Source organism: Rhodoplanes azumiensis (genome assembly GCF_042682915.1).
GTDB classification, from domain to species: Bacteria; Pseudomonadota; Alphaproteobacteria; order Rhizobiales; family Xanthobacteraceae; genus Rhodoplanes; species Rhodoplanes azumiensis.
Map to the genome: position 1 here is coordinate 113481 of NZ_JBHUIW010000004.1, position 56576 is coordinate 170056.

General features: G+C 69.8%; 52 protein-coding genes (2 of these 52 cut by a window edge). 28 read left to right on the top strand and 24 right to left on the bottom strand.

Annotated elements, in window-relative coordinates; translation table 11 throughout:
- Together rfbD and rfbB are read right to left on the bottom strand one after the other, a co-directional pair.
- Window positions 1–207, bottom strand: partial view of a dTDP-4-dehydrorhamnose reductase gene (gene rfbD, locus ACFSOX_RS05670; protein ID WP_378476819.1) — the beginning only. 681 nt of this gene lie to the left of the window's left edge; 207 of the gene's 888 nt are visible here — the first part of the coding sequence; the start codon lies at window positions 205–207; the stop codon falls past the left edge of the window.
- 12 nt (window positions 208–219) lie between these two features.
- The gene (gene rfbB / locus ACFSOX_RS05675) at window positions 220–1290 is read right to left on the bottom strand and encodes a dTDP-glucose 4,6-dehydratase (RefSeq protein ID WP_378476820.1); all 1071 of its coding nucleotides are present in this window, start codon (window positions 1288–1290) and stop codon (window positions 220–222) included.
- Between the two features lie 304 nt (window positions 1291–1594).
- On the opposite strand from rfbB, the gene ACFSOX_RS05680 reads away from it, so the two are divergent.
- The 9 genes from ACFSOX_RS05680 to ACFSOX_RS05720 all read left to right on the top strand — a co-directional run bounded on the left by ACFSOX_RS05680 (window position 1595) and on the right by ACFSOX_RS05720 (window position 11462).
- The gene (locus tag ACFSOX_RS05680; RefSeq protein ID WP_378476821.1) at window positions 1595–2563 is read left to right on the top strand and encodes a LysR family transcriptional regulator; all 969 of its coding nucleotides are present in this window, start codon (window positions 1595–1597) and stop codon (window positions 2561–2563) included.
- A 259-nt stretch (window positions 2564–2822) separates the two neighbouring features.
- Window positions 2823–3992, top strand: a complete 1170-nt coding sequence (locus tag ACFSOX_RS05685; protein ID WP_378476822.1) for an acyl-CoA dehydrogenase family protein — start codon at window positions 2823–2825, stop codon at window positions 3990–3992.
- A gap of 7 nt (window positions 3993–3999) precedes the next feature.
- Window positions 4000–5385, top strand: coding sequence for an amidase (locus ACFSOX_RS05690; RefSeq protein ID WP_378476823.1), 1386 nt, complete (start codon window positions 4000–4002; stop codon window positions 5383–5385).
- Window positions 5382–6572 carry a CaiB/BaiF CoA transferase family protein gene (locus ACFSOX_RS05695; RefSeq protein ID WP_378476824.1) on the top strand — a complete coding sequence of 397 codons (1191 nt, stop codon included), beginning with the start codon at window positions 5382–5384 and terminating at the stop codon, window positions 6570–6572. Before ACFSOX_RS05690 ends, ACFSOX_RS05695 begins: the two co-directional genes overlap by 4 nt.
- Before the next feature lie 128 nt (window positions 6573–6700).
- On the top strand, window positions 6701–7702 hold the full coding sequence (locus ACFSOX_RS05700) for an ABC transporter substrate-binding protein (protein WP_378476825.1): 1002 nt from the start codon (window positions 6701–6703) through the stop codon (window positions 7700–7702).
- Window positions 7703–7766: 64 nt separating this feature from the next.
- A complete protein-coding gene (locus tag ACFSOX_RS05705) occupies window positions 7767–8732 on the top strand; it encodes an ABC transporter permease (protein ID WP_378476826.1) in 966 nt (321 codons plus the stop codon).
- Window positions 8733–8765: 33 nt separating this feature from the next.
- Window positions 8766–9524 (top strand): ABC transporter ATP-binding protein, encoded by a 759-nt coding sequence (locus ACFSOX_RS05710; RefSeq protein ID WP_378476827.1) that lies wholly within the window; start codon window positions 8766–8768, stop codon window positions 9522–9524.
- A 263-nt stretch (window positions 9525–9787) separates the two neighbouring features.
- Window positions 9788–10693: a polysaccharide deacetylase family protein gene (locus ACFSOX_RS05715; RefSeq protein WP_378476828.1), complete on the top strand. Its 906-nt coding sequence runs from the start codon at window positions 9788–9790 to the stop codon at window positions 10691–10693.
- Between the two features lies 1 nt (window position 10694).
- Window positions 10695–11462 carry a short-chain dehydrogenase/reductase gene (locus ACFSOX_RS05720; protein WP_378476829.1) on the top strand — a complete coding sequence of 256 codons (768 nt, stop codon included), beginning with the start codon at window positions 10695–10697 and terminating at the stop codon, window positions 11460–11462.
- A 3-nt stretch (window positions 11463–11465) separates the two neighbouring features.
- On the opposite strand, the gene feoB is transcribed toward ACFSOX_RS05720, so the two are convergent.
- The 3 genes from feoB to ACFSOX_RS05735 form a co-directional block, all read right to left on the bottom strand.
- Entirely contained in the window at window positions 11466–13349 is a 1884-nt protein-coding gene (feoB, locus tag ACFSOX_RS05725) for a ferrous iron transporter B (RefSeq protein ID WP_378476830.1), read from the bottom strand.
- Between the two features lie 13 nt (window positions 13350–13362).
- On the bottom strand, window positions 13363–13677 hold the full coding sequence (locus tag ACFSOX_RS05730; protein WP_378476960.1) for a FeoA family protein: 315 nt from the start codon (window positions 13675–13677) through the stop codon (window positions 13363–13365).
- Between the two features lie 254 nt (window positions 13678–13931).
- Complete coding sequence (locus ACFSOX_RS05735; protein WP_378476831.1) at window positions 13932–15656, bottom strand: cation:proton antiporter; 1725 nt, start codon at window positions 15654–15656, stop codon at window positions 13932–13934.
- Window positions 15657–16150: 494 nt separating this feature from the next.
- Here ACFSOX_RS05735 and ACFSOX_RS05740 point away from each other — a divergent pair, with 494 nt between their 5' ends.
- The 5 genes from ACFSOX_RS05740 to ACFSOX_RS05760 all read left to right on the top strand — a co-directional run bounded on the left by ACFSOX_RS05740 (window position 16151) and on the right by ACFSOX_RS05760 (window position 21287).
- Window positions 16151–17551 (top strand): CmpA/NrtA family ABC transporter substrate-binding protein, encoded by a 1401-nt coding sequence (locus tag ACFSOX_RS05740; protein WP_378476832.1) that lies wholly within the window; start codon window positions 16151–16153, stop codon window positions 17549–17551.
- A gap of 216 nt (window positions 17552–17767) precedes the next feature.
- Window positions 17768–18607 carry a nitrate ABC transporter permease gene (gene ntrB / locus ACFSOX_RS05745; RefSeq protein WP_378476833.1) on the top strand — a complete coding sequence of 280 codons (840 nt, stop codon included), beginning with the start codon at window positions 17768–17770 and terminating at the stop codon, window positions 18605–18607.
- Window positions 18608–18749: 142 nt separating this feature from the next.
- Complete coding sequence (locus ACFSOX_RS05750) at window positions 18750–19691, top strand: ABC transporter ATP-binding protein (protein WP_378476834.1); 942 nt, start codon at window positions 18750–18752, stop codon at window positions 19689–19691.
- A 157-nt stretch (window positions 19692–19848) separates the two neighbouring features.
- Complete coding sequence (gene cynS / locus ACFSOX_RS05755; protein WP_378476835.1) at window positions 19849–20337, top strand: cyanase; 489 nt, start codon at window positions 19849–19851, stop codon at window positions 20335–20337.
- Between the two features lie 269 nt (window positions 20338–20606).
- Entirely contained in the window at window positions 20607–21287 is a 681-nt protein-coding gene (locus tag ACFSOX_RS05760; protein WP_378476836.1) for a hypothetical protein, read from the top strand.
- Window positions 21288–21321: 34 nt separating this feature from the next.
- Here the strand turns inward: ACFSOX_RS05760 and ACFSOX_RS05765 are convergent, their stop codons facing one another.
- From ACFSOX_RS05765 to ACFSOX_RS05775, 3 genes are all read right to left on the bottom strand, one after another.
- A complete protein-coding gene (locus ACFSOX_RS05765) occupies window positions 21322–22470 on the bottom strand; it encodes an extensin-like domain-containing protein (protein WP_378476837.1) in 1149 nt (382 codons plus the stop codon).
- Window positions 22471–22644: 174 nt separating this feature from the next.
- On the bottom strand, window positions 22645–23433 hold the full coding sequence (locus ACFSOX_RS05770) for an ABC transporter permease (protein WP_378476838.1): 789 nt from the start codon (window positions 23431–23433) through the stop codon (window positions 22645–22647).
- A gap of 169 nt (window positions 23434–23602) precedes the next feature.
- Window positions 23603–24436 carry an ABC transporter ATP-binding protein gene (locus tag ACFSOX_RS05775; RefSeq protein WP_378476839.1) on the bottom strand — a complete coding sequence of 278 codons (834 nt, stop codon included), beginning with the start codon at window positions 24434–24436 and terminating at the stop codon, window positions 23603–23605.
- 238 nt (window positions 24437–24674) lie between these two features.
- Between ACFSOX_RS05775 and ACFSOX_RS05780 the strand changes: the two genes are divergently transcribed.
- From ACFSOX_RS05780 to ACFSOX_RS05805, 6 genes are all read left to right on the top strand, one after another.
- Complete coding sequence (locus ACFSOX_RS05780; protein WP_378476840.1) at window positions 24675–25640, top strand: MBL fold metallo-hydrolase; 966 nt, start codon at window positions 24675–24677, stop codon at window positions 25638–25640.
- 65 nt (window positions 25641–25705) lie between these two features.
- Window positions 25706–26326, top strand: coding sequence for a sigma-70 family RNA polymerase sigma factor (locus tag ACFSOX_RS05785; protein ID WP_378476841.1), 621 nt, complete (start codon window positions 25706–25708; stop codon window positions 26324–26326).
- 182 nt (window positions 26327–26508) lie between these two features.
- Complete coding sequence (locus ACFSOX_RS05790) at window positions 26509–27576, top strand: C4-dicarboxylate TRAP transporter substrate-binding protein (protein ID WP_378476842.1); 1068 nt, start codon at window positions 26509–26511, stop codon at window positions 27574–27576.
- Between the two features lie 251 nt (window positions 27577–27827).
- Window positions 27828–28340, top strand: coding sequence for a TRAP transporter small permease subunit (locus ACFSOX_RS05795; RefSeq protein WP_378476843.1), 513 nt, complete (start codon window positions 27828–27830; stop codon window positions 28338–28340).
- A gap of 31 nt (window positions 28341–28371) precedes the next feature.
- On the top strand, window positions 28372–29757 hold the full coding sequence (locus ACFSOX_RS05800) for a TRAP transporter large permease (RefSeq protein WP_378476844.1): 1386 nt from the start codon (window positions 28372–28374) through the stop codon (window positions 29755–29757).
- Window positions 29758–30051: 294 nt separating this feature from the next.
- Complete coding sequence (locus ACFSOX_RS05805; RefSeq protein ID WP_378476845.1) at window positions 30052–31461, top strand: UbiD family decarboxylase; 1410 nt, start codon at window positions 30052–30054, stop codon at window positions 31459–31461.
- 239 nt (window positions 31462–31700) lie between these two features.
- Here the strand turns inward: ACFSOX_RS05805 and ACFSOX_RS05810 are convergent, their stop codons facing one another.
- Window positions 31701–32000, bottom strand: coding sequence for a hypothetical protein (locus ACFSOX_RS05810; RefSeq protein ID WP_378476846.1), 300 nt, complete (start codon window positions 31998–32000; stop codon window positions 31701–31703).
- 395 nt (window positions 32001–32395) lie between these two features.
- Here ACFSOX_RS05810 and recQ point away from each other — a divergent pair, with 395 nt between their 5' ends.
- Window positions 32396–34255: a DNA helicase RecQ gene (gene recQ, locus ACFSOX_RS05815; protein ID WP_378476847.1), complete on the top strand. Its 1860-nt coding sequence runs from the start codon at window positions 32396–32398 to the stop codon at window positions 34253–34255.
- Window positions 34256–34299: 44 nt separating this feature from the next.
- On the opposite strand, the gene fabI is transcribed toward recQ, so the two are convergent.
- The 5 genes from fabI to ACFSOX_RS05840 form a co-directional block, all read right to left on the bottom strand.
- Window positions 34300–35127, bottom strand: a complete 828-nt coding sequence (gene fabI, locus ACFSOX_RS05820) for an enoyl-ACP reductase FabI (protein ID WP_378476848.1) — start codon at window positions 35125–35127, stop codon at window positions 34300–34302.
- 402 nt (window positions 35128–35529) lie between these two features.
- A complete protein-coding gene (locus ACFSOX_RS05825; RefSeq protein ID WP_378476849.1) occupies window positions 35530–36468 on the bottom strand; it encodes a beta-keto acid cleavage family enzyme in 939 nt (312 codons plus the stop codon).
- An 85-nt stretch (window positions 36469–36553) separates the two neighbouring features.
- Window positions 36554–38128 (bottom strand): sodium:solute symporter family protein, encoded by a 1575-nt coding sequence (locus ACFSOX_RS05830; protein ID WP_378476850.1) that lies wholly within the window; start codon window positions 38126–38128, stop codon window positions 36554–36556.
- Between the two features lie 9 nt (window positions 38129–38137).
- Window positions 38138–38272 carry a hypothetical protein gene (locus ACFSOX_RS05835; protein WP_378476851.1) on the bottom strand — a complete coding sequence of 45 codons (135 nt, stop codon included), beginning with the start codon at window positions 38270–38272 and terminating at the stop codon, window positions 38138–38140.
- Between the two features lie 78 nt (window positions 38273–38350).
- Window positions 38351–39133: a 3-hydroxybutyrate dehydrogenase gene (locus ACFSOX_RS05840; RefSeq protein ID WP_378476852.1), complete on the bottom strand. Its 783-nt coding sequence runs from the start codon at window positions 39131–39133 to the stop codon at window positions 38351–38353.
- Between the two features lie 342 nt (window positions 39134–39475).
- On the opposite strand from ACFSOX_RS05840, the gene ACFSOX_RS05845 reads away from it, so the two are divergent.
- Window positions 39476–40210: a GntR family transcriptional regulator gene (locus tag ACFSOX_RS05845; protein WP_378476853.1), complete on the top strand. Its 735-nt coding sequence runs from the start codon at window positions 39476–39478 to the stop codon at window positions 40208–40210.
- A gap of 144 nt (window positions 40211–40354) precedes the next feature.
- A complete protein-coding gene (locus tag ACFSOX_RS05850) occupies window positions 40355–40582 on the top strand; it encodes an FmdB family zinc ribbon protein (protein WP_378476854.1) in 228 nt (75 codons plus the stop codon).
- 47 nt (window positions 40583–40629) lie between these two features.
- Here ACFSOX_RS05850 and ACFSOX_RS05855 read toward each other — a convergent pair whose 3' ends face one another.
- The 3 genes from ACFSOX_RS05855 to ACFSOX_RS05865 all read right to left on the bottom strand — a co-directional run bounded on the left by ACFSOX_RS05855 (window position 40630) and on the right by ACFSOX_RS05865 (window position 43547).
- Complete coding sequence (locus ACFSOX_RS05855) at window positions 40630–41379, bottom strand: SDR family NAD(P)-dependent oxidoreductase (RefSeq protein ID WP_378476855.1); 750 nt, start codon at window positions 41377–41379, stop codon at window positions 40630–40632.
- 106 nt (window positions 41380–41485) lie between these two features.
- Window positions 41486–43081: a class I adenylate-forming enzyme family protein gene (locus ACFSOX_RS05860; RefSeq protein ID WP_378476856.1), complete on the bottom strand. Its 1596-nt coding sequence runs from the start codon at window positions 43079–43081 to the stop codon at window positions 41486–41488.
- 7 nt (window positions 43082–43088) lie between these two features.
- On the bottom strand, window positions 43089–43547 hold the full coding sequence (locus tag ACFSOX_RS05865; RefSeq protein WP_378476857.1) for a MaoC family dehydratase: 459 nt from the start codon (window positions 43545–43547) through the stop codon (window positions 43089–43091).
- Window positions 43548–43711: 164 nt separating this feature from the next.
- Between ACFSOX_RS05865 and ACFSOX_RS05870 the strand changes: the two genes are divergently transcribed.
- The 3 genes from ACFSOX_RS05870 (at window position 43712) to ACFSOX_RS05880 (ending at window position 46736) form a co-directional block, all read left to right on the top strand.
- The gene (locus ACFSOX_RS05870) at window positions 43712–44719 is read left to right on the top strand and encodes an NAD(P)H-quinone oxidoreductase (protein ID WP_378476858.1); all 1008 of its coding nucleotides are present in this window, start codon (window positions 43712–43714) and stop codon (window positions 44717–44719) included.
- A gap of 59 nt (window positions 44720–44778) precedes the next feature.
- Entirely contained in the window at window positions 44779–45588 is an 810-nt protein-coding gene (locus tag ACFSOX_RS05875; protein WP_378476859.1) for a DNA-binding transcriptional regulator, read from the top strand.
- Between the two features lie 209 nt (window positions 45589–45797).
- Window positions 45798–46736 (top strand): DUF6282 family protein, encoded by a 939-nt coding sequence (locus ACFSOX_RS05880; RefSeq protein ID WP_378476860.1) that lies wholly within the window; start codon window positions 45798–45800, stop codon window positions 46734–46736.
- A 46-nt stretch (window positions 46737–46782) separates the two neighbouring features.
- On the opposite strand, the gene ACFSOX_RS05885 is transcribed toward ACFSOX_RS05880, so the two are convergent.
- The 3 genes from ACFSOX_RS05885 to ACFSOX_RS05895 are packed head-to-tail and all read right to left on the bottom strand — an operon-like array spanning window position 46783 to window position 51087.
- On the bottom strand, window positions 46783–47127 hold the full coding sequence (locus ACFSOX_RS05885) for a hypothetical protein (protein ID WP_378476861.1): 345 nt from the start codon (window positions 47125–47127) through the stop codon (window positions 46783–46785).
- Between the two features lie 48 nt (window positions 47128–47175).
- Window positions 47176–49740 (bottom strand): arylsulfatase, encoded by a 2565-nt coding sequence (locus tag ACFSOX_RS05890; RefSeq protein WP_378476862.1) that lies wholly within the window; start codon window positions 49738–49740, stop codon window positions 47176–47178.
- 30 nt (window positions 49741–49770) lie between these two features.
- The gene (locus ACFSOX_RS05895) at window positions 49771–51087 is read right to left on the bottom strand and encodes an anaerobic sulfatase maturase (protein ID WP_378476863.1); all 1317 of its coding nucleotides are present in this window, start codon (window positions 51085–51087) and stop codon (window positions 49771–49773) included.
- Between the two features lie 284 nt (window positions 51088–51371).
- Here ACFSOX_RS05895 and ACFSOX_RS05900 point away from each other — a divergent pair, with 284 nt between their 5' ends.
- A complete protein-coding gene (locus ACFSOX_RS05900) occupies window positions 51372–52325 on the top strand; it encodes an AraC family transcriptional regulator (RefSeq protein WP_378476864.1) in 954 nt (317 codons plus the stop codon).
- A gap of 201 nt (window positions 52326–52526) precedes the next feature.
- Window positions 52527–53588 carry a SphA family protein gene (locus ACFSOX_RS05905; RefSeq protein WP_378476961.1) on the top strand — a complete coding sequence of 354 codons (1062 nt, stop codon included), beginning with the start codon at window positions 52527–52529 and terminating at the stop codon, window positions 53586–53588.
- A gap of 631 nt (window positions 53589–54219) precedes the next feature.
- On the opposite strand, the gene ACFSOX_RS05910 is transcribed toward ACFSOX_RS05905, so the two are convergent.
- From ACFSOX_RS05910 to ACFSOX_RS05925, 4 genes are all read right to left on the bottom strand, one after another.
- Complete coding sequence (locus tag ACFSOX_RS05910) at window positions 54220–54585, bottom strand: hypothetical protein (protein WP_378476865.1); 366 nt, start codon at window positions 54583–54585, stop codon at window positions 54220–54222.
- 10 nt (window positions 54586–54595) lie between these two features.
- Complete coding sequence (eno, locus tag ACFSOX_RS05915; RefSeq protein ID WP_378476866.1) at window positions 54596–55876, bottom strand: phosphopyruvate hydratase; 1281 nt, start codon at window positions 55874–55876, stop codon at window positions 54596–54598.
- 239 nt (window positions 55877–56115) lie between these two features.
- Window positions 56116–56499 (bottom strand): fluoride efflux transporter CrcB, encoded by a 384-nt coding sequence (gene crcB / locus ACFSOX_RS05920; protein WP_378476867.1) that lies wholly within the window; start codon window positions 56497–56499, stop codon window positions 56116–56118.
- 29 nt (window positions 56500–56528) lie between these two features.
- Window positions 56529–56576, bottom strand: partial view of a DUF190 domain-containing protein gene (locus tag ACFSOX_RS05925; protein ID WP_378476868.1) — the 3' end only. It continues 312 nt past the right edge of the window; 48 of the gene's 360 nt are visible here — the last part of the coding sequence; the start codon falls outside the window, past its right edge; it ends in the stop codon at window positions 56529–56531.

The window sequence follows — 56576 nt, forward strand, 5'->3', positions numbered from 1 at the left end:
CTCGCTCTCGGCCTTGTCGACGGCCGTGTAGGCGGCGGCGTTGACGATCACGTCGACATCCTGCGCGGCGACATATGCCGCGATCGTCTCCGGCTGCGCGAGATCGAGGTCGCGGCGCGTCGGCGCGGCGATGCTCAGATCCGGACCGGCGTGGAGCATGATCTCGCGGCCGAGCTGGCCGGTGCCGCCGAGGAGCAGGAGTCTCATGACGCGACCATGTCAGCGCATCGCGGCGAGGCCGCGCCGCGCCGCCGCGTCCTCGATCGTCAACAGCGGCTCCCACCAGGCACGGTTGTCGAGATACCACTGCACGGTGCGGCGCAGTCCCGTCTCGAACGACTCCTTCGGCCGCCAGCCGAGCTCGCGTTCGAGCTTGGAGAAATCGATGGCGTAGCGGAAGTCGTGGCCCGGCCGGTCGCGCACGAAGGTGATCAGATCGCGATGCGGCCCCTTCGCACGCGGCGCGAGATCATCGAGCACGGCGCAGAGTGTCGTCACCACGTCGATGTTGCGCCGCTCCGCGTCGCCGCCGACATTGTAGGTCTCGCCGACCCGCCCCTGCGCCAGGATCAGGGCCAGCGCGCGCGCATGATCCTCGACGAACAGCCAGTCGCGGACGTTCTCGCCCTCGCCGTAGACCGGCATCGGCTCGGAGGCGAGCCCCTTGATCAGGTTGAGCGGGATCAGCTTCTCGGGGAACTGGCGCGGCCCGTAGTTGTTCGAGCAGTTGCTGATCAGGACGGGCAGCCCGTAGGTGTGCCCCCAGGCGCTGACCAGATGGTCTGACGCCGCCTTGGAGGCCGAGTAGGGCGAGCGCGGATCGTAGGGCGTCGTCTCGGTGAACGTCCCGGTCTCGCCCAGCGCCCCGAACACCTCGTCGGTCGAGACGTGATGAAACCGGAACGCCTTGGCCCGCTCGGGCGAGAGCCCGCGCCAGTGCCCGAGCGCCGCCTGAAGCAGCGTCGCGGTGCCGACCACGTTGGTGGTGACGAAGTCCATCGGGCCGTCGATCGAGCGGTCGACATGGCTCTCGGCGGCGAGATGCATCACGGCGTCGGGGTCGAAGTCGGAAAACAGCGCCGCCATGCGCGGGGCGTCGCAGACGTCGGCGCGCACGAAGCGATAACCCGGACGGTCGTCGAGCCCGGCGAGTGACGCGAGATTTCCCGCATAAGTGAGCTTGTCGACCACCAGCACGTGCGCGCCGAGATCCTCGACCAGGTGGTGAACCACGGCCGAGCCGATGAAGCCCGCCCCGCCCGTGACCAGGATCCGCCGCCCCGTCAGCATCGTCCCCTCGCTCGCGCCCTGCGCCCGCGCCGCCGCGCACGTTTCTCTGCGCCTCTGGCGCCGGTCGCCGGCACCTTGTAGGCGGCCGGCACGCCGCACTCAAGCGGTCCGGCGGCGGTCCCCGCTGCCGCTCGTCGCCGCGAAGGCGGGGATCCCGGAGCGGCGGGTCGTGGCGCCCCGGGTCTCGGGCTTCGCGCGGGTGCGAGCGGAGTTCGGGTCGACTTCAGTGGAAACCGCTCTAGGATGTCGGGTCCGCGCCGGTCCGGCCGGCCGCGCGAAGCCCGGAAGCCGTCCCTCGACACCCATGCGCGCCCTGCTCTCGCACGACCTCCAGACGCTCCGCATCTTCCTCACGGCCTGCGAGCTGCGCAGCATGAGCAAGGCGTCGGAGCGCCTCAACATCGCGCTCTCGGCGGCGAGCCGCCGCGTCAGCCTGCTGGAGCACGAGGTCGGCACCCAGCTCATCCTGCGCCGCCCGCACGGCATCGAGCCGACGGCGGCCGGCATCACCATGATGAACTACGCCCGCGACGTGCTCCGTCTCGGCGAGAAGCTGCAGGTGAACCTCGAGGAGCACCGGCTGGGCGTGCGCGGCTATGTGCGGATGTGCGCGTCGAGCTCGGTGCTGGTGCATCGCCTCGCCCACGACCTGTCGCGCTTCGTCACGGCCAATCCGGAGATCAAGCTCGATCTCGAGGAGCGGCCGAGCGAGTCGACCATCGACGCGGTGCTGCACAAGCAGTGCGATCTCGGCGTCATCGTGAAGAGCAGCGACGTCGACGGCCTCGCCGTGATCCCCTACGAGGGCGACCAGCTCGCCGTGGCGCTGCGCGGCGACCACCCGCTCGCCGACCGCAAGGCGCTCGCCTTCGCCGACATCCTCGACGAGGATCTGGTCGGGCTGGAGAGCGGCACCGCCGTGCACCGCCTGCTCTCGTTCCGGGCTCGCGAGCTCGGGCGGGTGATGAAAACACGCGTCCAGGTGCGCAGCTTCGAGGTCATGTGCCTGATGATCTCCGAGGGACTCGGCGTCGGCGTGCTGCCCGAGAAGGCCGTCCAACCGCTCGCCGCGGCCATGGGGCTGCGCCTCGTCCGCCTCGCCGAGCCGTGGGCGGCGCGCGAATACGCGATCTGCGTGCTGGCCGGCGAGGAGCCGGCGCCGCCCGCGCGGCGCCTGATCGATTTCCTGACCGACCGCCCGAGCGCACCGCCGAAGCGGACCCGGTTTTCGCCGCGCGGCACCGGGCGGAAGGGGCGCACGGCGGGGCGGTGAGTTGTCGGTGGCCGCGAGGCGCCTCTGGCTCACCCCGTCACCCTGAGGCGCTCGGCCCGTCAGGGGCGAGCCTCGAAGGGCGACGGCCGAGGTGCCGGGGCCGCATCCTTCGAGGCTCGAGCTTCGCCCGAGCGCCTCAGGATGACGGGGACAGCCCCCGCGCCGCCCCCGGTTTCCAATTCCGCGAAACCAGCCTCGGCCGATTTCTGATTCCAACTCGGGCCGCGCTGCCGATACCGTTTCGAGGCGAGGACGATCGATGCCGCTGACCCTGCCGTCGACCACCGATCACGAGGACATCCGCGAGGCCGTGCGCGCGCTTTGCGCCGACTTCCCGGCCGAGTACTGGCGCACGCTCGACGAGACCGCCGCCTATCCGGAAGCCTTCGTCGATGCCCTCACAAAAGCCGGCTGGCTGGCCGCGCTGATCCCCCAAGACTACGGCGGCTCCGGGCTCGGCGTCACCGAGGCGTCGATCATCCTGGAGGAGATCAACCGGGCCGGCGGCAACTCGGGCGCCTGCCACGGCCAGATGTACAACATGTCGACGCTCTTGCGCGCCGGCTCCCCCGAGCAGAAGCAGCGGATCCTGCCGCGCATCGCCACCGGCGAGATCCGCATGCAGTCGATGGCCGTTACCGAGCCGACCACCGGCTCCGACACGACCAAGCTCAAGACCACGGCCGTGAAGCAGGGCGACCGGTACGTCGTCAACGGCCAGAAGGTGTGGACGTCGCGGCTGCAGCACTCGGATCTGATGATCCTGCTCGCCCGCACCACGCCGCTCGACCAGGTGAAGAAGAAGTCGCACGGCCTCTCGGTGTTCCTGGTCGACGTCGCCGAAGCGATGAAGGCCGGCATGACGGTGCGGCCGATCCGCAACATGGTCAATCACGAGACCAACGAGGTGTTCTTCGACGCGCTCGAGATCCCGGCCGAGAACCTGATCGGCCAGGAGGGCGAGGGCTTCCGATACATCCTCGAAGGCCTCAACGCCGAGCGCACCCTGATCGCGGCGGAATGCATCGGCGACGGTCATTGGTTCGTCGACAAGGCGGTCGCCTACGGGCGCGACCGCGTCGTGTTCGGCCGGCCGATCGGCCAAAATCAGGGCATCCAGTTTCCGATCGCCCAGGCGCACATCCACGTCGAAGCGGCGAGCCTGATGCGATTCAAGGCGGCGGCCCTGCACGACGCGGGACAGCCCTGCGGCGCCGAGGCCAACATGGCGAAGCTGTTGGCCGCCAACGCCTCGTGGGAGGCGGCCAACGCCTGCCTGCAGACGCATGGCGGCTTCGGCTTCGCGGCCGAGTACGACGTCGAGCGAAAGTTCCGCGAGACCCGGCTCTATCAGGTGGCGCCGATCTCCTCGAACCTGATCCTCGCCTATGTGGGAGAGCACGTGCTCGGCCTCCCGCGATCCTATTGAGGTGACGATGGGGACGACCCGGAGGTTCGCCGACTGGGAGTCCCGCGACGAGGCGCAGCGCCGCGCCGCTCTCTCGCGCGCCCGAGACGCGGTGGCGACGCGCGGCCGCACGCTGCGGGCCGTCGTCGATCTGATGCCGGCGGAGGACGAAGCGCCGGCGAGCGGGGTGCTCGCCGGGCTGACCTACGCCGCCAAGGACATGATCACGACCGGCGTCCACGCGCCGAGCTGGGGCCGCGCGGCGCCCTGCATCGACGCCGGCGCGCGCGCGAGCGTGCTGCGCCGACTCGACATGGCTGGCGCAACGCTGATCGCCACGGCCGAGATGACCGAGCTCGCCTACGAGCCCTCGGGTCACAACGCGTCCAGGGGCCGCGCGCTCAACCCCTGGAGCTTCGATCATGTCGTCGGCGGCTCGTCGAGCGGATCGGCCGCGCTGGTCGCGGCCGGTTGCTGCGACGTCGCGCTCGGCTCCGACACGGGCGGCTCGGTGCGCATTCCGGCCGCCTGCTGCGGCGTCACGGCGCTCAAGCCGACATTTGGGGCTCTGCCGCTCGACGGGGTGATGCCGCTCGCAGCAAGCCTCGACACGGTCGGGATCTTCGCCCGGAGTGCCGCGACGCTGGCGCATGCGTGGCCCGTGCTGTCGGCCACGCCGCACCACGACGCGGCACTGCCGCGCCGCGCCGTCCTGCTGATCGACACGCTCGCCGACTGCGAGCCGGCCGTCGTGCGGGCCTGCGAGGATGCGGCCGCCGTGCTCGCCGGCCTCGGCGTCGTGATCACGACTGCGGCCGGCTTCCCCGAGGAGGCGGACCGGCAGGCGCTGGTGATCATGCAGGCCGAGGCCGCGCGGACCCATGCCGCGCTGATCGAGGATCCCGGCACCGAGCCGGTGCTGAGAAAGCGCCTCGCCAAGGGTCTCGCCATCGACGACGCTGCGCTGGCCGCCGCGCGGGCGACGCGCGGGCCGCTCGCCGCGGCGTTCCTGCGCGACACGTTGGGCGACGCCGACGTCGCGTTGCTGCCCGTGATGCCGATCGCGACACCGCGCGTCGCCACAGTGACGCCCGGGGATCCGGCCTTCGATCCGAAGCGGCTCTATGCGCTCAGCCGCTTCACCCGCTTCGTCAACGTGCTGGGCCTGCCGGCGCTGGCGCTGCCAGCGGGCTTCGACGACGCCGGCCTGCCGATCGGCCTCCAGATCGTCGGTCGCGCCGGCGCCGAAGCCCGGCTCATCGCGCTCGGTCGGGCCTTCCAGACGCGCACCGCCTGGCACGGCCGCGTGCCGCGCGCGATCGCCGACCAGATCACGATCGACGAGATCACGACGGATGCGATCGCCACGGGCGCGCTGACCACGGGCGCGATCGCCGGAGGATTTGCCGCATGACCAAGTCTCCCTCGTCGGCGCTCGCCGGCTTGCGCATCCTCGATCTCACCCGCGTGCGGGCCGGCCCGACCTGCTGCCGCGTGTTCGCCGATTTCGGCGCCGACGTGATCAAGATCGAGGCGCCGGCCGGCGTCGATCCGAACGAGGGCACCAACGGCGCCCGCAGCGGCGCCGACATGCAGAACCTCCACCGCAACAAGCGCAGCGTCACGCTGAACCTGAAGACGGCGAAGGGTCTCGCGCTGTTCAAGCGCATGGTCGAGACCGCCGACGTGGTGGTCGAGAACTACCGGCCCGACGTCAAGATCCGGCTCGGCATCGCCTACGAGGATCTGAAAGCCGTCAACCCGCGCATCATCCTCGCCTCGATATCGGGCTTCGGCCAGGACGGACCCTATCGGCATCGCCCGGGTTTCGATCAGATCGCGCAAGGCATGGGCGGGCTGATGGGGGTGACGGGCCTGCCCGGCCAGGGGCCCGTGCGGGCCGGGATCGCGGTCGCGGATTCCTCCGCCGGCCTCTACGCGGCGATCGGGATTCTGGTGGCGCTCGCCGAGCGCGCGCGCTCCGGCGAGGGCCAGTGGGTCTGCTGCTCGCTGCTGCAGGCGCAGATCGCCATGATGGACTTCCAGGCGGCCAAGTATCTGGTCGAGGGAACGGTGCCGAAGCAGGCCGGCAACGACCACCCCTACACGACCCCGATGGGCGTGATGAGGACGGCGGACGGCTGGATCAACATCGGTGTCGGCGGCCAGGGCCAGTGGCGCGCTTTTTGCGACGCGATCGGCGAGCCGGCGCTCGCGACCCACCCGGACTACGACTGCCAGGAGAGCCGCCTGCGCAACCGTGATGCGTTGAAGGAGCGGCTCGCCGCGGTGTTCGCTCGCAAGACGTCGCACGACTGGCTGACCCTGCTCGAGGAGGCGAACGTGCCGGCCGGCCCGATCTACGCCATGGACGAGGTGTTCGCCGATCCGCAGGTGCAGCATCTCGGCATCGCCGTGCCGGTGGAGGATCCCGAGCGCGGCACGCTGCGCCTGGTCGGCCAGCCGGTCGCGCTGTCGCGCACCCCGGCGGCGCTCACGACGCTGCTGCCGGCGGCCGGCGCCCACAACGACCAGATCCTGTCCGAGCTCGGGCTCGGCCCGGACGAGATCGAGACGCTCCGCAAGGAACGGGTGATCTGATGAGGATCGCAGAGCCGTCGTTCCACGGCGGCGCGCCAGCGCCTCGGAATGACAGGAAGCGAAGACCGTATCGTGTGAGTCCGACCAGACGCAGCATGCCCACCCCCGTCCCGTGAAGGAGGATGCCGATGCGCCGTAGAGACCTCGCCCTGTTCGTCGTCGCCGCGCTGACGATCGTTTCGCCGCTCGGGCTCGTCGCGCCGGCCGCCGCCGCCGGACCCGAGCCGAAGCCGCTCCCGACACCGGTCGAGCTGACCGTCGGCTATCAGAAGGTCGGTCATCTCGCGCCGATGCTGATGATCGCCGACAGGCTCAAGCCGCTCGGGGTCGATCTGAAGCTCGTCGAGTTCGCCCGCTACGCCGACGCCCGCACGGCCCTGCTCGCCGGCTCGCTCGACGTCGCTTCGGTCGGTCCCGCCGATCTCGCCATCTCGCTCGCGCAAGGCTCGACCGACGTGGTCGGCATCATGGGGGTCGGCTCCTCGCCCAAATACGTGATCGGTCGCACCGGCGTGAAGCTCGACTCCTTCGAGGATCTGAAGGGCAAGAAGATCGCCATCGCGCCGGGATCGGCCGTTTGGTTCCAGTTCGCCGCGACGCTGGTCGAGAAGGGCGTGCCCTACAACAGCTTCCAGGCCGTCAACATCCAGGGTGGCGGCGCCAACTTCAACCAGGCGCTCAAGAAGGGCGAGGTCGACGGGATCGTCACCTGGGAGCCGTTCGAGTCGATCCCGGTGATGGAGGGCTACGGCTTCTTCGCCAAGAACCTCGAATACTCCTCGTCCAAGGCGGTCGGCGCCGAGCTCGGCATGATCATGGCGTCGAAGACGGCGGCGACCAAGAAGCGCGACGCCATGGAACGCTTCGTCTGGGCCTATCTGGACGCCCAGGATCAGCTCAAGAAAGACCCGGCGAAGTTCGCCGAGGCCTACGCCAAGCTCTCCGGCATGCAGCCCGACATCGCCGCCAAGGCCGCGCAGATCATCACGCTCGGCGAGGTCGTGTCGCCGGATCAGATCAAGCGCCAGGCCAAGGCCTTCGCGGATCTCGGCGTGATCCAGAAGGACGTCTCGGGCCAGATCGACGGCGCCTGGGACGGCAGCTTCGTCACCAAGGCGCTCGGCAAGTGATCCGGCCGCCCGTGATCCGTTTGCCCAGCCCCGCGGCTTGACGACGAGACGAGGACGCGCGCTGATGTCGGTCATCATGGAGCCGGCCACGACCCCCGACGCGCGCTCTCCCGCTGCGCCCACTGGCGACGCGCCGAGCGGTGCCCTCGGCACCGCCGGACGCCCCCCGAGCGACGCCGCGAGCGGCCTCGCTTCGGGACGGCCGCGCGGCGCGTCGCTGCGCGGACCCTCGCGCCTCGCCGGGCGCGTGCTGCTCGCCGTCGCGCTGCCCGTGCTCGTCGTCGCCGCCTGGCAGCTCGCCGGCACCGGCGGCTCGCTGTTCGGCGGCGTGCTGCCGACGCCGGACCGCGTGTGGGCGGCCTGGTACACCTGGGCGTTCGGCGCCCAGGGGCTCGGCCTCAATCCCTATTCGGGCACGTGGCTCGACAATCTCCTCTACTCGGCCGAGCGGGTGGCGAAGGGCTTCGGCTGCGCCATCCTGATCGGCGTGCCGGCCGGCATCGCGATCGGCTGGAACCGCATCGCCGCCGGCGCGCTCGATCCGACCATCCAGATCCTCCGCCCCATCCCGATCACGGCCTGGCTGCCGTTCTCGATCGCCGTGTTCGGCATCGGCCCGGGCGGCGCCATCTTCCTGATCGCGCTCGGCGCCTTCTATCCGATCGTGGTCAACACCAGTCAGGGCGCCCGCGACGTCGAGCGCATGCTGATCCGCGCGGCGCTGATGATGGGAGCCGGGCCGTTCACGATCCTGCGCCGCGTCGTGCTGCCGGCCGCGCTGCCCTCGATCTTCACCGGACTGCGCATCGGGCTCGGCATCGGCTGGACCGCCGTGATCGTCGCCGAGATGGTGGCGGTGAAGTCCGGCCTCGGCTACGTGCTGTGGGACGCCTATTACGTCGGCCGCATGGACGTCGTCATCGCCGACATGATCACGATCGGATTGCTCGGTTTTCTCAGCGACAGGCTCGTCCTGCTCGCCGAGCGCTGGGCGCTGACCTGGCGGCGCCTGCAGTCGCACCATTCCTGAGCCCGAACACCGGCACCGCCGAGCGAGATCCCCATGGGCACCGTGCAGTTCCAGAACGTCAGCAAGACCTTTCCGGGCGTGCGCACCGTGCGGGCGCTCGACGACGTGAGTCTCGACATCGGCGAGGGCGACTTCGTCGCGCTCCTCGGGCCGTCCGGCTGCGGCAAGTCGACCCTCTTGAACCTGCTCGCCGGCTTCGACCGGCTCTCCGCCGGCGCGCTGCTGTTCGACGGCCGCCCGGTCACCAAGCCCGGGCCGGACCGCGGCGTCGTCTTCCAGGAGGCGGCGCTGTTCCCGTGGCTCGACGTGTGGAACAACGTGATCTTCGGGCCGAAGGTGCAGGGCGTGCCGAAGTCCGTCTACGAGCCGCGCGCCCGCGAGCTTCTCCACCTCGTCGGGCTCGACGCCTTCGCCGAGGCGCTGCCCGTGCAGCTCTCCGGCGGCATGCGCCAGCGCGTCGGCATCGCCCGCACCCTGGTGATGAACCCGCGCGCGCTGCTGATGGACGAGCCGTTCGGCGCCCTCGACGCGCAGACGCGCCTGTCGATGCAGCAGCTCCTGCTCGACGTGTGGGAGACGCTCGGCACCACGGTGCTGTTCGTCACTCACGACATCGACGAGGCGATCTTCCTGTCCGACCGCGTCTGCGTGATGTCGGCGCGACCCGGCCGTATCGTGCGCACGATCGAAGTCGACCTGCCGCGCCCGCGCTCGATCGCCAGCCTGACCAGCCCCGCCTTCGTCGCCTACAAAGCGGACATTCTGAAAGAGATGAACGTGGTGCACCATTGAGGGAGGCTGGAGCTTACGAGCGGGTTCGGAGTTCGCGGCCTACCCCCCTCCCCACCCCTCCCCCACAAGGGGGGAGGGAGCAGGCTGCGGCTCGCGGCATAGTGCACTCACAGTCCGCATGAGACGTCTGCTTCATAGTGTCGCCAAACCGAGAGGCACCTCGGCTCCTGCATTCCCTCCCCCCTTGTGGGGGAGGGACAGGGAGGGGGGTGAGCCCCAAACTCCGTCCCCGTGATCGCCCGCGACCAAACAACGAAAGCCCCATGTCCAACCCCCGCATTCCCTACCGGCTCTCCTCGGCGCGGCCGCCGCTGCCGCCGCTCGACGGCAAGCGCATCCTGGTCCACCTCGTTGTCAACGTGGAGAACTGGCAGTTCGACCAGCCGATGCCGCGCACCATCGTCACGCCGCCGCACGGCCGCGAGACGGTGCCGGACGTGCCGAACTTCTCCTGGGCCGACTACGGCATGCGGGCCGGGCTGCCGCGCATCCTGAAAGCGTTCGCCGAGCGCGGCCTGCCGGCTTCGACCAGCATCAATGCCGGCGTGATCGACGCCTACCGGCCCGCCGCCGAAGCGATGCGCGACGCCGGCTGGGAGTTCATCGGCCACGGCATGCACCAGAAGGCCACCAATCATGTCGAGGGCGGCGAGGCGGCGCTGGTGCGGGCGAGCCTCGACATGCTGGCCGCCTTCACGGGCATGCGGTCGCGCGGCTGGCTGTCGCCGGGCCTGCGCGAGACCGTCGACACGCCCGACATCCTGAAGGGCGCCGGTCTCGACTATGTCTGCGACTGGGTGGTGGACGACCGCCCGTCCTGGATGACCACCACGGCCGGGCCGCTGATCGCGCTCCCCTACAATCTCGAGATCAACGACTCGATCGTCTACGCGATCGAGCGCCACGCCACCGGCGAGATGGCGGCACGGCTCGCGCACACGCTGAGGCGCTTCGAGACGGAGTGCCGCGAGAACGCCATCGTGCTCGCTCTCGGGCTGCATCCGCACCTGATCGCGGTGCCGCACCGCATCCACGAGCTCGACCGCATGCTCGATCTGCTCATGGCCTCGCCCGAGGTCGGCTTCTTCACCGGCAGCCGGCTGGCCGACTGGTTCGCCTCCGCCGTGCCGGCCGAGGCCGAGCCGGCGGGCGAGACGTCCGGGGCGTGACATGGACCTCGCAGTCGCCGGCAAGTCGGTCCTGATCACCGGCGCATCGCGCGGCATCGGCCGCGCCGTCGCCGAAAGTTTTTTGCGCGAGGGTGCGCGTGTCGTGATCACGGGCCGGGGTGCCGCCCAGCTCGACGCCACGGCCGGAGAGCTGGCCGTGCTCGGTGACGTGGACATCTTCGCGGGCGATCTCGCCCAGGCGAGCGAGCGCGAGAGACTGTTCGAGGCGCATCCAAACATCGACGTGCTGGTCAACAATGCCGGCGCGATCCCGGGCGGAGACCTCTTCGGTCTCGCCCTGCAGCAGTGGATCGACTCGTGGCAACTGAAAGTGTTCGGCTACGTCCACCTGATGCAGCTTCATCTCGAGGCCATGAAGGCGCGGCGCGACGGCGTCATCGTCAACATCGTCGGCATGGCCGGCCGGGCGCCGCGCTTCGAGTATGTGTGCGGCTCGGCCGGCAACGCCGCGCTGATCGCGCTGACCCGCGCGGTCGGGGCGAAGAGCGTCGACTGGAACGTCCGGGTGGTCGGCATCAATCCGTCGCCGACCCGCACGGGTCGCATCGAGACGATCGCTCGAAAGAAGGCCGAGGACCGCTTCGGCGATCCAGAGCGCTGGGGCGAGGCGCTCGGGCCGCTGCCGTTCGGGCGACTCGCCGAGCCCGCGGAGATCGGCGATCTCGCCGTGATGCTCGCCTCGCCGCGCGCCGCCTATCTCAGCGGCACGGTGGTCGACGTCGACGGCGGCCAGATGTTTCGCGGCTAGCGTTCACCCCGCGCCGAGCACCCTGGCGACGTTGTAGGTGACGAAGGCGGCCGCGTAGGCGAGCGCGATCATGTAGCCGAACGACACCGCCATCCAACGCCAGCCGCCGGTCTCGCGGCGGATCACGGCGAGCGTCGAGGCGCATTGCGGGGCGAAGATGTACCAGGCGAGCAGCGCCAGCGCGGTGGCGAGGCTCCAGCTCTGGGCGAGCGTCGCGCCGATCTTGTCGGCCGCCTCGGCGCCGCCCTCGATGGCGTAGACGGTGCCGAGCGCCGCCACCGCGACCTCGCGGGCCGCCATGCCGGGCACCAGCGCGACGTTGATGTGCCAGTCGAAGCCGATCGGCGCCGTGATCGGCTCCAGCGCCCGGCCGATCCAGGCGGCGAGGCTGTACTCGATCGCCGGCTCGGTCGCGCCCTCGGGCGGGCGCGGGAACGAGGCGAGGAACCAGATCAGCACCATCATCGAGAAGATCGTGGTGCCGGCCCGCTTCAGGAACATCATCGCCTTGGTGTAGAGGCCGATCAGGATGCTCTTCGGCCGCGGCAACTTGTAATCCGGCAGCTCGAGCATGAACGGCTCGGTCGGGTGGTCGCGCCAGAACAGCCGCTTGGCGACGAACGACACCAGGAGCGCGCTGGCGATGCCGACCGCGTAGAGGCCGAACATCACGAGCCCCTGCAGCGAGAAGGCACCGAGCACCTCCTCGTCCGGGATGAAGGCCGAGATGATCAGCACGTAGACCGGGATGCGGGCCGAGCAGGTCATCAGCGGCGCCACCAGGATGGTGGTCAGCCGGTCGCGCCGGTTGTCGATGACGCGGGTCGCCATGATGCCCGGGATGGCGCAGGCGAAGCTCGACAGGAGCGGGATGAAGGCGCGGCCGTGCAGTCCGGCGCCGCCCATCACCCGATCCATCAGAAAGGCGGCGCGCGCCAGATAGCCCAGATCCTCGAGCACCAGGATGAAGAAGAAGAGAATCACGATCTGCGGCAGGAAGACGAGCACGCTGCCGACGCCGGCGATGACACCGTCTTGGACGAAGCTCTGCAGCAGGCCTTCCGGCACATGGGCCTGGACGAGCGCGCCGAGCGCCCCGAAGCCGGCCTTGATCCCGTCCATGGCCGGGGTCGCCCAGGTGAACACGGCCTGGAACATCACGAACAGCACGGCGAGCAGGATGACGATGCCGAACACCGGATGCAGCAGCACCGAGTCGAGCCGGCCGGTCAGGCTGTCGGGTCGGCCCGGCAGCGTCACGGCGGCGGCGAGGATGCGGTCGGCCTCGCGCTGGGTGGCGCGCAGCTCGGCGGTCGTCGGCGGCGCCCAGGCCTTCTCGGCCGGAACGGCCGGTCGGTCGGCGATCAGCTCGTCCATGCGGGCGACGAGATCCGCGACACCGCCACGGCGCACCGCCGTCGAGGTGACGACCGGAATGCCGAGCTCGGCCGAGAGCCGGTCCAGATCGAATTCGAAGCCGCGCTTCTTCGCGATGTCGATCATGTTGAGGGCGAGCATCATGGGCCGCCCGACCCGCTTGAGCTCCAGCACCAGGCGCAGCGCAATGCGCAGATTGGTGGCGTCGGCGACGCACAGGAGCATGTCGGGGACGGTCTCGCCGGCGAGCTGGCCGAGCACCGCGTCGCGGGTCACCTTCTCGTCCGGGCTCCGCGCCCGCAACGAATACGTGCCGGGAAGATCGAGGAGGTGGACGCTGCGGCCCGACGGCGTCTGGAACTGGCCGGACTTCCGCTCGACCGTGACGCCGGGATAGTTCGCCACCTTCTGGCGACTGCCCGTCAGGGCGTTGAACAGGGCGGTCTTGCCGCAGTTCGGATTGCCGACCAGGGCCAGATGCCAAGGCCCGGCCGGTTCGGCGGCGCTCATGACGGAATTCCGGTCAGCTCACCAGGATCGCCATCGCCTCGCGACGGCGCAACGCGATGGTCGCCTCGTTGACCCGCACGGCGATCGGATCACGGCCGAACATGCCCTCGTGCAGGATCTCCACCCGGGCGCCTTCGACGAAGCCGAGCTCGAGCAGGCGGCGCTCCAGCTCGCCGGCCGGCAGGCCGACCGCGTGGCCGTTCACCGCGATGGCGTCGATGCGGCCGCAGAAACCGCGCCGCGCGGTGCCGAGCGGAAGCGACGAGACCGAGGCCTGGAGATCGGCGGCCTTGAGGTCGGCGGCCTTGAGGTCGGCAACGGCATGCAGGTTTGAAAACACATCAGCCATGAGACGGCCTTCGATCCTGAAACAACGCAATTGAGAACGACTATCATGTTTGTCCGGGACCGGGCCTTCGGAGTCAAGAAAATTGGCTCGACAGGTCAGCAGCTTAGAACGTTTGCAAACTGGTGCCGGCCGGCCTCGACGGAAGACTTACGTGTTTTTCCGGAAAAAACGGACGCGACGGCCCGCTCGGTTCGGGTGAGCCTGGTTCCCCGGACCGAAGCCGCATCGCCCGGTCACGCGGCCGCCGCTCCGGGGCGACCGCCGGCCCGCAGCCGGTTCACCGTGTCCTGGGCGTCCTCGGCCGAGACCCCGAGGCGCTGGAGCGCGAAGTCCGACATGCCGAAGGCGATCTCCCGCTCGCCCATCACGGCGAGGCCGACACCGGCGTCGGCGAGGTAGAGGGCCTCGGCCTCCGAGTGGGTGCGAACCACGGTCTCGATCGTCGGGTTGAGGGCGCGGGCGAGCGCGATCACCCGGCGGGCGTGGAAGGCGTCGGGCAGCGCCACCACGATCAGTCGGGCGAGCTCCGGGAAGGTCGCGCCGAGCACCTCGGGGCGGCTGGCGTCGCCGTAGACCACCGGGGTGCCGCCGTCGCGCAGCGTCTCGGCGAGCCGGCGGTCGGCCTCGATCACCACATAGTCGAGCTTGTGCCGGCGCAGTGCGGCCGCGACGGTCGCGCCGACCCGGCCGTGCCCGACCAGGATGGCGTGGTCGACCAGCACGCCCGGCCGCGCCATGAAGGAGCGCGCCTGCCGCTCACGCCAGCGCACCATCGCGGGCCGCTCGCCGAGCCCCTCGGCGACCCGCAAGGCGAACGGGAACATCAGCGGATTGAGCATGATGGCGATCAGCGCTGCGGCCAGCACGAGGTCGCGGCCGGTGCTCGGCAGCAGCCCCTGCCGGACCGCCAGGTCGGTGAGGATGAACGAGAACTCGCCGATCTGGGCGAAGGTCGCGCCGACCATGCCGGCGGTCTGCGGGCTCGCCCGCAAGGCGAGCAGGATCAGCATGGTGACGAGCCCGGTGCCGACCCCGATGGTGACCACCAGGGTGGCGATCTCGAGAGGCATGCGCAGCAGCGTCGTCGGGTCGAACAGCATGCCGGCGGAGACGAAGAACAAAACGGCAAAGACGTGCTGCATCGGCAGCGCCTCGGCGGCGGCGTGGTGGTTGAGGTCGCTCTCGCCGAGCACGACGCCGGCGAAGAAGGCGGCGAGCGCGATCGAGATGCCGAACAGGAGCGACGAGCTCCAGGCGATGCCGAGGGCGACCACGGCGACCGCGAGGGTGAACAATTCGCGCGAGCCCTGGCGGGCGACGTAGCCGAGCAGCGCGGGAATCGCCTTGCGGCCGACCACCAGGATGATGGCGACGAAGCCGGCGAGCTGCAGGACGGCGCGGCCGAGCTCGACCGCGACCTCGCCGGGCGAGCTCGCCCCGGCGCCGAGCGTCGGGATCAGCACCAGCGCCAGGATCACCACCATGTCCTGGACGACCAGCCAGCCGAGGGCCATCCGGCCGGCCGGCGCGGTGAGCTGGCCGCGCTGGTCGAGCGCCCGGGTCGCGACCGCCGTCGAGGCGATGGCGAGCGACAGGCCCACGACGACGGCGGCGACCGGATCGAGCCCGATCACCAGCCTCGCCACGGTCCAGCCGATCGTCGTCGAGACGGCGATCTGGACGAGGGCGCCCGGCACGGCGCTGGTGCGGACCGCCACGAGATCGCGGAACGAGAAGTGCAGGCCGACGCCGAACAGCAGCAGCGCGACGCCGATCTCGGCGAGCTCGTTGGCGATCGCCTGGTCGGCCGTGAAACCCGGCGTGAACGGCCCGACGACGATTCCGGCGAGCAGGTAACCGAGCATCGGCGGCAGCCGCACGGCGCGCGCCAGAAGGCCGCCGACGAAGGCGATCGTCAGGCTGATCACGATGGTCGGCAGCAATCCTGCGCTGTGCACGTCGTCTCCGCTCGCGCGTCGTGACATCGGGGGTGGGCGATCCGGGGCCGCCCGGCGCCGTGGCGCGAGGCGGTCGCCCGATCAGGCACGCAGCTTAAGCCTGATTCCCTCTGCGGAGGTCTCGCGGCAGCGCATTTTTTCGCCCGGCCCGGGAGGCCGTGGCGGAGCACGCCTGCAGGTTTGTGCGAAGCGAACAAACCACGGATTCGACTGATGGAACTCTGTTCGCGCTTCGTTGCGGCACCGCCTCGGGTGTCGGGGCGCGCCGCAGGCGAGACGCGCAGGCCGGCGCGGGGCGGGTGCCTTAGGCAACCCGACGCTGCATCGCAGCGCTGCCGCACGGTACGGCAAGGCGCCCGGATTCTGGGCATTGCATACAGCACGTGCATACAATCGCTGCGGCCCATGCGCGGAATCGGAAGGACGCACCCTGGCACATGCTTTGCAGCACAAGTGCCGACCGCCGGCCCCGGCGGGCGAGACGGAGTGCCCTCATGTCCATCTTCGACGATCCCTTCCGGAGCGACCGCCGGCTGACCTCGGGCTGCGTCTGCGGCCGCCATGCGAGCCAGATGGAGCACGATCACGCCGCACAGGTCGACGCGCAGCAGCGCCAGCCGCTGGCCGCCGCTCCGACGAGCGAGGACGAGCGCTACAAGGGCGTCGTCGCCTCCGCCGTGATGCGCGCGATGTTCCCGCAGGACGCCGCGCGAAGAGCCTTCCTGAAGTCGGTCGGCGCCTCGACGGCGCTCGCCGCGCTGTCGCAGTTCTTCCCGCTCGGCCCGGCGACCGAGGTGTTCGCGCAAGGCGCCGGCGCGATCGAGAAGAAGTCGATCAAGGTCGGCTTCATCCCGATCACCTGCGCGACCCCGATCATCATGGCGCACCCGATGGGCTTCTACGCCAAGCACGGACTCGACGTGGAAGTCGTGAAGACCGCCGGCTGGGCCGTGATCCGCGACAAGACGCTCAACAAGGAATACGACGCCGCCCACATGCTCTCGCCGATGCCGCTCGCCATCACGATCGGGGCCGGTGCGGCCCCGATCCCCTACACGGCGCCGGCGATCGAGAACATCAACGGCCAAGCCATCACGCTGGCGATGAAGCACAAGGACAAGCGCGATCCGAAGTCGTGGAAGGGCTTCAAGTTCGCGGTGCCGTTCGACTACTCGATGCACAATTACCTGCTGCGCTACTATCTGGCGGAGCACGGGCTCGACCCCGACACCGACGTGCAGATCCGCGCCGTGCCGCCGCCCGAGATGGTGGCGAACCTGCGTGCCGACAACATCGACGGTTTTCTCGCGCCGGATCCGGTCAATCAGCGCGCCGTCTACGACGGCGTCGGCTTCATCCACACGCTCTCCAAGGAGCTGTGGGACGGTCATCCGTGCTGCGTGTTCGCCGCCTCGAAGGAGTTCGTGACGAGCGCGCCCAACACCTACGCGGCGCTCCTCAAGGCGATCATCGACGCCACCGCCTATGCGACCAAGGCGGAGAACCGAAAAGCGATCGCCGAGGCGATTGCGCCGGCCAACTATCTCAACCAGCCCGTCACCGTGGTCGAGCAGGTGCTGACCGGCACCTATGCGGACGGGCTCGGCAACGTGAAGAAGGTGCCGGACCGCATCGCCTTCGATCCGTTCCCGTGGGAGTCCTTCGCGGTGTGGATCCTCACCCAGATGAAGCGCTGGGGCCAGATCAAGGGCGAGGTCGACTACAAGAGCGTCGCCAATCAGGTGTTCCTGGCGACCGACACGGCCAAGCTGATGAAGGAGGTCGGCCTGACGCCGCCGACCACCACGACCAAGACCTTCGCCGTGATGGGCAAGACCTTCGATCCCGCGAAGCCCGACGAGTACATCGCCGGCTTCAAGATCAAGCGCGTGTGAGGCGGGGGCGGTTCTCTCGATCGCGCAGAAACACAGCGCTCGTTCTCCCTCTCCCCGCATGCGGAGAGAGGGTCGGGGTGAGGGGGCGCCTCCGTACCCTTGAAACGCCCCCTCACCCGAACATTGCGCCGGCCGGCGCAATGTCCGACCTCTCCCCGCGCGGCGGGGAGAGGTGACGAGCCACAGCGTTCGACGCCTGATCACTTCGGAGCCACGATGACCCGGTCCCTGACCTTTCGCGCCGCGATCGTCTCGGTGCTCATGTTCTCCGCCTTCGTGCTGGTGTGGCATCTGGCGACACGCGGCTCCGGGCCGACCGTCGCCATGGATGCCGAGTACGCGAAGCTCATGGGCGCCGCCGCGACGACCGGCAAGTCGGCGATGCCGGGACCGCTCGACGTCGCCACCACGGTCTGGGGCCATCTGAAGGATCCGTTCTACGACCGCGGCACCAACGACAAGGGGCTTGGCATCCAGCTCGGCTGGTCGATTCTTCGCGTCATGATCGGCTATCTGCTCGCCGTCCTGGTGGCGCTTCCCGTCGGCTTCCTGATCGGCATGTCGCCGCTGATGAGCCGCGCCCTCGATCCGTTCATCCAGGTGCTGAAACCGATCTCGCCGCTCGCCTGGATGCCGCTCGCGCTCTACACGATCAAGGACTCCGGACTCTCGGCCGTGTTCGTCATCTTCATCTGCTCGCTGTGGCCGATGCTGGTGAACACCGCTTTCGGGGTCGCCTCGGTGCGCAAGGAATGGATCAACGTCGCCCGCACCCTCGAGGTCGGCACGCTGCGCCGCATCTTCACGGTGCTGCTGCCGGCCGCCGCGCCGACCATCCTCACCGGCATGCGCATCTCGATCGGCATCGCCTGGCTCGTCATCGTCGCGGCCGAGATGCTGGTCGGCGGCACCGGCATCGGCTACTTCGTCTGGAACGAGTGGAACAACCTCTCGATCACCAACGTGATCACGGCGATTTTGGTGATCGGTGTCGTCGGCATGATCCTCGACCAGATCCTCGCCCGTGCCACCCGCGCCGTCACGTTCCCGGAGTGAGGGGGATGCGGCTCACCGATTTATCCATTGCTCGTCATGGCCGGGCCTGTCCCGGCCATCCACGCCTTCCTTTCTGCACCCGCAGCAAGACGTGGATGCCCGCGACGAGCGCGGGCATGACGGCAGAGAACGTGGCCGGCTCATGACCGACAAGTTCATCTCCATCGAAGGCATCTCGAAGCGCTTCCCGGCGGCCGGGGGCGGTGTCACGACCGTGTTCGAGGATCTGTGGCTCGGCATGGAGCGCGGCACCTTCACGTGCGTGATCGGACACTCCGGCTGCGGCAAGACGACCGTGCTCAACGTGCTGGCCGGACTCGACCGGCCGTCCGACGGCGCCGTCATCGTCGACAACCAGGCGATCGAAGGCCCGAGCCTCGACCGCGCCGTGATCTTCCAGAGCCACGCGCTGTTGCCCTGGCTCACCGTGATGGGCAACGTCGCCTACGCTGTGGCGTCGAAGTGGCGGCGCTGGTCGCGCGCCGAGGTGGAGGAGCACGCCCAGAAGTTCATCGCGCTGGTCGGACTCGCGGGCGCCGAGCGCAAGCGTCCGGCGGAGCTCTCCGGCGGCATGAAGCAGCGCGTCGGCATCGCCCGCGCGCTGTCGATCGAGCCGAAGATCCTGCTGATGGACGAGCCGTTCTCGGCGCTCGACGCACTCGCCCGCGGAACCCTCCAGGACGAGGTGCGGCGCATCTGCCAAGAGACCGGCCAGACCGTGTTCATGATCACGCACGACGTCGACGAGGCGATCTACCTGGCCGATCGCATCGTGCTGATGACCAACGGCCCTCAGGCCGTGCTGGCCGAGATCGTCGACAACCCGCTCCCGGCCGACCGCGCCCGCAACGACGTCCACAAGCATCCGCTCTACTACGCGGTGCGCAACCACGTCGTCGACTTCCTGGTCACCCGCTCGAAGAGCTTCTCCGACGCCGACAAGGCGGCGCTCGACCGCCGCACCCCGCCGATCGTCCGCCCCGGCGCTCCGGAGCCCGCCGTGGTAGGCGGTCCTGATCAGAACTCCGATTCGCCGCGGACGCTCCGCGGCTCCCTCTCCCCATCGGGGAGAGGGGTGGGGTGAGGGGGGACCGGCGCCGGTTGGTTCATCGAGAGGGCGGCACCCCCTCACCCGGATCTCGCGCTCGCGCGCGAGATCCGACCTCTCCCCGCCGGGGAGAGGTGAACACGTGCCCGGACGTGTGACAGACGATTTGATCACATTTCAGAGGAGACTCATCATGATCCGTTCCGACCTCACCGAGAAGATCCTCGACATCAAGCGCGAGAAAGGCTGGAGCTGGAAATATATCTGCGACGAGATCGGCGGCTTCTCGCCGGTGCTGCTCGTCGGCGCGCTTCTGGGCCAGCACAAGCTCACCAAGCCGCAGGCCGCCAAGGCGGGCGAGCTGTTCGGTCTCTCCAAGGCCGAGACCGCGATGCTCAACGAGGTGCCGATGCGCGGCGCCGACGCCGTGATGCCGCCGACCGACCCGCTGATCTATCGCTTCTACGAACTGGTGCTGGTCAACGGCCCGGCCTGGAAGGCGCTGATCGAGGAGGAGTTCGGCGACGGCATCATGTCGGCGATCGACTTCGACATGCAGATGGAGCGCCTGCCGGACCCGAAGGGCGACCGCGTCAAGATCACGATGTCGGGCAAGTTCCTGCCCTTCAAGTACTACGGCGCCTCCGGCAACGTGCCGGCCTACGGCTACAAGGAGGAGTAGGCGCAGCGCGCTTTCCCCGCGTGACGGCGGCCCGGGCGAACGCCTCGCCGGGGCCGCCGTGTTTCAATCGAATGATCAGCTTTGCCGCGCCGTCCGCGTTCCGAGATTCGGGCTCGACTTTTTCCTGAAGTCGAACAGCGTTGTGCCGCGGCGCACACTATTCGCTGCGACGCAGCATAGGTATATCTACGAGCATCCGGCCCGGATCTGCGCCGCGCCCTTCGCCCGCGCCACGCGATCCTCTCGGCCGCTCTCCAGGGTGCTCGACCATGCTCTCGCTCGCCGTCAACGCCGCCCTCGCCGTCTATGGCGCGATCTTTCTCGCCGGCGCGCATGCGTTCACGCCGTCCGACCCCTACACCCAGGCGCTCGGCTTCGCGGTCGCGGGCCACGACCGCGCCGCCGTGCGGGCCGTGGACCAGGAGGCCTGCGTGTTCGCCGTGGACGATGCCGTCGTCCATCTCGGGGCGATCGACCGATCGCGGCTCGGCTTCGCCCTGATGACGGCCCAGACCGGCTGGGGTCCGATCCGGCACGTCGCCGTCACGCTGCACGGCGACACCCCGGTCTACGAGCGGGTCGAGAAGGGGCTCGACGAGGAAGGCCCGTGGGACGACGAGGCGGTGCGCATGCTCAAGCGCATCGTCAAGGCGCGCAGCCCGGAGCTGTTCCACGATCGCCGGGTGATCGAGACCGACATCACGCTGAAGCTGCCGACCAGCGACATCGAGCGGGTCCGCCAGGACTGGGCCACGGTGATGCGCGGCTGCGCCGCCCGCAAGCCGCTGCCGGTCACGCCGACCACACCGGCGACGCCGAGGGAAGCCGACGCGCCGGCGATGTCGGCGGCCCCCGCCCGCCCGACCTCGCCGGCCTCTCCGGCGGCCCCGTCCCGTATCGAGCCGCACACCGCGGCGGCCCTGTCGGCCTGGACCATCCCGCCGCTCTGATCCGAGCCGCGACGGACGACACGCGTCAGCGCGCTCACTCCTCGCGTGCCGCCGCCGCGGCGTCCGGCGCGGCCGCGTCGGGTTCGGCCTCGGGCTCCTCGGTCGGTGGCGGCTCGGCCGGCTTGGCCCCTGGCTTCGCGTCAGGCTTGGCGTCCCGCTTGGCGTCCGGCTTGGGCTTCGCCGGCGGCTTCCAGGAGGCGTCGCGGACCTCCCATTTGCACAGCCGGGTGCCACTGCGCCGCTCGGCGAGATCGAGATGCACGTGGCTCTCGTGGTAGCCGTCCGAGCCCGGCCCGAGCACCGTCATGAATCGCCCGCACACCGACTCGGCGAGCGCCGTGCGCACCCCCTTGTCGGCGAGGTGATCGGTGAGCACGAGATTGCGGCCGGCGCCGAACGAGACGGCCCGCACGTCGATGGCGTTGCCGGTGCCGTGCTCGCTCATCTTGGCGCCGACGACGCGATTGCGGGTGCGGCACTCGGTCGACGAATCGACCAGGAGACCCGTGATCGGACCGGATGTCGCGGTGAGCGCGACCACGTCCTCGCGCACCCATTGGGCGAAGGCCTCGGCCATCGTGCAGCGCAGCCGCGTCTGCGGCTGGAACGGCGCGTGGATGGCGACGCGGCCGCCACCCGGCAGCCGGATCGCGGTGAGCTTGACGAGCTCGCGGGTCTCGCAGCCGGCCGGACCGAGCACCGGCGGCTCCGGCTCCGCCTCGGCGAGGCCGGCGAGCCGGGCCAGGCAGGCGGCCTGGGCGGCGTCGCGCTCCGGATCGCCCGCCGGTCCGGGGATCGGCACCCCGGCCTGGTCGCGCGGCGGTCCCGGTCGCGGCAGCGGCGCCGTGACGGGCAAACCGGCCGGCAGCGGCGGCGGCGCGGGCGGCAGCAGGATGACGGAGGCCGAGGCCGGCTGGAAACCCTGCCCGAGCGCGGCGGCCGGGCGGGGCCGCGGCAGCGGCACGGCGGCCCGGTGCGGCAGAGGCGCACGCGCCGGCGCGACGGCAGGTGAACCCGAGGCGGGGGAACCGGCGGGTGCGCTCTTGGGGGGCGAGCCGGCGGTCGCCGGCGTCACGGTGCCGCGCGGCAGAATGGGTGCATCGGACGCGGCGCCGTCGGAGGCCGCACCGGCCGAGCCGGTCGCGATCGCCAGAAGCACCGCCGCCAACGCTGAACCCCGCATGCGCCCTCGCCGCCCCGCCCGCCGCCACACGCGGCCGCCGCCGTCGCGCCGGAAACGGCGCCAAAGCGGTCTCGGGCGCCATTGTGGCGGCAGCGGGACGGGCCCCGGCGCGGCCGGTGTGCGCGCAGCCGCCCCCCGTCCGGACGGGCGATCGGCCCCGTCGGACGGGGAGGGTCAGCCGCGCGCGTCGGCCGCGACCGGACGCCAGACCAGCAGGCGGCGCTCGATCATGCTCACCAGGATGTCGATGACGATGACGAAGGCGGCCAGGACGGTCATGCCGGCGAACACGCCGGCGACGTCGAACACGCCCTCGGCCTGCTGGATCAGGTAGCCGAGCCCGGCCGCCGAGCCGAGATACTCGCCGACCACGGCGCCGACCACGGCGAAGCCGACCGAGGTGTGCAGCGACGAGAACATCCACGACAGCGCCGAGGGCCAGTAGACGTGGCGCATCAGCTGGCGCTCGCTCATCCCCAGCATGCGGGCGTTGGCGAGCACGGTCGGGCTCACCTCCTTGACGCCCTGATAGACGTTGAAGAACACGACGAAGAACACCAGCGTGACGCCGAGCGCCACCTTCGACCAGATGCCGAGACCGAGCCACAGCGCGAAGATCGGTGCCAGCACGACGCGCGGCAGCGCGTTCATCATCTTCACGTAGGGATCGAACACGGCGGCGATCAGCGGCTTGCGGGCGAACCAGAAGCCGACCAGCACGCCGCCGAGCGAGCCGATCACGAAGGCGAGAACCGACTCGCTCAGCGTGATCCACAGATGGATCCAGATCGACCCGTCGGCGAACCACTTGACGATCCGGGCGGCGACGTCGCCGGGCCGCGAGAAGAAGAACGGCGGCAGCAGGACGGTGCCGAAGATCGGCACGCTGGTCAGCACCTGCCACAGGCCGATGACGACCACGGCGACGAGGATCTGCAGCGCGACGAGAGTCAGGCGGGACATCACGAGCTCCTCGCGGTGACCGTCTCGTAGGGTGGGCGAAGCCGCACAGCGCCGTGCCCACGCCGGCACCGTGACGACGATCCGACCGGGCCGACGATGATCGTGATGGAAACGGTGGGCACGCTTCGCTTTGCCCACCCCACGAGCGGCGTCTTGGCGACGAGCGTCATCACCCCAATCCCCCGGTCTGGGCGTAGCCCTTCAGCACCTCGTCGCGCAGCACCGCCCAGATGTCGCGGTGGAGGTCGTGGAAGGCCTTGTCGAGCTTGATCTCGGCGACCTCGCGGGGGCGCGCCAGCGGGATCGTCCAATCGCCGATGATACGGGCCGCCGGGCCCGCCGACATGATCACGACGCGGTCGGCGAGCGCGATCGCCTCCTCGAGGTCGTGGGTGACGAACATCACGCCCTTGCGGTCGCTGCTCCACAACTCGAGCAGCAGGTTGCCCATGATCTGCCGGGTCTGCGCGTCGAGCGGGCCGAACGGCTCGTCCATCAACAGGATCTTCGGGTGTCGGATCAGCACCTGGGCGAGACCGACGCGCTTGCGCTGGCCGCCCGAGAGCATGTGCGGGTAGCGGTCGGCGAAGCCGCCGAGGCCGACCCGCGTCAGCCAGCGCGCCGCCTCCTCCCGCGCCGCTTGCTGCGGCGTGCCGGCGACCTCGAGCCCGATGGCGACGTTCTCGATCGCGGTCTTCCAGGGGAACAGCGAATCGGCCTGGAACAGGTAGCCGGCCGACCGGTTGAGACCGGACAGCGGCGCCCCGAAGATCTCGACCGCGCCGGCAGCCGGCGTCAGCAGCCCGGCGGCGGCGTTGAGCAGGGTCGACTTGCCGCAGCCGGTCGGCCCGACGATGGCGACGAACTCGCCGTCGGCGACCGACAGCGTCGCTTCGCGCACCGCCGTGAAGACCGAGCGATCGGCGAGCCGGAACGCGATGGTGAGGTCGTCGAGATGCACGGCGCGTGGCGCCGCCGGCTCCCGGGCTGCGGCCTGCTGCACGCCCTTCCCCTTCCCTGATGGCCCATGATGATCCGCGCCGGTCGGCCTGCCGGCGCGGTGACGGATCGCGCAATAGCGTGCGCCGGCGCAAACGTCCATACGCCGAGAGGCGAACCGGCGGGCGTGCGCGGGCGACGACTTGGCGGCGGCGTCCGGTCGTGGCTTACTTCCGTCGGGGACGCGAACGCCGCACGGAGACGTGCGGACGAACCGGACGGAGTCCGAGACCGGGGTGTCCATGACCGGGGTGTCCATGACCGGGATATCGACGACCGGGATGTCGAGCGCCGGCATGCAGGTTCGTTTCTGGGGCGTGCGCGGCAGCGTCACCTGCCCGGGGCCCGCGACCCTGCGCTACGGCGGCAACACGGCCTGTCTCGAGGTCCGCTGCGGCGACCGGCTGATCATCTTCGACGCCGGCTCGGGCCTGCGCGGGCTCGGCCTGGCGCTCGCCGCCGGCGGCGAGACCGCCGTGCCGGCGACCGGCCGGCCACGGCCGGTCGACGCCGACATCTTCCTCAGCCACTGCCACCTCGATCATGTCTGGGGCCTGCCGTTCTTCCAGCCGGCCTACGAACCCGGCGCACGGCTGCGCCTGTGGGCCGGCCACCTGCTGCCCGAGATGACGCTCGGCGAGGCGATCCGCCGCCTCGTCGGCCACCCGTTGTTCCCCGGCGGCGGCGACTTCTTCCGGGCCGACATCGGCTTCACCGACTTCCGCTGCGGCGACACCCTCACCCCGCATCCCGGCATCGTGCTCGCCACGGCGCCGCTCGACCATCCGGGCGGCGGCTGCGGCTACCGGCTGGAGTTCGGCGGCGCCGCGCTCGCCTATGTGACCGACACCGAGCACCGCGCCGGCGCGCTCGACCCGGCCGTGCTGGCGCTCGCCGCCGACGTCGACCTGTTCGTCTACGACTGCACCTACACGGAGGCCGAGTACCCGGCCCATGCCGGCCGCGGCCATTCGACCTGGCAGCACGGCGTGCGGCTCGCCGCGGCGGCCGGGGCGAAGCGCCTCGCCATCTTCCACCACGACCCGAGCCACGACGACCCGACCCTCGACCGCATCGCCCGCGAGGCCGAGGCGATGCGGCCCGGCACCCTGGTCGCGGCCGAGGGCCTGACGCTGCGGCTGCCCGCCGCCCCGGCCACCCGCCCGGCCGAGATCCGCGAGGACGACGGCACCCCCTGGCTTGTGTGATCCGCTTCACATAACGCGGCCGCGACAGGGCCTATGGATCCGGCACACAGTTGTTGGAGGTGCCGATGTCCACCGTTCTTGCCTTGCCGCGCGTGAGCGAGACCGAGCGCCGCCCCGCCGCCGGCGCCAAGGCCCCGACCGATGTCGGCCTGATGGCCCGCATGGCGGCCGGCGACCGCGCCGCCCTCCAGATCTTCTACACGCGACATCATGTCCGCGTGTTCCGCTTCGTCCTGCGCATCCTGGGCGACCGCACCCAGGCCGAGGACGTGATCAGCGACGTGTTCATCGACGCCTGGCGGCAGGCCGGCCAGTTCGAGGGCCGCTCCGCCGTGTCGACCTGGCTGCTGGCGATCGCCCGCCACAAGGCCTATGCGGTGCTGCGCCGCCGGCCGACCGAGTCGATCGACGACGAGCGCGCCGCCGAGATCGAGGACGGCACCGACACGCCGGACGTGACGCTCGAGAAGCAGAACCGCGCCGTGATCCTGCGCCGCTGCCTCGACGCGCTGCCCTCGACGCACCGCGAGATCATCGACCTGGTCTACTACCACGAACGGTCGGTCGCCGATGTCGCCAAGGTGTTCGGCATCCCCGAGAACACCGTGAAGACTCGACTGTTCTACGCCCGCAAGAAGCTCGCCGGCATGCTGGCCGCCGAAGGCGTCGACCGCGACTGGCTGTGATCACGAGCGCCGCGGCGATGCGCCGCGGCGAGACGCCCCCCGCTCCCGGACGGCCCACCGTCGCGCACCGCGGCCGACAACTCCGTCGACAGCCCTGTTGACAGCCGCGACGGTAAAACTCCAAGCTGGTCATACAAAGCAGAACAACGTCCGCACCAGCGCGGGCGACCGGGAGGAAGTCCATGAAATTCACCGTCACGGCCGCGCTCGCGGCCGGGCTCGCCGTTCTGTCGGCGACGCCGAGCGCCGCCCAGGAGACGTTCCGGCTGCGCATCGCCTCCGGCCATCCGCCGGTGCAGACCTACGTCAACCTGATCACGACCTTCTTCGTGCCCGAGGTGACCAAGCGGGTCGCCGAGCGCACCAAGCACAAGGTGCAGTTCGTCGAGGGCTATGGCGGCTCGATGGTGAAGGTCGCCGACACGCTCGAGGGCGTGCAGTCCGGCATCATCGACATCGGCGGCTACTGCTTCTGCTTCGAGCCCTCCAACCTGCCGCTGCACGCCTTCCAGGTGATGCTGCCGTTCGGCACCATGAGCCCGACCGCGAGCGTCAAGCTCGCCCGCGAGGTCTACGACCAGGTGCCGTATCTCTCCAAGGTTCTGGAGGACAAGTACAAGCAGAAGCTGCTCGGGCTGATCGCCGACAACGGCTACAATCTCGGCACGACGTTCCCGTGGAAGACCGTCGCCGACCTCAAGGGCCAGAAGATCGCCGGCGCCGGCCTCAATCTGAAGTGGCTCGAATACGCCGGCGCGACGCCGGTGCAGTCCTCGCTGCCCGAGGCCTACACGTCGATGCAGACCGGCGTCTACAACGGCTGGATCATGTTTCCGTCCGGGTGGCTGCAGTTCAAGCTCTACGAGATCGGCAAGCACTATGCCGAGACCGGCTTCGGCGCCATCACCTGGCACGGCCTGACCATGAACACGGCCTCCTTCGCCAAGCTGCCCAAGGAGGTCCAGGACATCATCGTCGAGGTCGGCCGCGAGTACGAGACGAAGACCGGCAGCGTCAACGAGGAGAACTATCCCAAGCAGCTCGAGGAACTGCGCAAGCTCGGCGTCGACGTCCGCAAGGTGCCGGACGAGGTGCGCGCGGAGTGGGCCAAGTCGCTGGCCGACTGGCCGAGGCAGAAGGCCAAGGAGCTCGACGCCCAGGGCCTGCCCGCCACCCAGGTGCTGGAGTTGACGCTCGCCGCCGCCGAGAAGCACGGCCACAAATGGCCGGTGCGTTACGTGGTGAAGTGAGCGGCGCGGAGTGAGATCCCTGGTCATCCCGGTGCGGGGCCATCGGGTCCGGCCTCCGGCCGGCCCGACGACAGGCTCCGCGCCGAACCCGGAATCCAGCCGAAAGCCCGGAGCTTGCCGGCGGATTCCGGGTTCGCGGCTTTGCCGCGCCCCGGAATGACGACGGAAGCACTCGCCCGGAGATTCCATGCAGCCGTCGTGGCGGGCGTTCCTCTTCCGCCGCCCACCGTCACCAGCGCCCGGAGCCCCCCGTGTCCGATCGCCTGACCACGCCCGTGGTCCATCTGCTGCTCGCCGTCGCGGCCTTGATCATCTTCGCGCTCGGATTTCTGGTCGTCGCCGACGTGATCGGCCGCGGTGTCTTCAACAGTCCGGTCAAGGGGACGCCCGAGCTCGTCTCGATGTCGATCGTGATCATCTGCTTCCTGCTCGCCCCCTACGCGGTGCAGAGCGGCGGCATGCTGAAGGCCGACGTGCTGGTCGGCGCCTTCGGGGGGCGCGGTCGGGCCTTCTCCGAGCTCGCCTCCGGCGTGCTGGGCGCGCTGTTCTTCGGCCTGATCGTCTGGGGCGGCACCGAGCCGGCGCTGCGCGCCTTCATGGCCGGAGAGTACGAGGGCGAGGGCGCGCTGCGGGTGCCGGCCTGGCCGGCGCGGCTCGTCGTCGTCGCCGGCGCCGCGCTCGTCGTCCTCATCTATCTGGCCCGCGCCGTGCGGGCGCTCCGCGTCCTGCTCGGCCGCGCCACGCCCCCCGACGTCGTCGCCTGACCTCCCGTCTCCGAGTCCTGCGAGGGTTCCCTTGTTCGGTCACAGCGAGATGCTGATCGTCGTCCTGCTGGTGCTGGTGCTGGTGTTCGCCGGCGTGCACATCGCCGTTGCGCTCGGCATCACGGCGGCGTTCGGCATCTGGCTCATGATGGGCGACCTCGACGTGGTGCGCACCTTCGTCTCCAACACGGCCTACGAGGCGCTGCGCGACTATGTCTTCGCCGTCATCCCGCTGTTCATGCTGATGGGCGACCTGCTCGCCAAATGCGGCGCGGCGCGCGACATCTACGCGCTCGGCCATCGCTTCAGCAAATGGCTGCCGGCCCAGCTCGCCGCCGCCACCATCGTGTCGAACGCGCTGTTCGGCTTCGTCACGGGCGTGTCGATCGCGGCGGCCGCCACCTTCTCGCGGATCGCCTATCCGGAGATGAAGCGCTACGGCTACCGGCGCGACTTCGCGCTCGGCTGCGTCGCCGGCAGCGCCTGCCTCGGCATGCTGATCCCACCCTCGGTGCTGATGATCGTGTGGGCCGTGCTGACCGAGGTGTCGATCGGCAAGTTGTTCCTCGCCGGCGTGATCCCGGGCTTCCTCGCCGCCTTCGGCATGATCGTCTACGTGGTGGTCGCCGCCACGCTGAACCCGGCGCTCTCCGGCGGTGCACCCGAATCCAGAGCATCGAGGACGGTGCCGCGCGCCCCCGACCTCACGGTCGGCCCGGCGACCGACACGGGGGATCCGCCGACCGGGCTGCCGAGCGAGGCGCCGCTCGGGCCGCTGCTGCGCTCGACCGGCCTCGTCGTCGCGCTGGTGATCGGCGTGCTCGCCGCGATCTGGCTCGGTCTGTGCACCCCGACCGAAGGCGCCGGCGTGGGGGCCGTCGGCGCGCTGGTGCTCGCCCTGATCAAAGGCATCACGCCGCGCGAGATTCGCGACGTGGTGATCGACGTCGGCCGCACGTCGGGACCGCTGCTGCTGCTCTTGTTCTGCGCCCAGCTCTATTCGCGCGTGCTGTCGATGACCGGCTTCACCGAGGTGGCGAAGGCGTTCCTGCTCGCGACCGGGCTCGGCGCCTGGGGCATCCTCGCCGTCATGGTCGGCATCTGGTTCGTGCTCGGCACGCTGATCGACTCGATCTCGATCATCCTGCTCACCGTGCCGATCTTCGCGCCGATCGCCGCGCATCTCGGCTTCGATCCGCTCGCCTTCGCGATCATCGGGATCCTGGCGATCGAGACCGGCCTGCTGACGCCGCCCTTCGGACTCCTGGTGTTCACCGTCAAGGCGGCCGCGCCCGACAAGTCAGTCGAGCTCGCCGAGATTTTCCGCGGGGCGATCCCCTACTGGCTCGTGCTGCTCGCCGTGGTGATCGGCATCGCGGTGTTCCCCGGGCTCGCCACCTGGCTGCCGAGCCTGTGAGGCCGTTGATCGGGGCGATGGTCGTTCCGGGGCGGCGCACTGCGCCGAATCGGGAATCCAGCCGAGAATTACGAGCTCGTCGCTGGATTCCGGGTTCGCGGCTTCGCCGCGTCCCGGAACGACGGAGAGCTGATCGACGGAAGTGGGCACGGACTCCGGTCGGACCCGCTTTGTATACTATCCTGGCCGCGCCCGCCCGATTGCCCCGCGCTTGGGCGCGAGATGCCGCCGCTTTGGCCTTGCGGACGCGCGGGCGCGGCGACATCCTCAGGCTCCCGCCTCGCCGCTCTCCGGATGGAGCCTCCCCTGACCCGCCCCGATCTCGACAGCCAAGGCCTGCGCGGCTTCCTGCGCATGGTCGAAGCCCGGTTTCCGGGCGAGCTCCTGCGCATCGCGGCACCGGTGCGCCCGCAACTCGACATCACCTCGGCCGTGTTCGAGCTGGAGAAGGCCGGCCGCGACCCGGTGCTGGTGTTCGAGCAGGTCGAGGGCCATGCCATGCCGGTCGTCACCAACACGACCGGCAACCGCCGCCTGCTCGCCGCCTGCCTCGACGTCGCCGTCGGCGACCTGCCGACCGCGTTCCGCGAGCGCTGCCAGCGCTACGTCCCGTGCGAGACGGTCGACGCCGCGCCCTGGCAGGAGGTGACGCTCGACGGCGACGCCGTCGATCTCACCACGCTGCCGATTCCGATCCACTTCTCGGTCGATGCGGCGCCCTACATCACGGCCGGCCAGCTCGTCGCCCGTGATCCCGTCACCGGCGTCGACACCACGGGCTTCCATCGCCTGATGCTGAAGGGGAAGAACCGGCTCGGCGTGTCGCTGCATTCGCGCCGGCGCATGTGGGAGTTCCACCGCCGCGCCGAGGAGCGCGGCGAGCCGCTGCCGGTGTCGATCACGCTCGGCGTGCATCCGCTGCACTACATGGGCTCGATGGTCTACGCGTATCCGCCCGCGGTGCGGAAGTTCGAGATCGTCGGCGGGTTGTTCGGCGAGCCGTACCGGCTGGCGCGCTGCGTCAACGGCCTCGAGGTGCCGGCGGGCGCCGAGATCGTCGTCGAGGGCGAGATTCTGCCCGGCCAGCACGAGCCGGAGGGGCCGTTCGGCGAGTTCACGGGCTACGCGTCGTATCGCAGCACCCAGAACGTGTTCGTCGCGCATCGCCTGCACATGCGACGCGACGCCATGTTCCACTCGGTCGCCTCGGGCATGGCGAAGGATCACATCCTGGTCTCGTGCATCACGCGCGAGGGCGAGATCCTCAACACGCTGCGCCGGAACCTGCCCAACGTGATCGCCGTGCACGTGCCGCATACCACCTGCGGCGCCTTCATGGCCTTCGTGAAGATGCGCAAGACCGCCGAGGGCGAGCCCCAGCAGGCCATCATGGCGGCGCTCGGCACCGAGTTCTACACGAAGTACGTGATCGTCGTGGACGAGGACGTCGACATCTTCGACATGAAAGACGTGATGTGGGCCGTGGCGACGCGGGTGCGGGCCGAGCGCGACATCGTCCTGGTGCCGGGCTGCAAGGGCGCGATCCTCGACCCGACCTCGGATCCACAGACCTTCACGCTGACCAAGATGGGCATCGACGCCACCCGCCCGGTCGGCCAGGACTTCGCCGAGCGTCTCACCATCTCGGACGCGCAGCGCGCGCGGGTGCGCGGAATTCTGCAGAGCGCCGGTGTGATGGTGTGATGAGCACGTGATGCACTGCGTGGCCGTCGCTCGGCCGACCGATCGAGACGCCGCATTCGCCCCCCTACGAGGCAGGGCGCAGGCCGGGGCGAAGTCGCCGGACCACGAGAACCAAGCACTCCGATACGATCGCCGAGCGGCGCGGTTCCAGCGTCCCCCCCCCTTGTGGGAGAGGGACAGCGAGGGAGGCCCCGCGCACGACCGTGTCGAGGCCTCGGGCCCCGTCGACTCGAAAACGGTCAGCGTGCCGCGAAGCTGCGCAGGGTGCCGCGGCGGTTCGAGGCGAGCGCCAAGGCGGCGCGCTGGGCGGCGGCCGGGCTCGCGAATCGGCGCTGGTCGAGCGGATAGTATTCGGCCGCGGCGGCGATGAAAGTGTAGTCGTTGCCCCCGTCACGAATCACGATCCCGACCGTGGTGTCGTCGACCTCCACGGCGAAGGCGTTGTGGGTGGTGTCGCGTGAGGCCGTGTCGCGTGAGGCCGTGTCGCGTGATCGTTCGGAGGGGGGGCGTGCGAAAGAATCGCTCTGAACGAGGCTCATCGTCGGTTCCTTGTCGTATCGGAGCCCACGAAATCGCTTCGTGGCGCTTTAGCGCTTGGTGACGCGGCGCAAGCTGCTCCATCAAATCCCGCGGCCGTCCGTGCACATATCGTGCCTGCTTGACGGCGAGACGACGATGCCGCGAACAGCGGACCAAAACAAGCCGACGAATATTCTTGTTTTCGATTGTGTCGGAGGCGGAAATTTCAAGGTCGACCTTGACAGCGCACCGGATCGTCATTCGACGCCAATACCGATTCGTGTGCGGTGCAGAAGGGCCGCCGATGCACCCCGGAGCGCGGGGCCCAGGACTGCGCGTCCCCAGGCCGGAATTGAAGAGGCGCTGGCCGCCGACTAAGGTCCGGCCCGGTTTTCGACGGGCGCGGCGGCAGGGCATGGCACGGCATTCTGGTTCTTCCCTCGGGCCTTCGCCCGAGCGCCGGCCGAGCGCGCTGTCGGTGCTGAACACGGTGTTCGGCCTGCCCTCCTTCCGGGGCGCCCAGGCCGAGATCGTCGCGCATGTCGCGGGCGGCGGGAGCTGCCTCGTCCTGATGCCGACCGGCGGCGGCAAGTCGGTGTGCTACCAGGTGCCGGCGCTGATGCGCGACGGCTGCGCCGTGGTCGTGTCGCCGCTGATCGCGCTGATGCGCGACCAGGTCGCCGGCCTTCTCGAGGCGGGCGTCCGCGCCGCGGTGCTGAACTCCACCCTGTCGTGGAGCGAGGCGGCCGAGGTCGAGCGCCGGGTCGCCGCCGGCGAGCTCGACCTCCTTTATGTCGCGCCGGAGCGCCTGCTGACGCCGCGCTGCCTCGCGCTGCTCGAACGGGCGCGACTCGCGCTCTTCGCGATCGACGAGGCGCATTGCGTCTCGCAATGGGGGCACGACTTCCGCCCCGAATATATCGGCCTCTCGGTGCTGGCCGAGCGGTTCCCGGCGGTGCCGCGCATCGCGCTGACCGCGACGGCCGACGCGCGCACCCGCGCCGAGATCGTCGACCGGCTCGGCCTCTCGGACAGCCCGGTGTTCGTCGCGAGCTTCGACCGCCCCAACATCCGCTACGAGATCGTCGAGAAGAAGAGCCCGCAGCGCCAGCTCGAGGCGTTCATCGCGGAGCGCCACGCCGGCGAGGCCGGCATCGTCTACTGCCTGTCGCGCGGCAAGGTGGAGGACACGGCGGCCGCGCTGGTGCGGGCCGGCATTCCGGCGCTCCCCTATCACGCCGGGCTCGACGCCGCGGTGCGCTCGCGCCATCAGGACCGCTTCGTCGACCAGGATGGCGTCGTGATCGTCGCGACGATCGCGTTCGGCATGGGCATCGACAAGCCGGACGTGCGCTTCGTCGCCCATCTCGACCTGCCGAAGAGCATCGAGGCCTATTATCAGGAGACCGGGCGGGCCGGCCGCGACGGCAAGCCGGCCGAGGCCTGGATGGCCTACGGGATCTCCGACATCGTCCAACAACGCCGGATGATCGACGAGTCGACCGGCACCGACGCGTTCAAGCGGGTGTCGCGGGAGAAGCTCGAGGCGCTGGTCGGGCTCGCCGAAACGGCGGGCTGCCGGCGCGCCCATCTGCTCGGCTATTTCGGCGAACGGGCCGGCGCGACCTGCGGCAACTGCGACAACTGCCTGTCACCCCCGAACGTGTGGGACGGCAGCGTAGCGGCCCAGAAGCTTCTGTCCTGCGCCTACCGGACCGGCCAGCGCTTCGGCGTCGCGCACCTCGTCGACGTGCTGCTCGGCCGGCCGAACGAGCGCATCGAGGCGCTGCGCCACGACACGCTGTCGGTCTACGGCATCGGCGCCGAGATGACCGACAAGCAGTGGCGCGCCGTCGCGCGCCAGCTCGTCGCGCTCGGGCATCTGGCGCCTGATCCGGAAGGCTTCGGCGGCCTGCGGCTGACCGACACGGCGCGCGGCGTGCTGAAGGGGGAGACGGCGGTGTGGCTGCGCGAGCCGACGAGCGGGCGAAAAGCCCGCCGCGATCGGGCGCGAGCCGGCGGCGCGGGCCTGCCGGCCGATGCCGAACGCGCCGCCCTGATCGGCCGGCTGAAGGCGTGGCGGTCCGGCGTCGCGCGGGCGCGCGGCGTGCCGGCCTTCGTGGTGCTGCACGACACGACACTCGACGCCATCGCGGCGTCGCGCCCGACCACGCTCGACCAGCTCCGCGGCATGCCGGGCATCGGCGAGAAGAAGCTCGAGCACTACGGCGCCGACCTGGTCGCCCTGGTGCGCGCCGCCGGCGCGCCGGAGTGACCGCGAACCGATCCATCCCTCGATTGCGCGCCGGCCGCTCGGCGTCACGCCATGTTGTGCAGTCCGGCGTCGACATAGATGGTGTCGCCGGTCATGCCGGAGGCGCCGCCGCCGACCAGGAACGCGACCGTGCGCCCGACCTCGGCGATGTCGACCAGGCGCCCAGCCGGGCTGCGCGCGACCGCGTCGGCGACCAGCTCGTCGAAGGCCGCGATGCCGCTCGCCGCCCGCGTCTTCAGCGGACCCGGCGACACCGCGTAGACCCGCACGCCCGCCTCGCCCAGCTCGGCCGCGAGATAGCGCGTGGTCGCCTCCAGGGCCGCCTTCACGGGGCCCATGACGTTGTAGTTGCTCACCACCTTGTCGGCGCCGTAATAGCTCATCGTCAGCATGGCACCACCCGGCCGCATCAGGGGCTCGGCGAGCCGCGCCATCTCGATGAACGAGTAGCAGGAGACCCGCATCGCCTGGGCGAAGCCCGCTTCCGAGCAGTCGATCACCCGGCCGTGCAGATCCTCGCGCGGCGCGTAGGCGATCGAGTGGATCAGGAAGTCGAGATGGCCCCACTCGGCCTTGATGCGATCGAACACGGCCGCTGTCTCACCGGGCTTCTCGACGTCGAGCGGCATCAGGAGGCTCGCCTGGATCTGCTCGGCGAGCGGCTGTACGTATTTATGCGCCTTCTCGTTGAGATAGGTCAGCGCCAGCTCGGCCCCGAAGGCGCGCAGCTTGGCGGCGCAGCCGAACGCGATGCTGTGCTCGTTGGCGACGCCGACGACCAGCCCGCGCTTGCCCTTCAGCATGTCGCCGATCCGAGTGTCCGGATCCCACACCTTGGGAAGCGGATCGATCGGCCTGGCAGCAAAAGTCATGTCTCGGTCCTTCATGGGTAGACGGGAGCCCAGCGCGGTCCGGTCCGGACGTGTCCGGACGTGTCCGGACGAGGCCGGCGGAACGACGCTGAACGCGGCACTGGTCCCGGAGTCGGTGTCCAGAGCGCTCGGGGCCGCCGGAGGTCCGTCGGGGACCGGGCCATGGACGCGGTGACGAACGGATCGGCGAGCTGCATGGCGGCCGACATGGTGCATCCTACCATCATGATCAGACGCGAAAACGACATGCGGCCGCATGGCCGCAAACCGGTGGCTGATCTGCGCGCGGCGGGACGCTGGCGAAGGCCATCGGTCGCGAGAGGACCGGACTGGACGGCGACGGCCCGCCCGCGCCCCGAGCGAGCTGGAGCGCGGGTGCCGGAGCGACGCCGGCGTGGTGCCTCACGCGGCGTCGGCCCAGCCCACGGCCGTCCGGCCCTTCAGGCCGAGGATGGCCCGTGCCTCGTCCGCAGACGCGATCTCGAGGCTCAGCTCGCGGGCGATGCGGACGATCGCCTCGACCTGCTCGGCGCTGCTCGTCGCGAGCCGCCCCGGGCCCATGAAGAGATTGTCCTCGAGCCCCACCCGGACATTGCCGCCCATCGTCATCGCGAGCAGCGTCATCGGGAGCTGGGCGCGGCCGGCCGCGCAGCACGACCATACGAAGTTCGCAGGGCCGATCACCTTGCGGGCGGTCTCCACCATGAACACCAGGTTCTCCGGTGTCGCCGCGATGCCGCCCAGGATGCCCATCACGAACTGCAGATAGAGCGGCGCCTCGAGCACGCCGACGTCGAGCAGATACTTGACGTTGTTGATCATCCCGACGTCGTAGATCTCCAGCTCCGGCTTGGTGCCGACCGCGTTCATGGCCTGCGTGAACGCCGTGATGCTGCGGAACGTATTGGGGAAGATCAGATCCTCGGTCGACTTGAGATAGGGGATCTCCCAGTCGTATCTCGGCGTCTCGATCTTGTCGGCGAGGCGATGGATGGCGAAGTTCATCGAGCCGGCGTTGAGCGAGGCGAGTTCCGGCCGCAGGATACCGACCGGCTTCACCCGCTCCTCCGGGCTCATGCCGAGGCCGCCGCCCGTGGTGACGCAGATCGCCGCGTCGCACTGCGCGTGAATGGCGGCGGCGATGTCGCGGAACACCCCGATGTCGCTCGACGGGCGGCCGTCCTTCGGGTCGCGGGCGTGGATGTGGACGACCGCGGCCCCGGCCTTGGCGGCGCCGACCGCCTGGTCGATCACCATGTCGGGAAGGTAGGGGAAATGCGGCGAAAGGCTGGGGACATGCACGCCCCCGGTGATCGCCGCGGTGACGACGAGCTTGCTCATCGTGATCGCTCCAGTCGGTCGCGCGCGGCCGGGTCGCTCCCGGCCGGCGAGACCAGCGTGATCGCGCCGCCGACGACGGCGGTTCTCATGCAGCCGGCGTCTCCGCCGGATGCGCGTGGTGGGCAGTGTCGTCCTCGCGGCGGATTCGCAGCGCGACGGCACGCGTCGAGGGACTTACTTCGGGCTCGAAATACGCCTCGTAGGCTTCCTTCGGCGGAGCGGACGTCAGATAAACGCCGATCAAGGTCGCGACGAGCGACAGGGTGGCGCCGACCGCGAACGGATTGGAGAAGTCCAGCAGCTTGGCGACGACGTAGACGCTGGTTCCGACCACGATGCCGGCATAGGCTCCCGAGCGGTTCATCCGGCGCCAGAACAGGCCCAGCCAAACCGGCCACATGAAGGCCGCTCCGAACGCGCCGTAGACATAGGTGAAGCCCATGGCGAGCAGGAGCGGCGGCTTGATCGCGCTGAGGACCGAGAGAGTCCCGAGGACCAGCACGGTCCAGCGCAGGTGCCGCGTCGCCGTCTGGTCGTCGAGCCGGCCCTCCGGACGGACGGCCCGATAGATGTCGTAATAGAGCGAGGTGCCGCAGTTCAGCAGCATCGAGTTGGCGGTCGAGATCGCCGCCGCCAGGATGGCGACGAGCGTCATGGCACCGACGAAGGCGGGCGCGTGATCCTGCACGATCAGCGGCATGATGTAGTCGGTGGTCTTGCCCACCGGCAGGCTGGGCAGCAGCATCTTGGCGCCGAGGCCGATCACGATCAGACAAACGAAGATCGGGATCAGCGCGACCACGGTCCACATCATCTGGAGCACGGCCGCCTTGGAGTTCTTCGGCGCCATGAAGCGGTTGATCCAGTGCGGGGCGACCGACGCCCCCAGGGCGTTCGACATGAAGATGCCCATCAGGACCGACCATCCGAAGGTGCCTTCGGGCGACAGCAGCACGCCGGGCTCCAGCGGCGTGCCGCCGACATTGATCGGTGCGGTGGTCTGCGCGAGGTTGTCGAGGATCGGTCCGATGCCGCCGGTCGCGTAGAGGACGGCGCCGGTGCCGAAGACCAGGCCCACCAGGATCAGCACCGCGTTGAGCGTGTCGGTCGCGGCCACCGACCAGAAGCCGCCGAGGGAGGTCAGCACCAGCAGCGCCAGGAAGGCGAAGATGGCGTATTCGTAGGGGATGCCGGTGATCGTGTTGAACACGATGCCGAAACCGACGACCTGCAGATGGCAGAAGATGAAATAGCCGACGAACATCAGCGCCGCGACGAGCAGCTGCAGCACGCTCACCGTCTCGAAGGGCTCGTAACGCATGCGGATGAATTCGGGGAAGGTCCGTGCAGGGATCGCGGGGCGACGGACCTTGTAGGCGAGGATCGGCATGATCGACGTCGCGAGGAACCAGCCCGCGACCCAGCCGATGATCGCCGCGACACCGGTGCGGTAGAGATAGCCGGGCACGCCCATCACGGACGCGACGCTGACCCAGGTGGCGACCGAGGTTCCGATCCCCAGGAGCAGCCCCATGCGATGGCCGCCGGTGGTGAAGTCCGACAACGACTCGACCTGCTTCAAGCTCTGCAGACTGGTCCACGCCAGGAACGCGAGATACCCGGCGAAGACGACGACGTAGGAGACGGTCATGGCGCTCATGTCGGCCTCCTATTCGTATCGGAACAGCTTGCCGGTGGCGCCCCAACGGCGCACGCCCGACGCCTCGATCAGGCCGCACAGATAAACCGCGACGGCGACGCAGAACGCGATGCTCGCCCCCCAGAACAAGAGTGCTGTCAGCATTTTCCATCCCCGTTTCGAGTTGTTGTGTGGACCGGCGCGGCGCCCTGACGGGGCGCGCGCTCGGACGACCCGGATCGATCAGCGCGCCGTGTAGCCACCGTCGACCGGGAGCAGGACACCGGTGATCGACTTCGCCCCCTCGCTGCACAGGAACGCGACGGTCGCGCCGATCTCGGACGCGTCGATCAGCCGGCGGGTCGGGTGGTTCTGCGTGAAGACCCGGTCCATCGCCTCCTCCTCGGTGCATCCCAGCACCTTGGCTTGATTGGGAAGCTGGCTCTTGATCACGTCGGTCAGCACGGTGCCGGGAAGGATCGCGTTGCAGGTGATGCCGTCGGGCGCCACCTCCAGCGCGACCGCCTTGGTCAGACCGGCGAGGCCGTGCTTGGCCGAGACATAGGCCGGCTTGTGGGGCGCGGCGATCACGCCCATCACCGAGGAGATGTTGACGATGCGGCCCCATTTCCGCTCCAGCATGCCCGGCAGCACGGCCTTGATCAGATGGAACGGCGCGTCGAGCATCACGGCGCGCAGCAGATCCCACTTCTCGTCCGGGTAATCGACGATCGGCGCCACGTATTGCAGCCCGGCGTCGTTGACCAGGATGTCGATGTGGCCGAAAGCGCGGATGGCGTCGGCCGCCAGGCCGCGCGTCGCCTCCGGCGAGCTCAGATCGGCGCCCGAATGGATGACCGTCACACCGTGTTCGTCGGCGATCTCCCGGCACAGGCGCTCCGGCACCCCGGCGGGCGCGATGCCTCCGATCATCAGGTTGCAGCCATGGCCGGCCAGCGCCTTGGCGATTCCCAGCCCGATGCCGCTGGTCGCGCCCGTCACGATGGCATTTCGATTCTTCAGCATGTCTGACCCCGGCAATTGAAACCCCGGGCTACTCTCCGCCTCCACTCTCCCAGCGTCAAGATCACATATCATAGATCTGTGATCACACTTATCGCGCTGATACCCCGTCCTGTCGCCGGCATCAGTCCACGGCGGTCGGACCGCCGCCCCGTCGGATCAGCCCAAAGGGAGGCGGTGTGTGCAGTGCGAAATCGCGGCGCCGACGGTCGATTGACTCCGTCGGATCAGAGACATACATCGAAGCAAAGCGAATCGGCGCTTTGCCTTGCGACGCAGCGTCGATTGTGACGGTCTGCGTCGTGCGGCATGCTCGCCGGGCTCGGCGCGCCGGATTGTCCATCGATGTACGACAGCCTGCCTTCGATCGACGTCTCCAGCTTGCAGGAGCGGGTGTACCAGAGCCTGCGCCACGCCCTGCTCACCGGCCACTTCCAGCCGGGCGAGCCGATCTCGATCCGCAAGCTCGCCGATTCGCTCGGCACCAGCCCGATGCCGGTCCGCGAAGCCCTCAAGCGGTTGATGGCCGAGAAGGTGCTGGTGCAGTCGTCCAGCCGCCAGATCCGCGTCACCCCGTTCGATCCGAAGCTGCACGAGGAGTTCGTCCGCATCCGGATGGAGATGGAAGGCTACGCGGCCGAGCGGGCGGCGCGGGTGCGCGACGCCGAGCTCCCCGACCGCCTCCGCGCCCACGACGCGGCCATGGTCGAGGCCGCCGTCCAAGGGCGCGCCGACCTCGCACTCGCCGCAAACCAGGCCTTCCATTTCGAGATCTACCGGGCCGCCGGCTACCCGCAGCTCGTCGAGATCCTGGAGAACCTGTGGCTGCGCACCGGCCCGTTCCTGGGGACGATCGGCCGCGAGCCGGTCAATCTCGAAACCTTCTTCGGCAACGGCCACCACTTCCACGGTCGCGCCATCGAGGCGATCGCGGCGCGCGACGGCAAGAAGGCGCGCCGCGCCATCTCCCTCGACATCCGGGTCGGGACGATGTTCCTGCGCCGGGTCTACGTGCCCTACGACGCCGCCCGCACGCCCGCGGGCGCACCGGGCCGGATCGCCGCCCCGCCCGCGAGCTGACCGGCCGGTTCGCGACTGGAACGAAACCTGCAGGCCGTCGCTCCGGTGGCCCGCGCCACCGGCGCCGAGTGGTTGCGTTTCCGCGGTCGGCGGCTGGACACCACTGAACCGACTTGATTTCTCGGAGCCGACGGAGACGCCGTCATGCCGCTCTACGGTTATCATTGTGCGACTTGCGACAAGGATTTCGAGCTCCTCGTGCGCGCGTCCGACACACCCGCCTGCCCGACCTGCGGCAGCACGGTGCTCACTCGACTGGTCTCGCGCCCGGCTCCGGAGGGGCGTAGCAAGGGCCTGATCCAGTCGGCCCGCGCCCAGGCGGCGCGCGAAGGCCATTTCAGCCATTACGGGCGCTCCGAACGACCCAAGTGAGCACGACCGAGGGCGCACCGTGACGGCACGGCGCCGTGGCGCGCCCGTCAGGGCAGGTGCCGCCCCTCGTCGACCCGCACCTCGATCCCGGTCGAGCTCGTCAGCTGGACGACGCAGGCCAGCACCGCGTCCGCCACCGCGCCGGCCGACGTGACCTTCTTCAGCGGCGTGCCCTCGGCGATCTTGTCCAGCGCGCCCGGCGCACGACCGCGGACGAAACCGGTGTCGACGGCGCCGGGCGACACCGTGACGACCCGGATACCGGGGCCGAGGATCTTGGCGAGCGCGACCGTGAGCGCATGCACGCCCGCCTTGGCGGCGCAGTAGGCGAGATTGCTGCCGACGCCGGTCAACGCCGCGACCGAGCCGATATTGACGATGACGGCTTCGGGCGACGCCTGCAGCAGCGGCAGCAGCGTGCGGATCACGGCGAACGGCCCGCGCAGATTCACTTTCGTGATCTCGTCGAAGATGTCGTCGGTGAGCGCGGCGAGATCACGGGCCGGGACCGTGGTCGAGCGGCCGGCCGCGTTGACCAGCACGTCGACGGCCCCGAGCTGTTCCGCGATCCGCTCGGCGGCGGCCGCGAGGCTCGCCGCGTCGTCGATCGCCATCGGCAAGGCGACGTGCCCGCTGCCCGGCAACGCGGCCGCGACGCGCGCGGCCTGCGCCGCGTCGGAGTGGAAGCCGACCACCACGCGGGCGCCGCCGGCGGCGAGGCGCGTCGCCGTCGCGAGCCCGATGCCGCTGGTCGCGCCGGTGACGACGGCGGTCTTGCGGGTCAGGTCGAAGCTCATGTGATCGGGTCCGGTTGACCAGTTTGGTGGTCATTCCGGCTGCGCGCCGTCGGCGCGCCCGGGAATGACTGGGAGCCTATCGAGCAGACTCTGGATGACACGTTTCTCACGACACGCTCCGCAGGTCAGGATCACTCGCCAGCGCGGTCTTCAGAATCTTGCCGATCGGCGAGCGCGGCAGGCCGTCGCGGACCGAGACCCCGGCGATACGCTGGATGCGGCCGAGCCGGTCGTTCGCCCACTCGCGCAGCGCCTCGGCCTCGATCCTGCGGCCCGGATGCGGGACCACGAAGGCATAGGGCGTCTCGCCCCAGCGGGCGCTCGCGGCGCCGACCACGGCGGCTTCGGCGACGTCGGGATGAGCGAGCAGCACGGCCTCGAGATCGCCCGGATAGATGTTGAAGCCGCCCGAGATGATCAGCTCCTTCTTGCGCCCCTGCAGCACCAGGAACCCCTCGGCGTCGAAGGCGCCGAGATCGCCCGAGCGGAAATACACGCTCCCGTCCGGCGCCTGCCAACGCAGCGCCGCGTCGGCGTCGGGCCGGCGCCAGTAGCCCGTCATCATGAACGGCGACCGCCCGACCACCTCGCCGGTCTCGCCGGGCGCGACCTCGCGGCCGTCCTCGCCGATCAGGCGGACGTCGTTGCCGGGCGCCGGCCGACCGACCGTGTGCAGCTTGTCCGGATGCGCGCTCGCGTCGAGGATCAGCGTCACGCCGCCCTCGGTGACGCCGTAGACCTCGACGAACCGGCCCGGCCAGCGCGCCAGGATCTCCCGCTTCATCACGAGCGGCATCGGCGCGCTGGTGCACTGCGCGACCTCGAGGGCGGAGAGGTCGTGATCACCGAAGCTTCGATGTGCGAGGAGGCGCTGATACTGCACCGGCACCAGCATCGTGTGGGTCGCACGCCGACGCGCGGCGAGGGCGAGCCAGGCGGCCGCGTCGAACCGCTCCATCAGCACCACATGGCCGCCGTGGAACAGCGTCGCGAGCAGCGGCAGCAGCGTGGTGTTCGAATAGAGTGGCGTGGAGAGCAGCATGACGCTGTCCGGGCCGAGCCCGAACAGGCCGCGCGCCGCCTGGCGGTCGCGCATGCCGTGCGAATGCACGATGCCCTTCGGCACGCCCGTGGTACCGGACGAGTAGAGGATGTTGGCGCCGGCCTCCGGCGGCATCGCGACGGGCCGGGTCGCCGGATCGCCGCGGCCGAGAAAGTCGTCGAAGCCGATCACGTCACCGGCGACGGATGCCGGCGCCACTGCGCCGATCCGCACCGCCGGCGCGGCGGCGAGGCCCGCCACGGCCTCCACGCTCGCCGCATCGACGACCAGCAGGGCCGGATCGCAATCGCGGATCAATCGCGCGAGATCGTCGCGATGCAGCGCGGACGGCAGCGGCACCGCGATGCCGCCGGCCGCGATACTCCCCAGATAGGCGCCGACGGCCTCGGCGCCGTTGCCGGCGAGCAGCGCGATCCGCTCGCCCGGCGCGATGCCGGCACGGCCGACCGCGCCGGCGAAGCGCGCGATGGCCTCGGCGAGCTCGCGCCAGGTCAGGCGGCGCGCGCCGACCGTCAGGGCAGCCGCCTCCGGCGCCGTGGCGGCGCGGGCGAAAATGCGGCCGAGCACGCTGTCGCCCACCGCGTCGCAGGTCTCGATCGCGCTGCTCCAGGGGATGTCGGTCGCCACGGCGTCGGTCATGCGGCCCTCATGCGTTCGCGACCAGCAGGATGTGCTCGGCCGCGACGGCGGGGCGCTCCGCCCCTTCGATCTCGAAGGTCTGGCGGGTGACGATGCGGGCGCCCATTGGGTGCGGCGCGACCGCGATCAGGGCGAGCGCCAGCCGCACCCGCGACTCGACCGGCACGGGCGCGACGAAGCGCAGCCTGTCGTAGCCGTAGTTCAGCCCCTTGCCGCGCCGGCGGATCGTGTAGATCTGCCGCTGCAGGCGGGGTCCGAGCGACAAGACCAGGAGCCCGTGAGAAATTGTGCGGCCACCCCGCATCTCGGCCGCGGCGCGCGCCGTGTCGACGTGAATCCAGTGGTCGTCGCCGGTCAGCGCCGCGAAGCCGGCGAGCATCGGCTGGTCGATGGTCGTCCATGCGGAATGCCCGAGATCCCGGCCCTCGTGGGACTTCAGATCCATCGGGGTCTCGACCGTGATCATTCATCTCCCGTCCGCTTCGCTGATGCGACGACCCGTATCGTCGGCGCGGGCGGATGGTTTCGGGAAGCCCGGCGCGGCACAACCGGGCGCTGGGCGCGTTCCACGATGTGGAATGTCCCGCGGCCGCGCTGCGCCCGGCCGCGACGGCGCGCTAGAGCAGGGACATGCGAGTCATCGAGATCACGACGCCGGGCGGACCCGAGGTGCTGCGCCTCGCCGAGCGGCCGCGGCCGGAGCCCGGCGCCGGCGAGGTGCTGGTCCGGGTCGTCGCCGCCGGCGTGAACCGGCCGGACGTGCAGCAGCGGCGCGGACTCTACGCGCCGCCCCCCGGCGCCTCCGACATCCCGGGGCTCGACGTCGCCGGCGTGGTCGAGGCGGTCGGTCCCGATGTGGCCTGCGCCGGCGTCGTCCGGCCGCGGCCGGGCGACGCCGTCTGCGCCCTCGTCACCGGCGGCGGCTATGCCGAGCACTGCGTCGTGCCGGCGCCGCAATGCATGCCGCTGCCGACGGGCTTCGGCTTCGTCCAGGCGGCGGCCCTTCCGGAAGTGTTCATGACGGCGTGGAACAACATCATCCGGCTCGGCCGCCTCGGCGAGGGCGAGACCGTGCTGATGCAGGGCGGCACCAGCGGGGTCGGGCTCGCCGTGATCCAGATCGCCCGGCATCTGCGCCGTGCCCGCGTCTTCGCCACGGCCGGCACGGCCGAGAAGCGCCGCGTGCTGGCCGGCTTCGGGGTCGAGGGCACGGTCGACTACCACGGCGACTGGGACACCGAGCTGCGCACCCTCACCGGCGGCCGCGGCTTCGACGTGATCGTCGACGGCCAGGCCGGTCCCTACACGGCGCGCCAGATGGACCTCCTCGCCGAGGACGGCCGGCTGGTGCTGCTGGCGACCCATCTCGGCACGCGGGCCGAGATCGACCTGCGCGCCGTGGTGCGGCGCCGCCTCACCCTCACCGGCTCGACGCTGCGGCCGCGCCCGCCTGCCTACAAGGGCCGGCTGGCGAAGGAGCTCGTCGACCAGGTGTGGCCGCGGCTCGCCGACGGCACCATCACGATGCCGATCTGTGCGACGTTTCCGCTCGAGCAGGTCGCCGAGGCGCATGCCGTGCTCGACGCCAATGCCCAGATCGGCAAGGTGGTGCTCGTCGTCGATCCGGCCGGCCTGTAACGTGCGAGACGTGCACGAGAGGACACGGGCGGGACGAACAAGAAGCGGGGCCGGAAACCGTGACATCGCCGCGTTCGGTCCAGTCGGTCGTCAGGGCGCTGGCGCTCCTGCGCGCCGTCAACCAGCGCCGCGTCTCGACCGTCGCCGACCTCCACAAGGACACCGGACTGCCGAAGCCGACCATCGTGCGCCTGCTCGGCACGCTGGTGGCCGAGGGCTACATCCTCAACGACAAGCATCTCGGGGGCTATTGCGTGACGTCCTTGGCGCCGACGCTCGGCGCCGGCTTCCATGGCGCCCCCATGGTGGTGGAGGCGGCGCGGCCCTGGTGCAGCGACCTGACGCGGCGGCTCAAATGGCCGATCGCCATCGCCATGCTGGACGGCGACGCCGTGGCGGTGCGCTTCTCGACGATTCCCGACAGCCCGATGTCGCCGTTCCACGCGACCCTCAACATGCGGCTCAGCCTGGTGTCGCGGGCGCTCGGACGCGCCTATATCGCGAGCTGCCCCGCGGCCGAGCGCACCGCCTTGGTGAAGAAGCTGCGCCGCTCGGACAATCCCGAGGACCGGCCCGCCAACCTGACCGCGACGATCGCCGGGGTGCGGGCCTTCGTCGGGACGCACGGCTACGCGATCCGCGATCCCCGCGTGGAGCCGAAGTCCTCCTCCACCATCGCGATGCCGATCCGGCAGGGCGACCGGGTGCTGGCGACCATCGGGCTCACCTATTTCCGCTCCGCCGTCACGGCCAGAACCCTCGACGAGGTGCTCGTGCCGGCCTTGCGGGCGGCCGTGGACGGCATCGAGGCGAGCTATGCCAGCCTGGTCGCCGGCCGCGTCCCGGCGACGGCCGACGGTGGATCGTGAGCCTTGCGGCGGGTGCCCGCAGTGGACCGCGCGCCCGGTATTCCACGATGTGAAACGCGCCGACTTCACCGTCCCGGCCGCCGGCCCATGCCCTAGGCTCGGCCCGACCGGCGGCCGGCCGGCCCTGCACCGCCGTCCCCTGCACCGCCGTCCCCTGCGCCGGGATGACCCGCATCGCCGTCAGCCGCTTCGCCCGAGAAGGATCTCCGATGCCCCAGAGCGAGCCCACCCCCCCGTCCGCCGTTCCCGACTCGGTGGTCGACAACCTCATGCGCGGGGCCGTCGATCTTCACGTCCACAGCGGCCCCTCGGTGATGCCGCGGCTCGTCGACCACATCGCCGCGCTGGAGGAGGCCGGGGCCGCCGGCATGCGGGCGGTCCTGTTCAAGGACCACTATTACCCGACAGCCCCGATCGTCGCGCTGATCCGCGAGCGCCATGCCGGCACCGGCGTCGAGCCGCTCGGCGGCCTCGTCCTCAACAACGCGATGGGCGGCTTCAATCCTTACGCGGTCGAGCACGCGCTCAAGCTCGGCACCCGCATCGTTTGGATGCCGACCGTCTCGGCCGCGAACCACATCCGCGAGGGCCACAACAAGACGCTGCTGGTGGCGAAGTCGGCGATGCGCAAGCCGACCGCCCTCACCGTGGTCGACCCGCACGGCGACCTCGTGCCCGAGGTCATCCCGATCCTCGAGCTGGTCGCCGAATACGACGCCGTGCTGTCCTGCGGCCACCTGCACATCAGCGAGGCCTGGGTGCTGTTCGAGGAGGCGAAGAAACGCGGCTGCAAGCGGCTGCTCGTCAACCATCCGCCCTACACGGTCGGGGCCGTGCCCAAGGACGTCGAGCGGCTGCTCGATCTCGGCGTGATGATCGAGCACTCCGCCTGCCTGTTCGTCGACTGCCGGTTCAAGACCTACTCCGCCGCTCAGCTCCGGGAATGGATCGACGCCGCCGGCGTCGCCAACACGTTCTTCGGCTCCGATCTCGGCCAGATCGACTGCCCGTCGCCGGTCGAGGGCATGCGCATGATCGCGCGGACGTGCCTGTCCCTCGGCTACAGCATCGACGAAGTCCGGCAGATGATCTCGACCAACGCGATGCGGCTCGCCGGCATCGGCGCCAACGTCGCCGCGGCGGCGTGACGCCGGTTCTTCGGGCGACCGGGATCGCCCGCTCGCCGGCTCGTCGCTAACGCCGGCGGCGAGGAGGCGGAGCCGCCGGCGGGCGCTGCCAGATGGTTCCCTTGTCGAACTGGATGGTCATGCCGTCCGGCGAGTAGACGGCGCCCTGCCAGGCGTTGGCGACCCAGATGCGGCCCGGATACTCGACCCATCCGGCCGACGGCTGGCCGGCGTCGTTGATGACGTTGAGCTGAGTGCCGTACTGGGTGATGAACGCACTGCTTCCCGGGGCGCCGAGACAGTTCGCGACGCAGACCCACGGACCGTTCAGGTTGACGCCCTGCACCTGCGCCGAGGCGCCGCCCACCGACACGCTCGCCAGCACGACCCCGATCATCAGACCTGCTTTCATGACATTCTCCTTGCTGTGATCACTGACGATCGCCCACTCGGGCGTCCGTCAGTGCGGCCCCGGCTGCACGCGCGTGAGCGGCGTGCCATCGACCGCGGTCGCCTGGGCGGCCTCGAGCTTCTCGAGGTCGGCCTTGCTGAGCTGCGGCCGATCGAGCCTGATGGTCAGCCGGTTCAGCTTGGCGGTGAGACGGAACGGCGGCGTGTAGTCGGCGTCGTTCACGCCGGTCAGCGTGTCGGAGCCGATGTCGAAGGACTCGTCCCATTGCAGGATCATCGGCAGGGTGTGCGGCAGCGTGATGGTCTGCACCGGCTCGCCGTCCACCTTCAGGGTTCCGGTGCCGCCGCGGCCGACGCCGCTCAAGTTGTTGAAGGCGAGCGTGCCGATGCCGAGGCCGTCATACTTGAAGTCGAAGGTCAGCGTGTGTCGACCGGGCGCGAGCACGTTCGGTCCCTCCCACCTCACCCGCTTCAGGTCGACCAGGTTCCACAGGAACACCGGCTTGCCGTCCTTCAGATAGAAGCCATAGCCGGCGAAGCGACCGCCCGAGGTGAGGATCATGCCCTCGGCCCCGCCGTCCGGCACCTCGATGTCCGCCGTGATCGTGTAGGACGTGTTGAGGAGCGACGGCGAGTCGCCCTGCGGTATCCCGGTCATCGGCCGGGTGTAGACGAACTCGCTGCGGCCCGCCGTGATGTTCGGCCGCGGCGCGACGATGCGGGCCGCGACCGAGGCGTCGAGCGGCAGCACTTGGTACTTCTTCGCCTCCGCCAGGAACGCCTCGCGCAACTCCTTCACCTTTTGCGGGCTCTTGGCGGCGATGTCGTCGGCCTGGGCGAAGTCCTTGGACAGATCGTAGAGCTGGAACACCTGGTTGTTCAGCGGATCCGGATTGGCCGCGCCAAATGCCTCCCAGGGGGCGCGATTGACCTTGGTGCTCAGCAGCCAACCGTCCTTGTAGAGCGCCCACTGGCCCATAATCTCGAAATACTGGGTCTTGTGTCGCGACGGCGCCTTGGCGTTCTTCGGGTCGAACGTATAGGCGAAGCTGGTGCCCTCGATCGGCGCCTGCTTGATGCCGTCGACCGTGTCGGGCGCTCGGATGCCGGTGACCTCGAGGATGGTCGGCACCACGTCGATGACGTGCAGGAACTGCTCGCGCAGGGCACCCTTGTCCTTGATGCGGGCCGGCCATGACACCACCATGTTCTGGTTGATGCCGCCGAGCCGCGAGGCGTTCTGCTTGAACCAGTCGAACGGCGTGTCGAAGGCCCACGACCAGCCGGCCGACATGTGATTGTAGGTCTGATCGGTGCCCCAGACGTCGTAGAACTTCATCTGCACGTCGACCGGCAGCTCGCTCAGGCCATTGAAGAACGCCACCTCGTTGGGCGTGCCCAGCGGACCACCCTCGGCGCTCGTGCCGTTGTCGCCGTTGATGTAGATGACCAGCGTGTTGTCGCGTCGACCGATGTCCTCGAACGCCTTGATCACGCGGCCGATCTCGTGATCGTTGTAGGCCGCGTAGGCGGCGAAGACCTCGACCTGGCGGATGAACAGCTTCTTGGCCTCGGGCGTCAGCGTGTCCCACTCCTTCAGCACCTCGCGCGGCCACGGCGTCAGCTTGGTGTCCTTGGGGATGACGCCGAGCCGCTTCTGGTTCCCGAAGATCCGTTCGCGCAGCTTCTCGTAGCCGTCGTCGAACAGATGCATGGCCGTGATCTTCTCCACCCACTCCTTGGTCGGGTGATGCGGCGCATGGGTGGCGCCCGGCGCGTATTTGATGAAGATCGGCTTGCTCGGATCGGTCTGGTGCATCCGGCTGATGTAATCGATGGCGTCGTCGGCCATCGCCGTGATCAGGTTCCAGGTGCCGGGCGGCTTGCCGTCGAACGGGTAGATCTGCGTCCTGTTGCGGAACAGGTTGGGCTGCCACTGGTTGGCGTCGCCGCCGACGAAGCCGTAGAAGTACTCGAATCCCATGCCGGTCGGCCACTGGTCGAACGGCCCGGCCTGGCTCGCCGCGAAGGCCGGCGTGTTGTGGTCCTTGCCGAACCACGCCGTTCCGTAGCCGTTGTCGGTCAGGATCCGGCCGATGGTCGCCTTGTCCTTGCTGATGATGCTGTTGTAGCCGGGGAAGCCGGTCGACTGCTCGGAGATCACGCCGAAGCCGACCGAGTGATGGTTGCGCCCGGTGATCAGCGCGGCGCGTGTCGGCGAGCACAGCGCGGTCGAGAAGACACGATTGTAGCGCAGGCCCTCGGCCGCGAGGCCGTCCATGGTCGGGGTCGGGATGACGCCGCCGAAGGTGGACGGGACGCCGAAACCGGCGTCGTCGGTGATGATCAGAAGGATGTTCGGCGCCTCCCTCGGCGGCACGATGCGGGGCGCCCACCACGGCTTCGACTGCAGCGCGTCGTTCCTGATCACGCCGCCGAACTTCGGGTCGGGCGCAGGAAGCTGGCGACCGTCGATGGTCGTCGTGGCGTCCGGCGCGCCGAGCGTGCCGGTGACCTGCTGGGCCACGGCCGGCCCGAGCGACCAACCCGCGCCGAGCAGGAGGCCGGCGGCGACGCCGGCGAACTTGCGCATGGTCGTCGATCCGATGGTCATCGAAGCTCCTCCGTTGCGAATGTCACGTCCCTAAGCGTCACGTCGAGGGGCGAAGGCCGGCGTCCGGGGCCGGAGGTCGGCGGCGATCTCGTCGGCCACGGGACCGGCATGCCGGAAGAACCGCTTCAGGCCGGCGCAGAGATAGTTGAGGCCGGGCTCGCCGTCGGGCGTCCGGATCAGGCGGTTGCGCGGGCATTCGCCCCAGCAGTCCGCCAGCGCCTCGCAGCCCCGGCAGTAGGCCGGGAGGCGGTCCGACTTGGCGTAGCCGAACATCACCTGCGCGCGCGAGAAGACGAGGTCGGCGAGCGTCGCCTCGTGCAGGTTGCCGAGCCGGTGCTCGGGATAGACGTAGTGGTCGCAAGAGAAGACGCTGCCGTCGTGCTCGACCACCACGGCCTTGCCGCAGGTCTCGGCATAGATGCAGATCTGGGCGGGCAGCCCGAGGCGACGCGCCACCAAGGTCTCGAAGTGGGTCACCAGCGCGGTGCCGAGATCCTTGCGCCGCCATTCGTCGAACACCCGCGACAGGAACGAGCCCCAGTCGTCGGGATCGACCGACCAGTCGGTGACGATCGAATCGGCATGCTCGGGCCGGGCCTGCGGGCTGCCGAGGAGCGGCGCGCGGGCCGAATCGTGCGCCTGCGGCGCCGTCGTCTCGAAGCCGCGCGGCTCGACGATCGGGACCAGCTGGATCACGGTCACGCCGAGCTCGCGGCGCAGGAAGCGATACACGTCGAGCGGCTTCTTCGCGTTTCCCCGGTGAACCGAGACGAGTGCGTTGAAGGGCACGCCGAAGCGGCGCAGCAGCGCAGCCGCGTTCATCACCTTGTCGAAGGTCGGTGCCCCGCCCTTGTTGACCCGGAAAGGATCGTGCAGCGCACGCGGCCCGTCGATGCTGAGCCCGACCAGGAAGCGGTTGTCCTTCAGGAACCGCGCCCACGCCTCGTCGATCAAAACGCCGTTGGTCTGCAGGTCGTTCTCGATTCGCTGCCCGGGCCGCGCGTGCTTCTTCTGCAGCGCGACGACCTCCTCGAAGAAGGCGAGGCCGCGCAACGTCGGCTCGCCGCCCTGCCAGGAGAAAATCACCTCGGGACCGGTGACGCCGGCGATGTACTGACGCACGAACCGCTCGAGCGTGTCGGCGTTCATGTCGCCGGCGCCGAGTCCGTCGGCGCCGGCCCGGCCTGCGGCCGGTCCGCCGGGCAACGTCTCCTTGCTGAGGTAGAAGCAGTAGGTGCAGTCGAGATTACAGCGCGCTCCGGCGGGCTTCGCCATCGCATGAAAGTTTCGCTCGCCGGTCGCGGCGAGCTTGCGCGGGGCGTCGTACTTGTCGGGCACGAGGCTCATGCGGCGAACGAACCGGGAGTCGGCGACCCTCCGCGGCAACGGAGTCGCGAGGCTGCACACACGTCAGCGGAGCCTAGCGCGGGGGACCGCAGGCCAATATGCAGTTGCGGTCACCCGCGTGGCCGCCCGGTCCGATGCCGTGCTTGTGATCCAAACAGGCGCCGCGACTCCTTCATGGCCGAGCGAGACCGGGTATGACCGTGGGCATGCTCGGGGCTTTTTCGTATCGTGGGGTTTCACGCAAACGTTCTGTATTAGCCTTGTTGACTTAGGTGGGGAGCAGCGTGTCTTCGTCATCGGCCTTCGTCGAATTCGCCCGCGCAGTGCGCGAGGCCGATGTCAGCTTCCTGCTGACCAGCCGTGGCCTGCCCGAGTGGTCGGTCCACAACCGAAGCTGCGGCGGTGTCGTGATCCAGCGCGGGCGCTGCGGAGCCGGCATGGTGGCCGACGGCGTGATGGCGCAGCCCGACGCCGTGGTTTTCGTGATGCAGAGCTCGCTCGACCGGCACGCCGTCATGCTCAACGGCGTCCCGGTCGCCCGGCACGGCATCGCGGTGCTGCCGCCGGGCAGCCACTTCGTGTTCGCCAACGCGGTGCCGCACAGCTGGATCTCGCTGACGCTGCCGCTGGCCATGCTGACGCCGGCGCAGGTCGACTGCCTCGCCGGCCGGAGCGGCGGCGCCGCCGCGTCGCTGTTCGAGACGAAGCCGGAGGCCTTTGCCGGACTGCTCGCGCGGATCGACCGAGCGGAAGGCGAGGCGGCGCGTGCGGAGGTGCCGTCCGGCGACTCCCCGGCCGTCGCGGAGCAGATGCACGACGCCGCCACCGCGATCTCCCGGACGCTCGTCGCGGTGATCGGAGCGCCGGAGAGCCGCCATCGGCTCGCCGCGCCGCACCACCACATGATCGTCCGCCGGGCCTTCGAGGAGACGCGCGACGACAACGGCCCGGCGCCGGGCCTCGCCGACCTGTGCGCCGCCGCCGGCGTGTGCGAGCGCACGCTGCGGCGCGCCTTCGGCGCCGTCTACGGCATGCCACCGTCGCGCTATCTCAAGGTCCGGCAGCTCAACCGCGTCCATGCCGCGCTTCTGGATCCGAGCGCGCGCGGACGGATGGTCACCGACGTTCTGACCAGCCACGGCGTCACCGAGCTCGGCCGCTTCGCGGCGCACTATCGGACGCTGTTCGGCGAGCTGCCGTCGCACACCATGCGACGGCTCGAGCGTGCCGCCGAGTGACGGCCGCAGCGGCCATAACGGCCGTGACGGCCGAGGGCGTCAGCTTCGCGTCCATGTTGTCAGCGGGCAACATCACACCCGAATTGTCGTGCCGGCGACCGAAGTGGCCGCTTCTGCATAGTGACCGGAAACGATCCAGGTACCGTCATGGTCGGGCGATCTGCGGAATCGGGGGAGGCCGCGATGGCGGGCGCGAACACCATGCACCGGCAAAGACGGATCACGACGACAGCCTTGGCCGCCGTCGCCTCGGTGGCGCTGGCGGCGCCGGCCGCCGCCGACGAGGGCGGCGTGAGCTTCTGGCTGCCGGGCATCTTCGGCAGCCTCGCGGCGGCGCCGCAGCAGCCCGGCTTCTCGCTCACCTCGATCTACTATCACACGACCGTCACGGCCGGCGACAACGTCGCCCGCGCCCGTGAGATCGGCGCCGGCCGGCTGCCCGTCACGGTAGCGGCGAGCGTCGAGGCGAGCCTGAGCAGCAAGGCCGACATCGCCATCGTCATTCCGTCCTACACGTTCGCCACGCCGGTGCTCGGCGGGCAGGCCACCATCGCCCTGATGACGATCGCCGGCCGGAACACGACCGCGATCGACGCGCGCCTCGACGCCGCCGTGCTGGCCGGGCCGTTCGCCGTGTCGGGCTCGCGCTTCTATGGCATCAGCGAGACCGACACCGGAGTCGGCGATCTCTACCCGCAATTCTTCCTGCGCTGGAACGCCGGCGTGAACAACTACATGACCTACATCACCGGCGACATCCCGGTCGGCAGCTACGACCCGACCAGCATCGCCAATCTCGGCATCGGGCACGGCGCCGTCGACGGCGGCTTCGGCTACACCTATTTCAATCCGGCCACCGGGCGCGAGTTCTCGGCCGTCGCCGGCCTCACCTACAACTTCAAGAATCCCGACACGCAGTACCGGAACGGCGTCGACTTCCATGTCGATTGGGGCGCCTCGCAGTTTCTCACCAAGCAGCTCCAGGTCGGCCTGGTCGGCTATCTGTACCAGCAGCTCTCCTGCGACAGCGGATCGGGCGACCGGGTCGGCTGCTTCGAATCGCGCGTCATGAGCGTCGGTGCTCAGGTCGGCACCATCGTGCCGATGGGCGAGATCCAGGGCTATCTGAATCTCAAGGCGTACAAGGAGTTCGAGTCGGAGAACCGGCCCGAGGGCTGGAACGTGTGGCTGACGCTGGCGCTCACGCCCGCGGCCGCACCGCCGCCGACCGCCACTCCGAGCCGGCGCCTGGCGCTGAAGTAGCGTGGTGCCGGCCGTCGAGGCGAAGCGCGGCTTCTCGCTCCAGCAGGTCGACTTCGACACCGACACCGGCTGATGCGCACCGCCGCGCTCGAGGCCGCGCCCCACGGCCGCGGCGAAGCGGAAGACGGCGCGACGGCGACTTTCTCGTTCCCGCGAGAAATGCCGCGCTTTGAGGCGCCGCTCGCGGGGCACGCGGCAGAGGAAGAAAGTCGACCGGCCGCCGTTGCGGGCTTAAGATCGAGGCGCAGTCGCCGAACCTGCTCGATGGCCCCATCTCAGATACCTCTGAAACCGCCGACGATGGTGTCGCCGTGGTGACGGCCGGTGCAATCGTGGCACCATCCGTGGGCACAGGACACCGCGGCGGGCAAGCGCGCCCTGTCAGGCGATCTTCGTGATCGCTCGGCATCCGGCTCGACAGAGAGCATCGACAGCATCCGGAGCATCGTCGTCCGCGGACGACGGCACGGCCCCGCGTCGCGGCACGTATCGAGCGATCCGGTTCGTGAGGCTGCTCGGTGCCCACGAGAGGATCAGCGAGCCCCCGCAGAGACACTTCACCGACCGACCACTCGTCCTGCCGGTCCGGCAACATGGACCGGTCGTGTGCCCCGATGGCGCGATCTTCGGATCAACCACCGCGGCCCGTGGGCTTGGCCTCGGTCTTTCGCGTGCGCTGTCGCCGCATCCAGGCCGTCACCTCCGCGGGCTTGCCGGAGACCACCTTCAACCACTTGGTCGATCGCAGGCTTTCGTCCGTCTCCGAGCGCCACCATTCGGTGACGATCAGGACGTGCCAAGCCATGCGTCCGGACTTCACGAGACGCAGATTCAGGGCCTCGATCGTGAAGCTGTAGGCCGGGCCGGAGAACCGATGCCGGTCGCGCGTGCAGTCCACGCCTTCGACGGTCCACGATCGGCGCGTATCGCCGATCGCGGCCGCCTCGATCACGAACTCGATGTCCGCGATCGTTCGAGCATTGCCGACCCGGCCCATCACGGAAGGGTCATTCGAACCGCGCGAACGGTGATCGGAACACCGCAGCGGCACCCAACTCGCTCTCGATCTCCAGCAAGCGGTTGTACTTGGCGATACGCTCGCTGCGGCTCGCCGATCCCGTCTTGATCTGCCCGCCGCCCATCGCCACCGCGAAGTCGGCCATGAAGGTGTCCTCGGTCTCGCCGGACCGGTGCGAGATGACGTAGCGCCACCCGGCCTCGCGGCACAGGTCGATCGTCCGAATGGTCTCGGTCACGGTGCCGATCTGGTTGAGCTTGATCAGCACGGAGTTCGCCGACCGCTCGGCGATGCCGCGGCGGACGAAGCGCGGGTTGGTGACGAAGATGTCGTCGCCCACCAGCTGCACGCGGTCGCCGTAGGCGGCGTTCAGACGCGCGAAACCGGCCCAGTCGTTCTCGTCGAGCCCGTCCTCGATCGAGACGATCGGATACTGGTCGAGCCATCGCCCGTAGAGGGCGATCAGGTCGTCGGCGGACTTGCGGCCCTGGCCCGACTTGGCGAGATCGTAGCCGCCGCCGGAATGGAAGGAGCTCGCGGCCGGATCGAGCGCGATGGCGATGTCCCGGCCCGGCGCGAACCCGGCCCGCTCGATCGCCTGCACGATCAGCTCGCACGCCTCGGCGTCGCTCTTCAGGTTCGGGGCGAAGCCGCCCTCGTCGCCGACCGAGGTGGCGTATCCCTTCTCGGCGAGGCTCTTCGCCAGCGCATGGAACGTCTCGGCGCCGTAGCGCAGCGCCTCGGCGAAGCTCGGTGCGCCGACCGGCATCACCATGAACTCCTGGAAGTCGACGCTGTTGTCGGCGTGCTTGCCGCCGTTGAGGATGTTCATCATCGGCACCGGCAGGCGCGTGGCGCCGACCCCGCCGAGATAGGCGTACAGCGGCAGCCCCGAGACCAAAGCGGCGGCACGGGCCACCGCCATCGAGACGCCGAGAATCGCGTTGGCGCCGAGCTTGCCCTTGTCGGGCGTGCCGTCGAGGGCGATCAGCCGGGCGTCGATCTCGGCCTGGCGCGTCGGGTCGCGGCCGACCAGCTCGGGTGCGATCAGGTCGTTCACGTTCGCGACCGCCTTGAGGACACCCTTTCCGCCGTAGCGGCTCTTGTCCCCGTCCCGCAGCTCGATCGCCTCGTTCTCGCCGGTCGAGGCGCCGGACGGAACCGACGCCGACGCCTGATGACCACTGTCCAGCGCCACGTAGACTCGGACGGTCGGATTGCCGCGCGAGTCGAGAATCTCGCGGGCGGAAACGGCTGTGATACGGCTCATGAACCCTCCATCGGCCCGCCACGAGACGGGCCCTTTGCCTCACGTTCGGAACTATGCGTCACCGCCGGAGCACCCCCGGCGCCGAGGCGGATCAGATCAGCACTCCGCCGAGGCGGATCGTCGCCGCGGTAAGGTCATGCTCGTGAAACACCAATAGGCCCGGCGAGATCGGCAGCGTCAACCCGAGCATCGGTCACGCCCCCGACCGGTCCGTCATGCGACAGCGCCCCGCCCGCGGATCACCTGTTGACGATCACGCCGGCCACCAGGCCGAGCCACGTCGCGAGCAGGCAGAGAACGAGTGACAACGATACGTTCGCCCCGGCCAGCAGCCACTCTCCGTCGCGCAGCAGATTCAGGGTCTGCAGGCTGAACGACGAGAAGGTCGTGAATCCACCGCAGATGCCGAACATCAAGAACAATCGCGCATTCGTCGGCAGCAGGAAGCGCCCTTCCGGCAGGGCCAAGGCGGCCACCAAGCCGATCACGAACGATCCGACGATGTTGACGATCACGGTCCCCCACGGGAAGCTCTCCCCGAACAAGCGCGCGACCAGTCCCGAGCACCAATACCGACCCACGCTGCCGAGCGCACCGCCCACAGCGACAAGAAGAACGTCCATCTCCTGCTCTCGCTTCTTTCTCCGCCCGCTCACACGAGGGCGGCCCGTTCCTTCAGGCCCTCGGGGCCGTACTGCAG

Bases quoted from the DNA above. Each gene is read 5' to 3' on its own strand.
- rfbB (WP_378476820.1), bottom strand. From the start codon at position 1,290: ATGCTGACGGGGCGGCGGATCCTGGTCACGGGCGGGGCGGGCTTCATC.
- ACFSOX_RS05680 (WP_378476821.1), top strand. From the start codon at position 1,595: ATGCGCGCCCTGCTCTCGCACGACCTCCAGACGCTCCGCATCTTCCTC.
- ACFSOX_RS05685 (WP_378476822.1), top strand. From the start codon at position 2,823: ATGCCGCTGACCCTGCCGTCGACCACCGATCACGAGGACATCCGCGAG.
- ACFSOX_RS05690 (WP_378476823.1), top strand. From the start codon at position 4,000: ATGGGGACGACCCGGAGGTTCGCCGACTGGGAGTCCCGCGACGAGGCG.
- ACFSOX_RS05695 (WP_378476824.1), top strand. From the start codon at position 5,382: ATGACCAAGTCTCCCTCGTCGGCGCTCGCCGGCTTGCGCATCCTCGAT.
- ACFSOX_RS05700 (WP_378476825.1), top strand. From the start codon at position 6,701: ATGCGCCGTAGAGACCTCGCCCTGTTCGTCGTCGCCGCGCTGACGATC.
- ACFSOX_RS05705 (WP_378476826.1), top strand. From the start codon at position 7,767: ATGTCGGTCATCATGGAGCCGGCCACGACCCCCGACGCGCGCTCTCCC.
- ACFSOX_RS05710 (WP_378476827.1), top strand. From the start codon at position 8,766: ATGGGCACCGTGCAGTTCCAGAACGTCAGCAAGACCTTTCCGGGCGTG.
- ACFSOX_RS05715 (WP_378476828.1), top strand. From the start codon at position 9,788: ATGTCCAACCCCCGCATTCCCTACCGGCTCTCCTCGGCGCGGCCGCCG.
- ACFSOX_RS05720 (WP_378476829.1), top strand. From the start codon at position 10,695: ATGGACCTCGCAGTCGCCGGCAAGTCGGTCCTGATCACCGGCGCATCG.
- feoB (WP_378476830.1), bottom strand. From the start codon at position 13,349: ATGAGCGCCGCCGAACCGGCCGGGCCTTGGCATCTGGCCCTGGTCGGC.
- ACFSOX_RS05740 (WP_378476832.1), top strand. From the start codon at position 16,151: ATGTCCATCTTCGACGATCCCTTCCGGAGCGACCGCCGGCTGACCTCG.
- ntrB (WP_378476833.1), top strand. From the start codon at position 17,768: ATGACCCGGTCCCTGACCTTTCGCGCCGCGATCGTCTCGGTGCTCATG.
- ACFSOX_RS05750 (WP_378476834.1), top strand. From the start codon at position 18,750: ATGACCGACAAGTTCATCTCCATCGAAGGCATCTCGAAGCGCTTCCCG.
- cynS (WP_378476835.1), top strand. From the start codon at position 19,849: ATGATCCGTTCCGACCTCACCGAGAAGATCCTCGACATCAAGCGCGAG.
- ACFSOX_RS05760 (WP_378476836.1), top strand. From the start codon at position 20,607: ATGCTCTCGCTCGCCGTCAACGCCGCCCTCGCCGTCTATGGCGCGATC.
- ACFSOX_RS05765 (WP_378476837.1), bottom strand. From the start codon at position 22,470: ATGCGGGGTTCAGCGTTGGCGGCGGTGCTTCTGGCGATCGCGACCGGC.
- ACFSOX_RS05770 (WP_378476838.1), bottom strand. From the start codon at position 23,433: ATGTCCCGCCTGACTCTCGTCGCGCTGCAGATCCTCGTCGCCGTGGTC.
- ACFSOX_RS05780 (WP_378476840.1), top strand. From the start codon at position 24,675: ATGACCGGGGTGTCCATGACCGGGATATCGACGACCGGGATGTCGAGC.
- ACFSOX_RS05785 (WP_378476841.1), top strand. From the start codon at position 25,706: ATGTCCACCGTTCTTGCCTTGCCGCGCGTGAGCGAGACCGAGCGCCGC.
- ACFSOX_RS05790 (WP_378476842.1), top strand. From the start codon at position 26,509: ATGAAATTCACCGTCACGGCCGCGCTCGCGGCCGGGCTCGCCGTTCTG.
- ACFSOX_RS05805 (WP_378476845.1), top strand. From the start codon at position 30,052: ATGGAGCCTCCCCTGACCCGCCCCGATCTCGACAGCCAAGGCCTGCGC.
- ACFSOX_RS05810 (WP_378476846.1), bottom strand. From the start codon at position 32,000: ATGAGCCTCGTTCAGAGCGATTCTTTCGCACGCCCCCCCTCCGAACGA.
- recQ (WP_378476847.1), top strand. From the start codon at position 32,396: ATGGCACGGCATTCTGGTTCTTCCCTCGGGCCTTCGCCCGAGCGCCGG.
- fabI (WP_378476848.1), bottom strand. From the start codon at position 35,127: ATGACTTTTGCTGCCAGGCCGATCGATCCGCTTCCCAAGGTGTGGGAT.
- ACFSOX_RS05825 (WP_378476849.1), bottom strand. From the start codon at position 36,468: ATGAGCAAGCTCGTCGTCACCGCGGCGATCACCGGGGGCGTGCATGTC.
- ACFSOX_RS05830 (WP_378476850.1), bottom strand. From the start codon at position 38,128: ATGAGCGCCATGACCGTCTCCTACGTCGTCGTCTTCGCCGGGTATCTC.
- ACFSOX_RS05835 (WP_378476851.1), bottom strand. From the start codon at position 38,272: ATGCTGACAGCACTCTTGTTCTGGGGGGCGAGCATCGCGTTCTGCGTC.
- ACFSOX_RS05840 (WP_378476852.1), bottom strand. From the start codon at position 39,133: ATGCTGAAGAATCGAAATGCCATCGTGACGGGCGCGACCAGCGGCATC.
- ACFSOX_RS05845 (WP_378476853.1), top strand. From the start codon at position 39,476: ATGTACGACAGCCTGCCTTCGATCGACGTCTCCAGCTTGCAGGAGCGG.
- ACFSOX_RS05850 (WP_378476854.1), top strand. From the start codon at position 40,355: ATGCCGCTCTACGGTTATCATTGTGCGACTTGCGACAAGGATTTCGAG.
- ACFSOX_RS05855 (WP_378476855.1), bottom strand. From the start codon at position 41,379: ATGAGCTTCGACCTGACCCGCAAGACCGCCGTCGTCACCGGCGCGACC.
- ACFSOX_RS05860 (WP_378476856.1), bottom strand. From the start codon at position 43,081: ATGACCGACGCCGTGGCGACCGACATCCCCTGGAGCAGCGCGATCGAG.
- ACFSOX_RS05865 (WP_378476857.1), bottom strand. From the start codon at position 43,547: ATGATCACGGTCGAGACCCCGATGGATCTGAAGTCCCACGAGGGCCGG.
- ACFSOX_RS05870 (WP_378476858.1), top strand. From the start codon at position 43,712: ATGCGAGTCATCGAGATCACGACGCCGGGCGGACCCGAGGTGCTGCGC.
- ACFSOX_RS05880 (WP_378476860.1), top strand. From the start codon at position 45,798: ATGCCCCAGAGCGAGCCCACCCCCCCGTCCGCCGTTCCCGACTCGGTG.
- ACFSOX_RS05885 (WP_378476861.1), bottom strand. From the start codon at position 47,127: ATGAAAGCAGGTCTGATGATCGGGGTCGTGCTGGCGAGCGTGTCGGTG.
- ACFSOX_RS05890 (WP_378476862.1), bottom strand. From the start codon at position 49,740: ATGACCATCGGATCGACGACCATGCGCAAGTTCGCCGGCGTCGCCGCC.
- ACFSOX_RS05895 (WP_378476863.1), bottom strand. From the start codon at position 51,087: ATGAGCCTCGTGCCCGACAAGTACGACGCCCCGCGCAAGCTCGCCGCG.
- ACFSOX_RS05905 (WP_378476961.1), top strand. From the start codon at position 52,527: ATGCACCGGCAAAGACGGATCACGACGACAGCCTTGGCCGCCGTCGCC.
- ACFSOX_RS05910 (WP_378476865.1), bottom strand. From the start codon at position 54,585: ATGGGCCGGGTCGGCAATGCTCGAACGATCGCGGACATCGAGTTCGTG.
- eno (WP_378476866.1), bottom strand. From the start codon at position 55,876: ATGAGCCGTATCACAGCCGTTTCCGCCCGCGAGATTCTCGACTCGCGC.
- crcB (WP_378476867.1), bottom strand. From the start codon at position 56,499: ATGGACGTTCTTCTTGTCGCTGTGGGCGGTGCGCTCGGCAGCGTGGGT.